This window comes from Amycolatopsis sp. 2-15, assembly GCF_030285625.1.
Taxonomy (GTDB): domain Bacteria; phylum Actinomycetota; class Actinomycetes; order Mycobacteriales; family Pseudonocardiaceae; genus Amycolatopsis; species Amycolatopsis carbonis.
This window is the reverse complement of record NZ_CP127294.1, coordinates 3702791-3758363: the sequence shown is the minus strand read 5'-3', so window position 1 is coordinate 3758363 and position 55573 is coordinate 3702791. Positions and strand designations below refer to the sequence as shown.

Below are 55573 nucleotides of genomic sequence, written 5' to 3'. Positions count from 1 at the left end.
CCTCGTTGCGCACCACGGCACCGAACCGCACGCCCTTGCCGGCCAGGTGCGTCGCCGACAGCTTGAGGATGCCGTGCACCGGCAGCGCCGGGTCGGCAACGACGTCGGGCACCGACGGGTCGAGCACGCAGTCCGGGAACGCGAGGTCGAAGCCGCCGCCCGCCTCCTTGAGCAGCGCGGCGACTTCCCGCTCCGAGTCCCGCATCGACCCGGCGGTGTCCAAAGTGGCCGGCCCGGCCGGGCCCACGTTGCGCAGCTCGATCTCCACGCCCGGCGGCGCGAGGCGGTCGTAGCGGGCCTGGCGCCGGGCGACCTCATCGGCGGGCAGGTGGATGGGCGTCACCGCGAGGGCACGCATCAGTTCAGCTCCTTCTCGTCGGTCCCGGCCAGCTCGCGCAGCGCCGCGCCGACGCGGAGCAGGCCGGGCAGTTCGTGGCCCAGCACGGCGGCCCGGTCCACGAGTTCGGGCTGCTGCGGCAGCCACGTCTTCAGCAGGCCGAGCACGTCCGGCTCGGTCAGCGGGTGGTGGTCGGCGTCGCCGACCGGGTTGGGCACCTCACGCGTGAGCGTGGTGCCGTCGTCGAGACACACCTGCACCCGGGTCGCGCGCTCGTCGGGCAGGCGCGCGGTGAGGTCGGCCGCCTCGACGAGCCGTACGCGCCGCGCCAGCGCACGCACGTCCGGATCGTCGAGGGCCGAACCCGGCGCGACCTCGCCGGTGAGCGCGGCCGTGGCCACCACGAACGGCGTGGAGAACATCGCCGAGAGCCGGTTCGACCAGCCCACTCCGGACAGTCCGGCGCCCAGCAGGTGGCTCTCCACCACGATCTTCGTGATGCCGTCGGCCCGGAACTCCCCCGAACTCCGTAGCTCCAGCACGGCGTCGGCCGCCGGGTGCGTGAAGGAGCACGACGCGTGCCGCTTGAAGTAGCCGCGCGCGATGTCCCACCGCGTGCCGAGTTCGGTGGTCAGCTCGGCCGCGTCGAACGAGCCCAGCACCGTGCCCAGCGAGAGCGCGGCTGTGCCCGTCGTACGCGCCATGCCCGCCGCCGCCATCCGCGCGGCGGCGAGCCCGGACATCGCCGAGGCGCCCAGCCACGCGTTGCGCACCGGGTTGCCCTGCGTCGCCGAGTCGAAGTGCCCGGCGATGGCCATCCCGGCCGCGGTGTCGATCGCCGCCGCGGTCGCGCCGGGCGAAAGACCCAGCAGCCGCGCGCACCCGGCCGCCGCGCCGGGCACACCCCAGCTGCCGTGCGGGTGCGCGCCCGCGCGCAACGAGGTGGCGCGGCCGAAGCGCGACGCCACCTCGTACGCGGCCAGCAGCGCCGCCGCCGTGTCGGCGCCGGTGCTGTCCAGTTCGGCCGCCAGCGCCAGCACCGCGGGGAAACCGTGGGCCGCGGGGTGGCCCTTGGCGTACTTGTTGCCCTCGTCGAGCTCCAGCGACACGAGCGCCATCGCGTTGAGCCAGGCGGCGGCGTCCGTGGAGACCAGCCGCCCGGCCCCGATCAACGGCGAAGGACCGTCCGGAGCCCGCCAAGCCGTGACCAACGCCCGCTGCTCGGCCAGTGTTGCGCCGATCGCCGTCACGCCGACGACGTCGAGCAGCACCAGGGCGAGCCGGTCCAGCACGGCGGCCGGCACGGCCGTGACGTCCACTTCGGACACCCACGCGCCGAGCGCCGCGGTCGCTTCGGTGGCCTGTTCCGTTTTCACAGTCCCAAGTACGCCTTCCTGACCCGGCTGTCGTCCGCGAGTTCGGCGCCCGTGCCCGCGAGCACGGTCGACCCGCTCTCCAGAACGTACGCCCGGTCGGCGATGGCCAATGTCTGCTTGGCGTTCTGCTCCACCAGCAGCACCGCCACACCGGTGTCGCGGATCCGCTGCACCGCTTCCAGCATCGTCCACGTGAGCTTCGGCGACAGCCCGGTCGAGGGCTCGTCGAGCATCAGCAGCCGCGGCCCGGCCATCAGCGCCCGCGCGATTGCGAGCATCTGCTGCTGCCCGCCGCTGAAGGTCTGCGCGACCGTGCTCCGGCGCTCGGCGAGCACCGGGAACAGTTCGTAGACCTCCTTCAGCGATTTCGTGGCCTGTGCCGAGGTGCGCGTCCACGCGCCCATGCGGAGGTTCTCCTCCACGGTGAGCGTGCCGAACAGCGCGCGGTCCTCGGGCACGTGCACGAGACCCTCGCGCACCAGCTGGTCGGGGCGGCGGCCCGCGGTCGGCTCACCGTCGAGCGTGATGGTGCCCGACATCGGTTTCAGCTGGCCGCAGATGCTGCGCAGCGTTGTCGTCTTGCCGGCGCCGTTGGCCCCGACGAGGGCGACGATCTCGCCCGCGGCCAGCTCCAGGTCCACGTCGTGGAGGATCCGCATGCGCCCGTAACCGGCGCAGACCTTGTCAAGCTTCAGCACGGGTCGGCTCCTCCCCGAGGTAAGCGTCGATCACCCGGGGGTCGCTGGTGACCTCTTCGGGCGACCCGACGGCGAGCACCCGGCCCTGGTCGAGCACGAGCACGCGGTCGGCCAGCCGCATCACGGCGGCCATGATGTGCTCGATGAACACCAGCGTCACGCCTTCCTGCTCGCGCAGCGTGGCGAGCAGGTCGAGCACGGGCTCGCGCTCGGCCGGCACGAGCCCGGCCAGCACCTCGTCGAGCAGCAGGACCTTCGGCCGCATCGCGAGGGTGCGGGCCAGCTCCAGCCGCTTGAGCCCCGCTGTCGGCAGGTCGGGAGCCGCGCGGTGCGCCCACGGCCCCAGCCCCACCCGTTCGACGACATCGAGCGAATGCTTGCGCAGCTCCTTCGCGCCGAAGCGGTGGTGCTGCGCGGCGAGGCTCACGTTCTCCAGCACGGTCATGCTCGAGAACGGCCGCATCAGCTGGAACGTGCGCACCATGCCGGCACGTGCGATCCGGTCCGGCGAGCGGCCCGTCACGTCGGCGCCGGCGAGGTGCACGCGGCCGGTGTCGGGCCTCAGCGCGCCCGACACCACGTTGAACAGCGTGGTCTTGCCCGCGCCGTTGGGCCCGATGACGCCGAGGATCTCGCCCTCGGCCACCGCGAAGTCCACATCGGACAGCGCGTGCAGCCCGCGGAAGGACTTGCCCACGCCCTTGACCTCGACCAGGTTCATCGCCGCCACCTCGCAGTCAGCGTCCCGACTATGCCCTTCGGCAGCAACCGCACGATGAGGATCAGCAGCACGGCGTAGAGCACCACGTCGAGCCCGCTGCGGCCCTGCAGGAACCCGAGGAACCCGGGTGGGGTGCGCAAGAGCGTCGCCGTGACGTCGGTGAGCGAGCCGACGATGATCGCGCCCACCACCGGGCCCCAGATCGTGCCGATGCCGCCGATCACCACGGGCACGATCGCCTGGATCGAGATCGCGGAGCCGAACCCGAGATCGGGGTTCACAAACAGGTAGTACTGCGTGTAGAAGGCGCCCGCCACGGCGGTGATCGCCGCCGAGAGCGCCACCGTCGTCAGCTTGTGCCGCATCACGGGCGCCCCGAGCGAAGACGCCGCCAGCTCGTCGTCGCGGATCGCGGTGACGTAGCGGCCGGCGCGCGAGTGCAGGTACCCGATACTGACGGCGACCGCGGCCCCGGCCAGCACGAGCGCCACCCAGAAGTACGCGGGCGAGTCGGCCGGGAACTGGATGAGCCACAGCGACGAGCCCTGGATCAGCGGCACGCTGAAGCCCACCGACTTGTTGGCGAACGTGCTGCTGGTCACGATCAGCCGCAGCATCTCCGCGAACGCGAAGGTAGCCAGGGCGAAGTACGCGCCCTGCAGCTTGTAGCGGAACGAGAAGTAGCCGATGAGCACGGCGACCGCGGCGGCCACCGCCATCCCGGCCAGCATCCCGATCCACGGCGACACGTTCTGCTTCACCAGCAGGTACGCGCTGGTGTACGCGCCGAGCCCGAAGTACGCGGCGTGGCCGAAGCTGAACATCCCGCCGAACCCGCTCATGATGTTCCAGCCCACGGCCATGAGCAGGAAGATCAGGATCCGCACGGCGACCGCGCCCTGCGCCGCCGGCAGGATCAGCGGCAGCGGCACCGCGATGAGCACGAGCAGCGCGAGGATCGCGTACTGCCGGTTCTGCGGACGCAGCGGCGGCGCCTTGACCTTCTCGGTCGCGCCGGCCGGTCCGGCAATGGTGATGGCAGTCATGCTCGCCTCCCGAACAGGCCCTGCGGACGGAGGAACAGCACCAGCACGAACACCACGAACACGCCGAGCAGGGAGCTCTGGCCGCCGAGGTAGATCGTGGTGAGCTGCTCGACCAGCCCGATCAGCAGGCCGCCGACGAGCGCGCCGAGGACGTTGCCCATCCCGCCGAGCACCACCACCACGAACGCGGTGATGTTGAACTGCTCGCCGAGCGTCGGCGTCACCGTGACGAGCGGTCCCGCCAGTGCCGCGGCGGCGCCGGCGCAGGCTGTGCCGATCGCGAAGGTGACGGTGTGGATCCGCTTCACGTTGATGCCCACGAGCTCGGCGCCCGGGCCGTGGGCGGCGACCGCGCGGATCGCCGTGCCGAGCCGCGTGCGGCGCAGCAGCCAGAACAGCACCGCGCCGAGCAGGATCGCGCCGAGGAACGCGTACAGCCGCGAGCCCGCGACAATCGCGCCCAGCAAGGAGAACTGGAAGTCGCCCGGCAGCGCGATGCTCTTGGGCTCGGCGCCGAAGAACATCAGCAGCAGGTTCTCCAGCAGCAACGAGAGCCCGAGCGTGATGAGCAGCTGGTTCTCCAGCGTCTTGCCCGCGGAACCCGAGAGCAGCCCGCGGTGCACGGCGGCGCCGACCAGGAACAACGCGGGAACCGCCACGATCAGCGTGAGGTAGGGGTGCATGCCGGTGCCGGCCACCATGCCGAAGGAGATGAACATCGCGACGGCCAGCAGTGCGCCGTGGGCGAAGTTGACGATGTCGAGCACGCCGAAGATCAGCGTCAGCCCCATCGCGATCAGGCCGTAGAGCCCGCCGGTGAGGATGCCGGTGACCACCGACTGCCAGACCACCAGGCCGCTGCCCGACTGCAGGAGCGCGACGACGATCGCGACCACGAGCACGATGGCGACCACGCCGGCGCGGCTGAGGAAAGCCTTGCGCTGGCGGGCTTTGGTGTCGTCCGGAGGGGAGAATTCGGGGGCCAGCGTGGCCCCGGGGGAGAGTTCGCTCATGGCCGCCAGTTCACCGTGTAGTCGGGCCGGGATTCGGCTTTGTCCGGGGGGAAGACCTGCTTGACCTGACCGTCGCGGACCTGCATCAGGACGGGGAACGCGTTGCGGTTGTCGCCGTTGGCCGCGAAGGAGATCGGCCCGTGTCCCACGGTCAGCGGAGCGACCTGGGACGCGGCGATCGCGTCGCGGACCTTCTCGGGATCGGTGCTCGCGGCCTTCTCGACCGCTTGCGCGATCACGTCGACCGCGTCGTAGGACAGCACGGCGCCGGTGCGCATCGGGTCACCGAACTGGCGCTGGTACTTCTCGCGCAACGCGACAGTCTGCGCGTTGGTGGCGTCGTAGTGGTAGTTGGCGCTGAAGTAGAGCGCGCCGAGCTTCCCGGCGTCGGTCACGAACTTCGGCTGGTCGAAGGCGCCGTTGGAGACGCCCCACACGGCGTTGAGCGCCGGTTTCACCGAGTCGATGGCCTTCGCGGCCAGCAGGCTGTCGCGGTAGTAGCCCGCGATGGCGAGCACGTCGGCGCCCGAGGCCTTGACCTGCGTGATCTGCGCCGTGAGGTCGCTGACGGTGGTGGCGTCGTAGCTGATGTTCGGCCCGACGGCCATCCCGAGCTGCTGCGCCGCGGCGTTGAACGCGTCGGCCGCGCCGCTGCCGAAATCGCTCTGCTCGTGCAGGAAAGCCACCTTGTGGACCGGTTTCCCGGCCTGCTCCGAAACCTCCTTGAGGTACTGCGCGGCGGCGGTGGCGATCGCCTTGCTGCCGGGCTGCACGCGGAACGAGTACCGGTAGCCGTGGCCGAAAATCGCGTCCGAGGCGGTCACGTCCATCACGAACGGGACCCGGTTGCGTTCCGCGACCACGGCGACGTTGGTGCTCACCGCGCTCTGGTAGGTGCCGACGAGACTCACGGCGCCGGCGGAGATCAGCCGCTGGGCTTCGCTCTGGCCGATGTCGGCCTTGCCCTGCGTGTCTCCCGTGATCAGTTCGACCTTGCGGCCGCCGAGAGACTTGATGCCGCCGGCCGCGTTGATCGCGTCGACCGCCATCTGCGCGCCCCGGCGCATCTGGAGCCCGTCGACGGCGTTGGATCCGCTGACCGGGTGCAACGCCCCGATCTTCACCGGGCCCTCGTCCCGGCCTGCGGCCGCGCCACCGGCCCCGGCCGGGGCCGAACCTCCGCACCCGGCCGCCGCGAACAGGGCGCACGCGCTGAGCACGGCGGTGAGCTTTCGCGCGGACATGTCACCTCTTCCCAATGGAAGCCTCTTCCCGCTGGCAGCATCGGCGTTCCGCTTGGAGAAACACCGGGATTGTTGCCGGATATCGTGACACCGGCCTCCACGTCAGGTCAATATCTGCGCATAACTTGACGGAACGCTGTGATCAGTGCGAATTTGGTGACCAGCCCGCGACAAGGGTTGGAAACATCGCGTTCACAGTTGTTCCTCCCGGCGAAACAACGAGCACGAGTCTCGGCCGCCGGATGAGAAAGGCAGGTAGGCCCCATGACGGGCGCTTTGTCCGGGATCCGGGTACTCGACACCGCCACCCTGTTCGCCGGCCCGCTGGCCGCGACGCTGCTGGGCGACTACGGCGCCGAGGTGATCAAGATCGAGCACCCGAACGGCGACCCGGTCCGCAGCCACGGCGCGCAGCGCGACGGGGTCGGCCTGTGGTGGAAGATGCTCGGCCGCGGCAAGAAGGCCATCACGCTCTACCTCGGTTCCCCCGAGGGCCAGGAGATCTTCCGCAAGCTGGTGGCCGACGCCGACGTGGTCGTGGAGAACTTCCGCCCGGGCACGCTGGAGCGCTGGGGGCTGGGCTACGACGAGCTGCGCGAGATCAACCCCGGACTGGTGCTCACGCGTGTGACCGGTTTCGGGCAGATCGGCCCCTACTCGAAGCGCCCCGGCTTCGGCACGCTCGCCGAGGCGATGAGCGGGTTCGCCGCCATCACCGGCGAGCCCGACGGCCCGCCCACGCTGCCGCCGTTCGGTCTCGCCGACGGCATCGCAGCGCTGACCACCGCGTTCGCGGTGATGACGGCACTGCGGGCGCGCGAGCAGACCGGGCGCGGGCAGGTCGTGGACCTGGCCATCATCGAACCGATCCTGACGTTGCTCGGGCCGCAGATCATCGCCTACGACCAGCTCGGCACGCTGCAGCCGCGCACCGGCAACCGCTCCACGAACAACGCGCCTCGCAACACCTACCGCACCCGTGACGGCAGCTGGGTCGCCATCTCCACGAGCGCGCAGTCGATCGCGGAACGCGTGATGCGCCTGGTCGGGCGCCCGGAGCTGGTCGACGAGCCGTGGTTCGCCACCGGTGCGGAACGCGCGAAGCACGCCGACGAGCTCGACGACGCGGTCGGCTCGTGGATCGCCGAGCGCGACCGCGACGACGTGGTGAAGGCGTTCGAAGAGGCACAGGCCGCGGTCGCGCCGATCTACACCGCCGCCGACGTGATGACCGACCCGCAGTTCGCGGCGCTCGGCAGCATCACGACCGTCGACGACGTCGAGCTCGGTCCGGTGAAGATGCAGAACGTGCTGTTCCGGCTGTCGGAGACGCCGGGCGGGATCACGTCGACCGGTGCGCCGCTCAGCGCGCACACCGCCGAGATCCTCGGCCGCTATGGCTTCGGCGAGCCGGAGCTGGCTTCGTTGCGCGAAAAAGGCGTGATCAAGTGACGGTGGTGCGCAGCTGGCTCTACGTGCCCGGCGACCGGCCCGACCGGATCGCCAAGGCGCTCGCGGGCCCGGCCGACGCCGTGGTCGTGGACCTGGAGGACGCCGTCGCGGTGGCCGCCAAGGACGAGGCGCGCCGCACCGTGGTGACGACGCTGGCCGAAGGCGCCGCGATCTATGTGCGGATCAACGCCCCCGCCACTGCCGCCGGTGAGGCAGACCTGGCCGCGCTGGCGGCGGCGGACGGCAAGCCTGCCGGGGTGCGCGTGCCCAAAGCCGAGGACCCGGACGAGCTGCGCTGCGTCGCCGACACGCTCGGCGTGGCGCTGTACCCGATCCTCGAATCGGCGCTGGGCGTGGAGAACGCGCTCGCGCTGGCCACCGCGCACCCGCTCGTCGCCGGGATTTCCCTTGGTGAAGCGGATCTCGCCGCCGACCTGCGCGTGGCCGGTGGCTCTGACAGCCCTGCGCTGGTGTGGCCGCGGTCTCGGGTGGTCGTCGCCGCGCGCGCGGCCGGGCTGCCGAGCCCGGTGCAGAGCGTGTGGACCGCCGTGCGCGACCTCGACGGATTGCGCGCGAGTACCGAAGCGGGACGCCGCGCCGGGTTTTTCGGCCGGTCGGTGATCCACCCGTCCCAGATTCCCGTGGTGCACGAGGTGTGCGCTCCCGATCCGGCGGAGACGGCGTGGGCGCGCGAGCTGCTCGGCCGCCTCGAGTCGTCGGGCGACGCCGCCTGGATCGATGACCACGGACAGTTCGTCGACGCCGCGATCGTGGCCCGCGCCCGCTGGGTGCTCGCGCTCGCGGAGTCGGGAGAAAAGCATGTTACTGATCCGGCCAAAAGTAGGCCGACCCCCGAACAGGACGCAACCGTTGCTACGTAAGGCATTCGGCCGTGGCTGTGGTCGGATTGGTAACGAACGGCACGTCGAGGAAGGCACGCACTCATGACACGTACCCAGGATCCGTTGCTGGCGGCGGTCGCCGGCGGGGTCCGGCTGATCGAGCTCGGTCAGCCGTTCTTCACCGGCATGCCCTGCTCGCCGAACCATCCCGGGTTCCGGATGACCCTGATCCGCCGCCACGGCGACATGCGCCGCCCGGACGGCGGTTCGGCGGCCAACGAGATCATCGTGACCGGCGGGCACGTCGGCACCCACATCGACGCGCTCTCGCACGTCAGCCACGACGGTGAGCTGCACGGCGGCGTCGACGCGGCCGAGGCCCAGCAGGGCGGCGTGTTCCGCACGCACGGCGCCGAGAACCTGCCCGGCCTGCTGCGCCGCGCGGTCCTGCTCGACGTCGCCGCTGTGCACGGCGTTCCCACGCTGGAGCCGGGTTACGGCGTCACGGCCGAGGACCTCGAAGCCGCCGCGAAGAGCGCGGGCACCGAGCCCGGTCCGGGTGACGTCGCGCTGATCCGCACCGGGTGGGCCCGCAACTTCGGTGACACGGCCGCGTATCTGGGCAAGGAGACCGGTGTTCCGGGCGCGGCGACTTCCGCCGCCGAGTGGCTGGCCGAGCGCAAGATCGCCGCCACCGGCTCGGACACCACGGCGTACGAGCAGATCCCGGCCGGCGCCGGACACGCGGTGCTGCCGGTGCACCGGATTCTCCTGGTGCAGTCGGGGATCTTCATCATGGAGCACCTGAACCTCGAAGCGGTGGCCGAGGAAGGCCTGTCGGAGTTCGTGTTCGTGCTGGCGCCGCTGCGGATCGTCGGCGGCACCGGCTCCCCCGTGCGTCCGCTCGCGGCGGTGACGGCATGACCCAGACCGCCATCACGCAAACGATCGTGCAGCGCGTCGCGGAGTTCGCCGCTTCCGTGCGCGCCAAGGGATTGCCCCCGGAGCTGCGCGAAGATGCCGCCCGGCGGGTGCTCGACGTGCTGGGCAACAGCCTCGCCGCTACCGGTGAACGTCCGGCCGCGGCCGTGGGCGCGCTCGTTCGGGAGTGGGGCGGCAACGGCCGGGCCACCGCGATCGGCAGTGGTGAGAAGCTGCCCGACCCGAGCGCGGCCCTGCTCAACGGCACCCTCGCGCACTCGCTCGACTTCGACGACACGCACCTGCCCTCGGTGCTGCACCCGTCGGCCTCGGTCGTGCCCGCGGCGCTCGCCGTCGCCGAATCCCGTGGTGCCACGGGCGCGCAGCTGCTCGACGCGATCGGTGTCGGCGTCGAGATCACCGTGCGGCTCGGCATGGCGGGATACGACGAGGAGCTCGGCAACTCCGTGTTCTTCGAGCACGGCCTGCACGCCACGGCGATCTGCGGCGCCCTCGGTGCCGCGGCCACCGCCGCGATGCTGTCCGATGTGGACGAATCCGGGATCGCCGACGCCATCGGCATCGCGGCCAGCATGGGCTCCGGCCTATTGGAAGCCAACCGCACCGGCGGCACGGTGAAGCGCGTGCACTGCGGCTGGGCCGCGCACGCCGCGGTGACCGCGGCCGGCATGGCGCGCCACGGCATCACCGGCCCGCCGACCGTGCTGGAGGGCCGGTTCGGCTTCCTGCAGGCGTTCTGCGGGGACCAGGCTCACGTCGACGAGATCGTCACCGGGCTCGGCACCGACTGGGAGCTGCCGGGGATCTTCTTCAAACCGTATCCCTGCAACCACTTCACGCACGCGGGCATCGACGCCGCGCGCCGGCTGCGGGCCCGGGGCGTGGATCCGGCTTCGATCACCAGTCTGGAGCTCGGCGCGCCGACGGCCGTGCTGCGCACCATCGGCGAGCCGCGTGAGGACAAGATCCACCCGAAGTCGGGTTACCACGCGGCGTTCTCCGGCCCGTACACGGTCGCGGCGGCGTTCCTCGGCGGCGGCGGGCTGGGCGTGTTCCACGAGGACTTCACCGACTCCGCGGCGGCGGACCCCGAGCGGCTCGCGTTGGCGGCCAAGGTGACGTGTGTGCCGGACTCTCGGTGTGACGAGATCTTCCCGCACCAGTTCCCCGCCGTCCTGCGGGCCCGGCTGACCGACGGGACCGAGGTGGAGGAACGCGTGGACGTGAACCGCGGCGGCCCGGACAACCCGCTGTCGGCCGACGAGCTGGCCACGAAGTTCCGCCTCAACGCCACCCGCGTGGTCTCCGCGGAGACGGCCGATCGGATCACGGAGCTGACCTACGGGCTGGCCGGCCTGGGCGACCTCTCGGAGCTGACCGGCTTGCTGCACTGATCCCCCGGCCGGGCGCGGCGGTCGCCGTCGCGTCCGGCCGGTCTCCAGTGTGCAAGGGCGCTGCTCAGCGGCGCTGGAAGCTGCCGCGGTAGGCCTGCGGGCTGGTGCCCACGATGCGTTTGAAGCGGTCGCGGAACGACGTCGGCGAACCGAAGCCGACCTGGCCCGCGATGCGGTCCACGCCGTGGTCGGTGGCTTCCAGCAGGTGCTGCGCCTGGCGGATGCGGGCACGCAGGAGCCACTGCAGCGGGCTGGTGCCGGTCTGTTCGCGGAAGCGGCGGTTGAGCGTGCGGCTGCTCATGCCGGCGTGGGCGGCGATGTCGTCGAGCGTGAGGTCTTTCGCGCAGTTCTCGTCGAGCCAGCGCAGCACCGGTTCGAGCACCGACCCGCGCGGGGTCGGCGGCTGGTCGTGGACGATGAACTGCGCCTGGCCGCCCTCGCGTTCGAGCGGCATCACCGACAGGCGGGCGGCGTCGGCGGCGACCGCGGAGCCGTGGTCGCGGCGGATGAGGTGCAGGCAGAGGTCGAGGCCCGCGGCGGCGCCGGCCGAGGTGAGGATGGCGCCGTTGTCGACGTAGAGCACGTCGGCGTCGACCTCGATCGCCGGGTAGCGGGCGGCCAGCTGCGGCGCGGCGGCCCAATGCGTGGTGGCGCGTTGCCCGTCGAGCAGACCGGTGGCGGCGAGGATGAACGCACCGGAGCAGATGGACGCGATGCGCGTGCCCCTCGCAGCGGCTGCGCGCAGGGCTTCGACGACGTCGGCGGGCACCTCTTCGAGCTCGTCGCGGCCGGGGACGATGATCGTGTCCGCTTCGGCGAGGGCTTCGAGGCCGTGCCGTGGCCGGATCGTGAAGGCACCGGCGTCGATCACCTCGGCCGGACCGCACACCCGCACCTGGTAGGCGGCGCGGCCGTCGGGCAGGCGCGTGCGGGTGAACACCTCGATGGGCGTGGCCAGATCGAACGGCACGACCTTGTCCAGGGCGAGGATCACCACGGAGTGCATGGCGAGATCCTAGTGGTCGCCGGTATTCTCGCCAAGCAGTGTGGCTTCCTGAAGTTCACACCCGCTTCGCGAAGCGGGTATAGCGTGAGCCTGGTGACGCCGATCTTCCAGCTCTCCGACGAGCACGTGACCGCGGAAGCCGCCCTCGACCCCGTGGCGGCGACGATGCGCGGGATCACCACCCCCGACCCCGCCACGCTCACCGACTTCTCGCCCGACGGGTTCGACGCCCGCGCCGACCAGGCGCGGCGGACGCTCGCGACCCTGGCCACGCTCACCCCCGAGTCGGCCGAGGACCGCATCGCGGGCGCGCACCTCAAGGAACGGCTCGAGGCCCAGCTCGCGTGGCACGACCTCGGCGAGCCGCTGCGCACCGTGAAGGCGCAGTTCGGCGTGCTGACTTCCTTGCGCGACACCGTCGACATGCTCCCGCGCACCGGCGACGACGACTGGCACGTGATCGGCGTGCGCCTGGCCGGCGTCGAGACGATGCTGGCGGCGTGGCAGACGTCGCTGCGCGCCGGCCTCGACCGCGGCCTCGTCGCCGCGCGCCGGCAAGCCCTGGAGACGGCGTCGCAGGCCGACCGGTTCGCCGGCGTCCACGAAGCCCTCGTGGCTTCCTACGGCGACGGCCCGCTCGCCCCCGACCTGCGTTCCGCCGCCGACGCCGCCCACCGTGGCTACGCCGAGCTGGCCCGCTTCCTGCGCGAGGACTACGCGCCGCGCGCGAGCACCGTCGAGGGCGTCGGCGCCGAACGCTACGCGGCCGGCGCGCGCCTGAGCCTGGGCGCGGACATCGACCTGGCCGAGGCGTACGAGTGGGGCTGGGCCGAGCTGGAGCGCATCGAGCAGGAGCTGGCGGCGGAGGCGGTCCAGGTGCGTCCGGGCGCTTCGGTCGCGGAGGCCATGGCGCTGCTCGACGATCAGTACTTTGTGGACGGTGAACCGGCCTATGTGGACTGGCTGCGCGCCGCCCACGACCGCGCGATGGCCGACGCCGCCGCCCACTTCGACATCCCGGAACCCCTGCGCGCCATCGACGTGACCATCGCCCACGGCTCCGCCTCGGGTGCGCCCTACTACACGGGCCCGAGCGAGGACGGCGTCCGCCCGGGCCGCACGTGGTGGCCGCTCGGCGGGCGATCGCGCTTCGCCGTGTGGTCGGAGCTGACCACGGTGTTCCACGAGGGCGTGCCGGGCCACCACCTGCAGATCGGCACCGCGAAGCTCGCCGCCGACCGCGTCAGCCGCTTCGCCCGCGTGCACTCCGTCAGCGGCCACGCCGAGGGCTGGGCGCTCTACGCCGAGCGCCTCGCCGACGAACTCGGCTGGTACACCCAGCCCGGCACCCGCCTCGGCATGCTCGCGGGCTCCGCCATGCGCGCCGCCCGCGTCGTCATCGACATCGGCGCGCACCTGGACCTCCCCCTGCCCGACGGTTCGCGCTGGGACTTCGACACGGCCTGCCGCGTGCTCCACGAACGCGGCCTGGCCGCCGAGCACCGCGTGCACGCCGAGGTGGTGCGCTACTTCGGCTGGCCGGGCCAGGCGATCGCGTACAAGCTGGGCGAACGCTCCTGGCTCGCCGCCCGCGCCGAAGCGGCCTCCCGCCCGGACTTCTCACTGCGGCAGTGGCACCACGACGCGCTCGCGGTGGGCCCGGTGGGCTTGGCGGCATTGCAGGAGGCGCTGCGCTGAGGCCACACCGGTGACCACCGTCCGTACCAGCTCGGGCAAGGTGCTCGGCCACCGGAGCGCGCACGGCATCACGTTCGCCGGGATTCCGTACGCGCCGACGCCGGTCGGAACGGGGCGGTTCGCCGCACCGGGGCCGAGGTGGGACGGCGTCAGGGGCGCGGCCAGAACCACCGCGCCTCAGAGACCTGGGCCGCTCGGGCGGGCCGACCTGTCGCCGGTTCTCGGGACGACGACGGCGCCAGGCGACTACCTCAGCCTCACCGTCTCCACGCCGGACCCCGGCACGAGAAACCTGCCCCTGCTCGTTTTCCTGCACGGTGGAGGCTTCGCCACCGGAACCGGCCCGGCGCCCGTGTACGCCACCGGTGCCTTTCCGCGCGACGGCGTCGTGCTGGTCACCGTGAACTACCGGCTCGGCGCGATCGGCTGGCTCGACTTGCCTGGCGCGCCCGCCAATCGTGGGCTGCTCGACGTGCTGGCCGCTCTCGAATGGATCAACGCGAACATCACGAACTTCGGCGGGAACCCCGGCAACGTCACCGTCGGCGGGCAGTCAGAGCGGTCACGCCCTGTGCTGCCACCCGCCCGAGCGCACCGCGGTCACCACGCGAGCGTTCGGGGAAGCCAACGAAAACCTGGGCACTTACACGTACGATTTCCGCTGGCGCTCACCGGCGTTCGACGGCCACCTCGGGGCGTGTCACTGCGTCGAGCTGCCCTTCGTCTTCGACTGTGTCGATCTTCCCGGCCTGCGCGGCGAACGCGCGCTGCTCGGCCCCGACGAATCACCCGCAGATCTCGCCCGAACCACCCACAACGCGTGGGTTTCCTTCATCGCCCGGGGAAACCCCGGCTGGGCCGGGCCCGGCCCACACCGGATCGGCCGAGCATCACACCGTGCGTTTCCGCTGGTGTTCCACCACATCCAGCAACACCGTCTTGAACTGCGTATAAACCTCACGCCCCAGCCGGCGCGCGTGGCGTTCCTGTAAAGCCGTCATGATCCGGCCCGCCGCGCGCATCTCGGCCAGCCCGCGCTCGGTCGGGCAGATCAGCTTCGCGCGGCGGTCGGCGGGGTCCGGGCGGCGCTGGACGTACCCGAGGGACTCCAGCTCGTCGATCATCGTCCCGATCACCTGTTTGTGCTGCCCCGAAAGGCGCGAAAGCTCGGTCGCCCGGACCCCCTCGGTGTCCAGATAGGCGAGCACGGCGCCGTGGCGTGGGTGGAGGTCGGCGAAGCCCTGGGCGGCCAGGGAGGTGAAGAGCTCGTGCTGCACGGCGAAGAGCAGCCGCCCGGCGAGGACGCCCAGGTCGGGGTTCGATTCGTTCTTCTCGGCCCGGCTGACCAACCCTGCCGCCTCCTCCGCGTCGTCCGGCAGCGAGGCCCCGCTCGCCCGGTGAGGAGGAAGTCTAGGCGAACGCTCAGTCGCGGTCCTCGGGGTTGACGTACCCCTCTTCGAGCAGGCCGTGGCGCCGCACGACGGTGTCGAGCGCCGTCACCCAGTGCCGGTAGTACTCCCAGCGGCCCTTTTCGTCGTCGGGTGCGGATTGCCACGAGCCGATGGCCGCGATCAGCTCGCGCTGGAAGTCCTCCCACGCGTAGTGGCCGAACTCCGAGAGCGCCACCGCCAGGCCGAACGCGCGCCGCTGCCACTCCGCGTCGAACACCGGCTGCTCGAGGTCCGATGAGCACGACGAGTGGAACTTGACGTGCCCGGTCTCGTCGTAGTTCAGCGTGCTGATGTCGATTGCCACGCCCGCCCCCTCACGCCGCCGGGCCCGGAAGGGCCACGCCGATCATCGACTCCGTCGTCACGAGCTCCGCGAGCTGTTCCTCGCTCCAGCCCTCCGTGCCCGAAGGCCGCGCGGGCACCACGAACCACCGCGAGTGCCCGCTCGAATCCCACACGCGCACCTCGGTGTCGTCGTCGAGCTCCACGCCCAGCTCAGCCAGCACCACCCGCGGCTCGCGCGCCGCCCGGGCGCGGAACACCGGGTCCTTGTACCAGTACGGCGGCAGCCCCAGCACCGGCCACGGGAAGCACGAGCACAGCGAGCAGATCACCAGGTTGTGCACGCCGGGCTCGTTGACCACGGCCGCGATGTGCTCACCCTCGGCGCCGGCCATGCCCTCGGGCAGGTCCAGCTGCGCGATCGCCTTCGGGGTGTCCGTGGCCAGCAGCCGCGCGAACTCCGGGTCGACCCACGCGCGGGCCACGATCTTCTTGCCGTTGAGCGGCGTCATCTCCGACTCGAAGTAGCCGAGCACCTTGTCCACAGTGGACCCGGTGATCACGCCCTTCTCGATCAGGAGCGCCTCGAGCGCCTTCACTTGCGCGGCGCTCGCCTCCTCGCGGTCGTCGGGGTAGGCGAACAGCTCGCTCATCGGTTTCCGTCCCTCGTCGATCCGGCGGACAAGTAGGTCTCGTACAGCTCCGCGTACAGCGGGCCGGCCGCGCGTTCGGTTTCCTCGCCCCACAGCTCGTCGGGCTCGAACCGCACGATGTACACCGACATGGGCTGCCCGAGCCCGTCGCCGCCGGTCGAGACGAAGTACGAGTAGTTGCCCTCGAACACCCGCTCCACGCGGCCGCGGTGCCCGCGCAGGTAACCGGGCAGCCGCGTGTGCTCCGTGGCCGGCGGGTTGCGCACCACAACCTCGTCTCCCACCGCGAACGCCGGCGTGGCCGGGCCGCGCCTCGGTGTGTCGCCGCGGCGCAGGTAGTCGAGCACCTGCTCGTCGACGGCTTCGGCGTCGCGATCCGGCAGCTGCGCCTGCGGCTGCTCGCGGAAGCGCTCCGTGGCGGCATCCAGCTCCTCCTGCGTCAGGTAACCCTGCTCGACGAGGTACGCGCTGATACCGCCCAGCCACTTCTCGTAGTAGCGGAACTTGAAATACTCGAACGGGTGCATCGCCTCCGCGCCCGAGCGCAGGTGGGCCCACGTCCACGTGGTGTTGAACGTGGTGGGCACCGCGTCGAGGTCGTAGCCGGGGACGGAGTCGCGCAGCGAAGCGCTCAGCCCCATCATCGCCGCGTGGATGCCGAAGATGCGCTTCTCCCAGTCTTCGACGAACACGCGCTTCTCGTAGTCCAACGGGAAACCCTCGAGGCCTTCGAGACCGCCGAGACCGTGTTGCAGCTTCATCCTGGGGCACCGCCTTCGCGTCGTCCGAGAAGAAGCTAACACCGCGTAACCGGCCGGAAGCAGACACGCAGCCCACACATCCGGCCCTTTCCTGTCGCCGGGGGCCGTCGTAGATTCCCTGGGTGGGCCTGTCGAGACCGTCGGTCCCGGTCGCCGTCCTCGTGTTCGACGGCGTCCGGCTGCTCGACGTGACCGGGCCCCTGGAGGTGTTCGACGTCGCCGCCGAGCTCGGCACCGGCTACGTCGTCACGATGTGTTCCCCGGACGGGCACGACATCACCACGTCGAGCGGCTTGCGCATCGGCGTCGACCGGGCCGCGGCCGAGGTCACCGACGTCGACACGCTGGTCGTCCCCGGCGGCGAGTGCCTCGTGAAACCCGGCGCGAACGCCGAGCTGCTCACCTCGATCCGGCACCTCTCGCGCGGCGCCCGGCGCGTGACATCGGTGTGCGCGGGCGCGTTCGCGCTCGGCGCCGCGGGTTTGCTCGACGGCCGCCGCGCCACCACCCACTGGCGCCACGCCGACACGCTGCAGGAGCGCTACCCCGCCGTCGAGGTCGACCCCGAGGCGATCTACGTGCGCGACGGTCGCGTGCTCACCTCCGCCGGCGTCAGCTCCGGCATCGACCTCGCGCTCGCGCTCGTGGAGGAGGACGCCGGCGACGTCCTGGCCCACGAGATCGCACGCGAGCTGGTGGTGTTCATGCGCCGCCGCGGCGCGCAGCCCCAGCTCTCCGTGCCCGCCCGCACACCGCGCCCGCGCCGCGACATCGTCCGTGCGCTCTGCGACGAGGTCGCCGCCGATCCGGCTGGTGACCACTGCCTCACGAGCATGGCGCAGCGCGCCGGCCTCAGCACGCGCCACCTGTCGCGGCTGTTCAAGGAAGGCACCGGGCAGACACCGGCCACCTACGTCGCCGCCGTGCGCCGGGAAGCGGCGATCGCCTTGGTGATGAGCGGCGAAACCGTGGCCGCGGCGGCGCGGCGCAGCGGGCTGGGCAGCGACGAGACACTGCGCCGCCACCTGCGGGCGCAGCCGGGCGACTAGAGCCGGCTGTTGATCTTCGGGGCTTCCGCCACAGTGCGGAGCCGGTCCCGGCGGGCGTTGTTGCCCAGCCGTACCGCGTGGCTCAAGGCCGACGATTACCGGCCATTTCCGGAACAGTGATATCCGCGAACGCGGAATCCCCTCTTAATAGATTCGCAGTCGCCTCGAATTGGACGGGCGCCGAATTGCGGTGACCGCCGGCGGCCGTCAGTCCGTTGTGGACGAAGATCACTCAGCAGCGGCGCACGCGTCGCACACGCCCCACCACGTCACCTCGGCCGCTTCGACACGGAAGCCGGGCGCGGTGACCGGGTCGAGGCACGGCGGGGCGCCGACCGCGCACGGCACGTCCTGGATCGCACCGCAGCCGCGGCACACGAGGTGGTGGTGGTTGTCGTGCCGCTGCGGCTCGAAGCGCGCGGGTGAGCCCGCGGGTTCCAGCGAACGCAGCAGATCGGCCGAGACGAGGTCTTCGAGCACGTTGTACAAGCCCTGGCGGGACAGCCCACCGGCCACGCCGTCGGCTTCGAGGTCCACGGCGAGCTCGGTCGCCGTCGAATGCGGGTGCCGCTCGACCGCGGCCAGCACCGCTCGCCGCTGCGGCGTGTTGCGCAGCCCTACCCGGCGCAACCGCACCCCGAACGCATCCATGCCCGCAGCGTACCCCAGAATGGACTGCATCAAGTCTGGCGTGGAGAAGCTCACAGGTGACCCGCCGAACCCTTGCCTACCTGCCACTACGCCACTGAGTGACCCACATTTGACTCCATCTGACAATTGACTGCATCAACTCTAGGCACTAGAAAGGTCTTGTGCCCACGACTCCCACGCTCCCCCAGCCGTCGCCCGGCCGCCTCGACGCCGAGGCCCGCCTGCGCCGCGCCGGCCTGCGCGTGACCACCGCCCGCCAGGTCGTGCTCGAAACCCTCGCCGAGCAGCCGCACACCACCGTCGCCGAGCTGCTCCCCCACGTCCGCGACCGCCTCCGCTTCGCCTCCACCCGGGCGATCCACGACGTCCTCGCCACCGGTGTGTCGGCCGGGCTCGTCCGCCGCTTCGACACCGTCGGCGTCGCCCAGCGCTACGAGCTGACCGGGCCCGAACACGGCCACCTGCTGTGCACGAACTGCGGCCGCCTCGACTCCGTCGGCACGGCCGAAGCCACCGGCGCGCCGATCCTCACCGGCGTGTGCTCGCACTGCGCCCCCGACGGGCACGCGCACCCCGAAGCCCGCTGAGCGGGATTCCGCCACAGCCCGTCGTCGCGCGGGCGCGGTCGGCCAGCCTGCCGTTTCGAAACGATCTCGGCGCACCCTGACCGGCAAACGCTTGTGTGAAACTCCTCGACATGCCGAGGAGGGGGTTGCCCACGCCGTGGTCGCGGGCCTTGCGAACGGGGTGGCGCAATCCGGCGGTGGTGATCGCCGTCGCGGCGGCCGCGGTTCTGGTGGCGCTTCCCGCCACAGCCGTCGCACCGTTCCTTTCGGCGGCGGGCAACGCGACACTGCAGCAGCAGACGTCTCTGGCGTGCGGCTGGGCGGTCGGCGCGCAGTGGCAGGGCGGCCTGCCGATGCAGCAGCGCGACCCCGCCGTGGCCGAGCAGGTCGGGAAGACTCTTTACGACACCCGCGCGAAGCTGGCCGGCCAGGCCACCGCCGACGTGCCGCGGGCTTCGGCGCCGGTGTCGACCGTGGTCTCCGGCGCGTCGGTGGAAACGGCGACAGGCACGCCGGCGCACCCCGAGCAAACGGTCGTCAACCTCATCTCACGCACCGGCTTCCAGGACCACATCCAGGTCGTCCAGCGCGGGACCGGGCCGGGCATCTGGCTGCCGGACCAGTTCGCGGCGCTCAAGAACCTCCACGCGGCGACCTCGTGACCGTCCGCGGCGGCTCCCGCAACGACCTCAAGCCCACCGGCAAAGCCACCGCGCCCGAAGGCGGCAGCACGTCGACGATGCGCGTCGCCGGGATCTACCGCGACCTGCGTTCGCTACCGGACCAGCAGTACTGGTGCAGCCTCGTCGGCCTCTACCGCGGCAGCCCGCTGTCGAGCACCGGCCCCTATCCGGTGGCACTCGTGTCTCCGGACGACTTCTTCCACATCGCCACACCGGACTCCGGCGCGCAGAACCTGGTGGAGAGCTCCGTCGACACCACGGAGATGACCACGGCGAGCGCGCCGCCCGTGGTGGCCGGGCTGGAGCACGTCCGCGCCCGCACCGAGAATCCCGACGACCCGCTCGGGCAGGCGTTCCACCGCTTCGGCAGCACGGAGTACACGTCTTCGCTGGGCGGCATGGTGGTGCGCGCCGACCAGGTGACCACCCCGCTGGCCACCACCGTCGTGCCGATGGGCGTGGTCGGCGCGCTGGCCGGGCTGGTGATCGCCGCAGCAGCGGGCTCGTTCTGGGTGGACCGGTGCCGCGCGGAGCTCGCGGTGCTGTCCTCGCGTGGGGTGGGACCGTTCGCGCTGGTGGGCAAAGCGGTGCTGGAGGTCGGCACGATCGTGGTGCTCGGCAGTGTCGCGGGCTGGTTCCTCGCGCGCTACCTGGTGGCGGCGCTGGGGCCGAGCCCGCTCGTCACCCCCGGCGCGCTGGTCGGATCGGTGCTCGGCGCCGCCGCCGCACTGCTGGTGACGCTGGGCGCGATCGCGTTTCCAGCGGGCGCCGGATCACCGCGTTGTTCGACGCGCGCACCACCCGCCGCCGCAACTGGCCGTGGGAGCTGCTGCCGCTTGGCGCGGCGCTTGTCTGTTATTTCGTGCTCGCTGACGATCCGGAAGCCGGTGTCGGTGCGGCGGGGACCGTCGCGCGGATCCCGCCCCGGCTGATCGTGGTGCCGCTGTTGCTGGTGATCGGCTTGGCTCTGCTGGCCGCGCGCATCGTCCGGTTCTCCGTGGTACGCCTGCGCCCGGTGTCGCTGTCGCGGGCAGTGGCGTTCCTGTCGTGGCGGCGGCTCGCGTCCGCGCCGGCCGCAGCGGCCGTGCTGATCGGCGCGACGGCGATCCCGATCGCGCTGTCGGTCTAACGCGACCACGGTCACCGGCTCCGTCGAGCGCACGCTGCACGCCGAAGGCCAGCTCGTGGTCGGCACCGACGTGGTCGTCGACCTGACCGGGCCCACGCAGGCGCCGCCCGGGTTCCCGGCGAGCTTCGTCGAGCGCTACGACTCCGGCACGGTCGGGCACACCACCGGCAACGTCCTCGGCGTCGACCCCGCGTCGTTCACCAGCACCGCCTTCTGGGACAACCTCCTGCCCGGTCCGACCCTCGACTACCTGATCGCCGGCCTGAACGCACCCGGCGCACCGGCCGGCGTGCTGGCCGGGATCCCCGGGGTGTCCGGGCCGACGCAGGTGGAGATCAACGGCCACCCCGTCGACTTCTCCGTCACGAGCGTCGCGCAGCTGCCCGGGAAGAGCGCCGGGGTCCCGCTGATGTTCGTCCGCCGCGACGTGCTCACCCGGCTGGCAGGTAAGAACCTGCACCACGAGCTGTGGCTGCGCGGCGACCCGGCGCGGATCGTGCCCGCGCTGTCCGCCGCGCATGTACCCGTCGGCACGCCGAGCCAGGCCCAGGACGTGACTGCCAACGGTGTCTACGCGGCGATCACCTACACGTTCCTGTTCCTCACCGCGGTGTCCGTGCTGGCCGGCGCGATCGTCCTCGTGGGGCTGTTGCTGTACCTGAATTCGCGGGCCCGGGCGCGGCGCAGCGCGTACTTGTTGTTGCGGCGCATGGACATCGGGCCCCGCTCCCACTGGCGGGCCCTGCTCTACGAAGTCGGCGGCCTGCTGGCCACCGGCTTCGTCGCAGGCCTCGGCTTCGCCGCGATCGCCGTCGCCATCACCAGCGCCGGCTACGACCTCGACCCCGCCGCCGCGCCCGGCACCCTGATCGCCGCTCCGTGGTCGCTCACCGCGCGCCTCGCCGCGGCGACCCTGCTGGCCGCCGTGCTCGCCACCCTCACCGCCCAGCGCGCCGTCTCGCGCGCCCCCCTTCGGAGGTGCTGCGTGACACGAACTGACGCGCTGCGGTGCGAAGACGTGCACCAGACCTACCGGACCGCGACGCACGACGTCGTTGCCCTGCAAGAGGTTTCGGTGTACGCGGCCCGCGGCCGGGTCACCGCGCTCGTCGGACCGTCCGGCTCCGGGAAGTCGACGCTGCTGTGGATCCTCGCCTGTCTCGAACGTCCCGTCCGCGGCCGCGTCGAGGTCGACGGCGTCGACGCGACGGCGTTGTCGGCCCGCGGCCGCCGGGGGCTGCGCCGGAAACGGCTCGGCTACGTCTTCCAGAACCCCGTCGACAACCTGCTCGGTTACCTCACCGTCGACGAGCACCTCGAACTCGCCGCCCGCCTGCGCGGCACCGGCACCCCGTCGAGCGAGCTGCTCGCCACCCTCGGCCTCGGGCACCGCGGCGACAGCAGACCCAGCGGCCTGTCCGGCGGCGAACAGCAACGCGTCGCCCTCGCCCTCGCCTTCGCGGCCGCCGGCGACCCGGCCGCGCTGCTCGCCGACGAACCCACGGCCCAGCTCGACCGCGCGTCGGCCCACCTCGTCGGCGACGCCGTTCGCCGGCTGGCGGCCCTCGGGCAGGCCATCGTGGTCGCCACTCACGACCCCGAGCTGGTCACCGTGGCCGACGACGTGATCGAACTCGTGGACGGACGCATCCGATGACCGTGCTGACGCTCACCGACGTCTCGAAGAGCTACCGCCGCACGCAGGTGCTGCGCCCGATCAGCTTCGAGCTGCGGCCCGGCGAACTGGTGGCGTTGACCGGCCCTTCGGGTTCCGGCAAGAGCACGCTGCTGATGATCGCCGGCGGCTGGGAAACCCCGGACACCGGCAGTGTCACGCCGGGGTCGTTGCTGCCGGACGTCCCTCTGGCCCGAATGCCGTGGCAGCACCTGGGTTTCGTGCCGCAGTCCATCGGGTTGTTCGACCAGCTGACGGTCGCCGACAACCTCGCCTTAGCCGCCCGCACCGGCGGCAACGCCGACCTCGCCAAGCTGCTGGAAACCCTCGACCTCGCCAAGTTCGCCGACCGCCTCCCCACCGAAATCAGCCGTGGGGAACAACAACGCGCCGCCGTCGGCCGCGCCCTCGCCACCGCGCCGACTCTCGTGCTCGCCGACGAACCCACGTCACACCAGGACCGCACCCACGCCGAAGTCGTCCTCGCCCGCCTGCGCACCGCCGCCGACGAGGGCGCCGCCGTGCTCGTTGCCAGCCACGACCCCCTGCTGGCCGCGCACACCGACCGCACGATCTCGTTGACGGGCGCCGGTCACTGAGGCCAGGCGAGCTCGCCGTCGCCGATGCGGTCCGCCGTGCCCTCGAGCCACTCGACGTCGTGGTGCAGCCGCGACAGCAGGTAGTGGGCCTCGATCATGTGGACCTCGAGTGTGGCCGCTTCGCGCGTGACTGTTTCGAGCCCCTCGATCTCCTCGCGGACGAGCTCGATCCGCTCGCGCAGCACGGCTTGCGCTTCCGCCGGCGGCAGAATCCCGAGGTACGCCAACGCCGTCACGAACGGCGGCCCACCGGTCAGATCCGCACCGAGCTGCTTGCGCACACGCTCGGCCAGCGCCGCCACGCCGTCGTCGGTCACCGCGAGCACGTCGCGCTCGGCACCGCCCGTCGCGGCGACCCAGCCTTCGGCCGTGAGCCGCTCCAGCAGCGTGTAGACGGTCGCGTTGCGCACTTCGAGGTAGCCGTAGCGGCCGCGGACTTCGCTGAACACCGCGTACGCGTGGCGTGGCTGCTCCACGAGCAGGCCGAGGATCGGCAGCACCAACGGGTTGTCGAGCGCGTTCTTGGGCACGCTTGAACATTACCCCATTGCCCGTATACGGTTAGCCGTATACGGCTATGAGGAGGTACCTGTGATCTTCGGGATCTGGCCCGGTGTCGTCGACGCCGACCTGGTCGAGTTGAAGCCGCTGCCCTGCCCACCGGAAGACCCGGGCGCGACGTTGGCGGCTTTGAAAGAACTCCAAGGGGAAGCGCCGCACTTCTACGTCCGCTGCTACCGGCACTTCGGGAACGAGTGGCGCCGGACGCCCGAACGGCCCGAGCTGTACACGGGCGACGGCCGGCTGATCGACCTGGTCGCGTGTTACCAGAGCCGCGAACCCGACCCGGCGGCCTTCGCCGGCTTCGTACGCCAAGCCGTCCGCGACGTCGCCGCGTGGGGCGGCGGCAAGGTGCAGGTCGGTGAGGAGCTCAACGTGCCGGCTCCGCTCGACGGCGGCAGCCCGAGTTGCTTCGAAGCCGTCGGCGCCGGCGTCGCCGCGGCCTTCGACGAACGCGAGCGCCTCGGCGCCGACGTCGAGATCGGAGTGAACTCGGCGGGTCCCGCCGACCCGGCGTTCTGGGGCCGGCTGGCCTCGGCGATCGGCCCGGACCACCTGGCGCGCCTGGACTTCGTCGGCCTGGACCTCTTCCCCGACGTCTTCCGCCGCATCCCGCACGACCGGCTCGCCGGCGCCGTGACGGTCCTGCTCACGGGATTCCGCTCGGTCACTACAGAGGCCGGCGTCCCGACGACCACGCCCATCCACATCACCGAAACGGGCTGGCCCACCGGCGACGACCGGGAGGAGGCGACCCAGCGCGTCGTCCTCGAGACCGTCGCGAACACCATTGTGGACTCGAGCGTCGGCGTTGCGGCGTATGAGTTCTTCGGACTTCGCGACACCCGCACCGACGCTGGGTGGACCAGCGGCTTCGGGCTGCTGCGTGACGACTACTCTCGCAAGCCGGCGTTTGCCGCCATCCGCGACCTCATCGTCGCGCGCTCCACCGTCAGCCGTCGGTCCGCCCCGCAGCCGGGCTGACGCGCGCGGCTCGGCGGGCCGGAACCAAGCCCGCCGCCGCGCTCAGCACCACCAGAGCCACGACGACCGCGGCCAGCGGGAGGACCGGGACACGCAGCGGCCAGTCCTCGCCGAGAGCCAAGACGGCGAGCCACGCGTGCACCAGGCCGATCACCAGGCCCAGGACGGAACCGAGGAGACCGTAGACGGCGGATTCGAGCGTGATCATCGTCCGTAGCCGGCGCCGCGACAGGCCGATGGCACGCAGCAGGGCCGACTCGCGCACGCGCTCCAGGACCGAGAGCGAAGTGGTCGCACCGATCCCGACCACGGCGATCACCAGTGTCAGCGCGAGCAACACCACCGCGAGCACCGACAACGACCCCAGCCAGCTCTCCTTCTTCTCCCGCGACTGGGCCAGTGACTCGACCTGGATGTCGTTGCCGGCGGGTACGGCGCGCTCGCTGCCATCGGCGAGGAAACCGTCGAGCTCGGCCGGCGCGCCGAGTGCGTCGAGCACGTCACTCCCGAGCACCGCGCTCCCCAGCGGCACTGAGCCGTGCAGGGTGCCCCCGACCGTCACCTCGACCGACCGGCCACGCGCTTCGAGCCGGAGGTGCTCGCCGGCGGACACGTGCAACGTGCGGGCGAGCGCGCCGCCCAGCACCACGCCGTGCAGGGACCCGGTCGCCACGTCGAGCCGGTCCGCCGTCGGCAGGTCCGGCAGAGTCACGTCGGTCGAGCCCGCGACGATGTGGTCCGTCGCGCTGGTGAACCCCACGTCGAGGCGCCGGTAACCGAGCACGTGCCGGAGACCGGCGGCACGCAGGGTTTCCTCGTAGCCGGAGGGAAAGCTGCCGGTGAGTTCCAGATCCGTCGGGTACGAGGAGGCCATCTCGGTCTCCCCGTTGGCTCGCATGCTCGCGGCGCCGGCGAGGCTGCCGATCACCACCGAGACCCCGAGCGCGACCGACATGGTCACCGCCGCGGCCCGGCGCGGCGCGCCGCCCACTCCGGACACCGCCAGCCGCCCGACGGCCCCGAACCGGCGCGTCAGAAGACCTGCCACCCGGAGCAGACCAGGCATCAGCACCGACCCGAAGCAGGCGAACGCGCAGAAGAACAGGGCCGCGCTCAACACCGTCCGGGTCAGCAGGCTCTCCGTCACGCCGGCCGGGCGCGCGTCGTCGCCCAGCCCGCTCATCAGCGTGCTGACCAGGAGGACCACGGCACCCAGCAGCGCGAGCGCGCCGGCGACCAGCCGCACCCGACGCACACCGTCGTCCTGCACCGACGATTCCCGCAACGCCTGCAAGGGCGCCACCCCGGACGCCGCGACGGCCGGGGAAACCACGGCCAGCGCGGTGATCCCCGCGCCGCCGAACGCCACCGCGACAGCCCCCGCCCAGGGGAATTCCGGCGCGGGCAAGCCGGCGAGCGGAGCCGCGCTGCCGACCGCGAACGCGGCGAGCACACCCGCACCCGAGGCCAGCAAGCCCGTCACCACCCCTTCGCCGATCATCCGCACCGCGACCCGGCCGCGGCCCGCGCCCAGCAGCCGCAGCAGTGCCAGCTCCCCCGTGCGCTGGGCGAAGGTGATGCGGAAGACCGTGGTCGCGACGAGAACGGCGGTGAGTGCGGCCACGAGCACGAACGCGGCGAGCACCGCCGAGATCTGGTCGAGGTGACCGACGTGTCCGCGAGCCAGCGTCGCCGCCGTGATCCCCTGGGCCAGCACGGCGCCGAAGGCGAAGAACGCCGCGAAACCGATGGCCACGACTGGCAGGAAGCGCTTCACTCGGAGACCTTCCCGTCGGCCATGTGCACGACCCGGTCCGCGTGCCCCGCCGCGCGCTCGTCGTGCGTCACCATGACCACCGTCTGCCCGAACTCGCGCACGCAGTGGCGCAGCAGCGTGAGGACTTCGGTGCCCGCGGTGGAATCGAGGCTGCCCGTGGGCTCGTCGGCGAACACGACGTCCGGTCGCGTCACGAGCGCCCGCGCGAGCGCGACGCGCTGCTGCTGACCGCCCGACAGCTCCGCGGGCCGGTGCGCGAGCCGCTCGCGCAGCCCCAGGAACTCCGTGAGCGTCGAGAACCAGGCCTGGTCCGCCTTCCGCCCGGCCAGCCGCAACGGCAGCACGATGTTGTCCTGCGCGCTCATCGACGGCAGGAGGTTGAACGCCTGGAACACGAACCCGATCCGATCCCGGCGCACCGCCGTCAGGACCCGGTCGGGCTGCCCCGCCAGGTCGAGCGAGCCGACGAACACGTGTCCCGACGTCGGCGTCTCCAGGCCGGCCAGGCAGTGCATCAACGTCGACTTCCCGGATCCCGACGGCCCCATGATCGCGCTGAACGCGCCGGCCTCGAACGAAACGCTGACGTCGTCGAGGGCCCGCACGGCGGCCGCGCCGGTGCCGTAGAGCTTGGTCAGCTCACGCGCGGCCACGGCGGCTTCAGTGGTGAACGGTTTCACGACCGCGATCGTCGTCGGCCTTGTCCGGCGCGCCATCTGCCGTAAGCACGAACCACCTCGGCCGATCGGCTGATCTCTGTGCGGCCGCGGCGGCCTACAGTCGGCTCACGTGAAGATCCAGTGGATGAGGTCGGCCTGGAAGTGGGCGGCGCCCGCGGCTTTGGTGGTACTGGCGCTGGTCGACGCCGGCGCCGGGGTCCTGCAGATGCCGTCCCGGATGCCTTGGTACGGCCCCTGCGGACTGGTCACCGCGGTGCTCGCCACCGCCGCGTGGCTGCGGCCCCACTCGATGCTCGCCACCGCGGCCGGCGCGGCGTCGATCACCACGACCTGGCTGTTCGGCACGTCCGGGCAGGAGGTCAACACGGACTGGGGCCTCGTCGAGACCGCCGCGCTGCTGGGAGTCCTCTTCACGACGACGATCCGGCTCCGGTCCTGGCGCGCGGCCCCGCTCGTCGCGCTCGTGCTCGTAGCCGTGACCACCCAGCCCCTGCAGAAGGGGTTCACCGACCACGCCGTGATCTTCTCGCTCGTCCTGCTGTTCATCGCCACGTCCACGACCGCGGTCGCGGCCTACCTGAAGCTCGTCCGCACGGCCCGGGAAGCCGAGATCGGCACGGTGAAAGCGGAACAGCGCGCCGAGTTCGCGCGAGACCTGCACGACTTCGTCGCCCATCACGTGACGGGCATCGTCGTGCTCGCGCAGGGAGCGCACGAGGTCGTGGACGAAGAGCCCGAGGCGGTCGCACAGGCGCTGCAGGAAATCCAGGACGCCGGCGGCGAGGCGATGACCGCCATGCGCCGGATGGTCGGGATGCTTCGTTCCCCGGACGCCGACGCCGCCCCGCTCGCCCCGCTCGCCGGTCTGCCCGAGCTCACCGCCCTGGTCGACGGTTTCGACCGCCCGCGGGCCCGGCTGCGCGTGGAGGGCAGTCTCGACGACGTGCCGCCCGAGGTCGCTTCGTCGGCCTACCGTGTGGTGCTGGAGTCCCTCACCAACGTGCACCGCCACGCCAGGAAAGCCACCGCGGTGGACGTCGACCTCCACCGCCAGGAGAGCGAGCTGCAGGTCCGCGTGCGCAATGACGGCCGGACCGTGCGCGGCGGCCACGGCGGGTTCGGCCTGGTCGGGCTGGCCGAACGCGTGGAAGCCCTCGGCGGGCGGTTCGTCGCGGGACCGGACGAAGGCGGCGGCTGGCTCGTCGACGCCGCCCTGCCGCTGACGGGAGCGAGCGCGTGACGATTTCGGTACTGGTCGCCGACGACCAGGCGATGGTGCGCACCGGGTTCGGGCTGATCCTCAAGCGGGCGCCGGACATCGAGGTCGTGGCCGAGGCGGGCGACGGGGTCGAGGCGGTGGCCGAGGCACACCGCGTCCGGCCCGACGTCGCGCTGATGGACATCCGGATGCCCAAAATGGACGGTCTCACCGCGCTGGAGCGCATCTCCTCCTTCGTGAACGTCGTAGTGGTCACGACCTTCGACCAGGACGAGTACGTCTACAAAGCACTGCGGGGCGGCGCCTGCGGGTTCATCCTCAAGGACGCCGGGCCGGGGCTGCTCGTCGAGGCCATCCGTTCCGCCGGAACCGGCGATGCCCTCGTCAGCCCGTCGATCACCGTTCGTCTCCTGCGCCAGCTCAGCCGTCCGGCACCGCCGCCGGACCACCGCCTGTCAGCGCGGGAGCTCGACGTCGTGAAGCTCGCGGCCGTCGGCAACACCAACGCCGAGATCGCCGCCGCGCTGCACCTGTCGATCGGCACGGTGAAGACACACCTCGCGAACGTTCAGGGGAAGCTCGGCGCCCGCAACCGCGTCGAGATCGCGGCCTGGGCCTGGACCCACGGGGTGGTCGGCCGAAAGTAAGAGGCGCTCCGGCCGATCAGCCGAAGTGGCGTACCGACGGTACACACCAGACTGAGGCCATGAACAAAGTTGTTGCGGCCCTTCTGCTTCCCGCCCTGCTGCTGCCGCTGGCCGCCTGCGGCACGAAGAGCTACACCTACGACACGAAGTTCGCCGTGGACGGCAAGGGCACGGCGAAAGTCTCGCTGGAGTACCCGGGCGGCAAGGGTCCGCACGTGAGCACCGAGAAACTGCCGGCCGTCATCGGGCTGATCCCCGAGGGCCTCGGCAAGGTGACCATGCACGTCCAGGCCCAGGACGGACCTGTCACCTGCCGGATCATCGTGGAGCAGAAGCAGATGGATCAGAAGAGCGGCAAGGACGTCACCTGCGCCACCGAGCTCACCGAGGACACCGAGAACTGAGCCGGCCTCACCGCCGGGACGACACGCGCAACACCAGCGCCAGCACCGCCGACAGACCCACCAGCACCACCGCGGAAACCACCGGGCCCATGCCCGCCACCGCCTTCTCGTTCCGGACCCTCAAGGTCTCCCGGACGACGGCGGGGCGGGCACGGGCCCGACGAACGCTTGACACACCAACGCGAATCCCTGACGAGCCCTTGACGCTCAGCTCTCCGCGGAGACCGCCTCACGCTGCTCGACCTCGTGGGCGCGCGCCGCCGAGCGGGACAGGCGGTCGGAGACCTTCGCGGTGGTCACGAAGGAGACCGCGATCAGGATCGCCAGCACCACGCCGATGCCGATGACGGTGCCGCTCAGCGTCGGGTCTTCGGGGTCGCCGGCCTCGACGCGTGCCGAACCGGTGAGGAACGAGAGCACGAACAGCACGCCGACGGCGAGCAGCACCTCGATCGTCACCAGCACGGGGAACGTGCGCAGCGCCAGGCGGAACACGGAACCCTCGGCGCCGGCCGCCCGGGCGCGGGCGATGCGCGGCATCATCACAAACTCGTTGGCTGCGCCGATGCAGATCATCGTGAACACCAGCGACACCTTGATGACGAGGAACCGCCCGAAGCTCGTGGTGAACAGCTCCGACGGGCTGCCGACGAGCGAGTAGGCCAGCCACAGGCCGGTGATCAGGATGCAGCCCACGGCGACCATCGCCAGCGTCGAGAACCGCGTCCAGATCTGCGCGAACACGTCGCCGGCACCGAGGGAGAGCCTGCGCCGCGAGAACGCCAGGATCACCAGGCCCGCGATACCGCCGACCCACGTTGAGATCGAGAAGACGTGCAGGTGGTCGAGCAGCGAGTTGGCGATGGTGTCGAAGGTGGCCTTGGAGAAGTTCGTCGGCAGCAGCGTGACCTGGTAGGCCACGAAGTTGACGATGAGCGAGGTCAGCGTGAGCACACCGAGCTTTTCCCGCAGCCGTGGCGAGAACGCGAGCATCAGCACGATCGCCGCGACGCCCCACAGCGCGTACTGGATCAACGCCTCGGCGCCGCTGGAGATCCAGTCGCCCTTCTTTCCGGGCACCGAGATGAAGCGCCAGATCGCCGCGGGCGACAGCGCGTCGCCGAACGGGATCTCCTTGCCCTTCACGCGGGCGCCCTTGCCGGCGATCTGGAAGTACAGCGCCACGAGGAACCAGGTGCCGACGATCGCGTAGTAGATACCGGCCCGGCGTTGCAGCACCGCGCGGTCGGCGGGGTCGACCGACGGCCGTCTCAGGACCGGGCGCAGCACGATCAGGTAAAGCATGCAGCCGCCGATCGAACCGATCAGGCCGGCGAAGTACGCCATCTTCGTGATGACCCGCCACACCTCGGGGGTCGGGTTCGCTTCGGCCGCGGACACGGCCTGGGTAAGCAGCAGGGACATCGGCAGCCATCTCCTTTGACGGGGGCGCGAGCCGATCAGGCGGGGACGCCGGCTCTTGGCGGTCGAAGGTAGCTGATCCTACAACATATGTGAAGACTGAAGCAGCCACTACATTGATGGTATATTGCTAGAGTGAAAAACCAGAGTCGGAAGATCCGCAGTCGGAAGGAGTGTCCGTGAAAGTCCTCGTCCTGCCCGGCGACGGAATCGGCCCGGAGATCACGGCGGCGACCCTGGACGTGCTCGGCGCCGCGGATCGGCGGCTCGGGCTCGGCCTGAGCTTCGAGGTCCGCGACATCGGCCTGGCCTCGCTCGCGACCGACGGCACCACGCTGCCGGCGTCGGTCCTCGAGCGCGTGCCCGAGGTCGACGGCACGCTGCTCGGCCCGGTGTCGCACTACGAGTACCCGCCGCGCGAGGAGGGCGGGATCAACCCGTCCGCCGCGCTGCGGACCACGTTCGAGCTGTTCGCCAACGTACGCCCGTGCCGCTCGCGCGAGGACCTGAGCATCCTGCGCAAGCCCATGGACCTCGTGATCGTGCGCGAGAACACCGAGGGCTTCTACTCCGACCGCAACATGTTCGCCGGCACCGGCGAGTTCATGCCCGACCCCGACCTCGCACTGTCCGTGCGCAAGGTCAGCGCGCGCGGTTCCGCCCGCGTCGCGCGGGCGGCGTTCGAGCTCGCGCGCGGCCGCCGCGGCAAGGTGACGGCGGTGCACAAGGCCAACGTGCTCAAGCTGTCCGACGGCCTGTTCCTGCGCGAGGTGCGCGCGGTCGCCCAGGAGTTCCCCGACGTGGAGCTGGAAGAGCTGATCGTGGACGCGGCGGCGGCGCTGCTGGTGCGCGACCCGGCGCGCTTCGACGTGCTGGTGACCACCAACATGTTCGGCGACATCCTGTCCGACGAGGCCTCCGAGCTGTCCGGCAGCCTCGGCCTTGGCGGCTCGATCAACGCCGGGCACGACGTGTGCGTCGGCCAGGCGCAGCACGGTTCGGCCCCCGACATCGCGGGCCAGGGCGTGGCCAACCCGGCCTCGCTCATCCTGTCCGCGGCGATGCTGCTCGACTGGCGCGGGCGCCGCGACGGCAACGACGCGCTCGTGGCGGGCGCACAGCTCGTGACCCGCGCGGTGGACTCCGTCCTCGACAACCCGGCGACGCGCACAGCGGACGTCGGCGGCACTCTCGGCACCGAAGCGTTCGCCGGCGCGGTTTCCGAGTCCATCACCGGCCTTCCGGCGGGTGCCCGATGATCCAGTCCGTGAACCCGGCGACGGGCAAGCCACTGTCCACATACGACTCGCACTCGGCCGAAGAGGTCGATGCCGCACTGGCTGCGGCCGTGGCCGCGCAGGCACAGTGGCGCGAGAAACCCCTTGCCGAACGCGTGGAGCTGCTTCGCGAGCTGGCCGCGGTCCTGCGCGCCGGGAAGGCCGAGTACGCGCGGCTGATCACCGAAGAGATGGGCAAGCCGCTCGCCGAAGCCGAGGCCGAGATCGAGAAGTGCGCGCTGAACTGCGTGCACTACGCCGAGCACGCCGCGGAGTACCTGGCCGAGCGCCCGGTGCTGGCCGAGGCGTCCGTGGTGGCCGAACCGCTCGGTGTCGTGCTGGCCGTGATGCCGTGGAACTACCCGTTCTGGCAGTTCTTCCGCTTCGCCGCTCCGGCGCTGGCCGCGGGCAACGGCGCGATCCTCAAGCACGCCACCAACGTGCCGGGCTGCGCACTGGCCATCGAAGACGTGTTCCGCAAGGCCTCGGCGCCCGCCGGGCTGGTGCGAGCGCTACTGGTCGACGTCGGCGAGGTCGCGAAGCTCATCGCCGACGACCGCATCGCCGCCGTCACGCTGACCGGTTCGACCCGCGTCGGCGCCCTGGTCGCGAGCCAGGCCGGGGCCGCGCTCAAGAAGCAGGTGCTGGAGCTCGGCGGCTCGGATCCGTTCGTGGTCCTCGCCGACGCCGACGTGCCGGCCGCCGCCGAGACGGCCGTGCGCGCGCGGTTCCTCAACAACGGCCAGAGCTGCGTCAACGCCAAGCGGTTCATCGTGGACGAAGCCGTGGCCGACGAGTTCGCCGAAGCTTTCACCGCCGCGGTCGAACGGCTGCGAGTGGGCGATCCGGCCGAGGCGGGCACCACCGTCGGGCCGCTCGCCCGCGAGGACCTGCGCGACGGGCTCGACGAGCAGGTCCGCCGCACCGTCGCCGCCGGCGGCGTGCTCCGGACCGGAGGCGAGCCCGTGGCCGGGCCGGGGTACTTCTACGCGCCGACGGTGCTCGACCGCGTGAAGCCGGGCATGGCGGCGTTCGACGAGGAGACGTTCGGCCCGGTCGCGGCCATTGTGCGCGTTTCGGGCGACGACGAGGCCCTGGCTCTGGCCAACGACACCGAGTTCGGCCTCGGCGCGGCCGTGTGGACGCGGTCTTCGGAGCGCGCGCAGCGCTTCGCCAAGGGCCTGCAAGCCGGCGCGGTGTTCGTGAACAGCATGGTCGCCTCCGACCCGCGGCTGCCGTTCGGCGGAATCAAGAAGTCCGGCTACGGTCGGGAGCTGGGCGCGGACGGGATCCGCGAGTTCGTGAACGTGAAGACCGTGTGGTTCGGAGGAACCCGATGAGCGAATCGAAGCCGTTCCCGTCGGTGGTGCTGCGCCCGGCCGAGCTGTCCGCGGCCGACCGCGGCGGCGGCGCGCGCACGATCCCGCTGGTGAGCAAGGCACTGGGCGCCGAGGTGTTCCTCAACGGCCAGACCCTCTTCGACGGCGGTGCGGGCATCCCGCTGCACACGCACAACTGCCCCGAGAGCGTGGTGATCCTGGAGGGCGAGGCGATCGTGGAGATCGACGGCGCCGAGCACCACCTGTCCACTTGGGACACCACCTACGTCGACGCGGGCGTGCCGCACCGGTTCCGCAACGCCTCGGCCACGGCACCGATGCGGATCCTCTGGACCTACGCCTCGGTGGAGGCGACGCGCACGATCGTCGCGACCGGCACCACCACCCGGGTGGATGCCGAGCACCGGCGCTAGCCTGGGGAAGTGGAACAGATCCCGACCCCGCTCACCCGGCAGGTCGCGGCGCGCATCGTGGGCTACATCCGCGAGACCGCGGCCGAGCCGGGCACGCGGCTGGTGGAGCGCACCCTGGCCGCGCACCTGCGGGTTTCGCGCTCACCCGTGCGCGCGGCGCTACGCCTGCTGGCGGACGAAGGGGTGGTGGCCGTCGCCGAGCCCGGCGGCGGCCACACCGTGGCCCGCCCGGTCACCGAGCTCACCGTCGAGACCGGTGACGAGGACGAGGAGCAGTACCTGCGCATCGCGTCGGACCGGCTCGACGGCGAGCTGCCCGACCGCGTGAGCGAGAGCGAGCTGGCGCGCCGCTACGCCCTCACGCCGGCGCAGGTGACGGCCGTGCTGCGCCGTATCTCCGGCGAGGGCTGGATCGAGCGGCTGCCCGGCTACGGCTGGGAGTTCCAGCCGATGCTGACGTCGCAGGAGTCCTATGAGGACAGCTACCGCTTCCGGCTCGCGCTCGAACCCGCGGCGCTGCTGGAGCCCGGCTTCGCCGTGGACCGGGCAGCCATCGAAACCGTTCGCGCGCAACAGCTCGAGCTCGCCGAGGGCGCCGCGCAGACTGTGAGCAACACCGAGCTGTTCGCCCGCAACCGCGCCTTCCACGAGGCCGTGGTGGCCTGCAGCCACAACACGTTCTTCATCGACTCGCTGCGCCGCGTGGACAACCTGCGCCGCCTGATCGAGTACCGGCGCACGCTGCCGCGCGACCGGGCGGCGGTGCGCTGCCGCGAGCACGTCGACCTCGCGGACCTGCTGCTGGCCGGCCGCACCGCGGACGCGGCGGAGTACCTGCGGCGCCACCTCAGCACCGTCAGCGTGGAGAAAACCGCCGGCGCCGGTTAAGCGACGCCGTCGCCCCGCGGCAAACGCGGTGCGCGCAGAACGCCGTTGATCAGGTCGGAACGCAGCGAAGTCAGCAGTTCCGACGTCTTCGTCGCGCGGTTTTCGTCGCGGGAGGCCAGGCGCAGCACCAACGCGTCGGTGAGCACCTCCGCGCTCAGCATCTCCCCGGTGAAGTTGCTGGCGCTCTGCGGGGCCGTGAGCGTGACGTCCACGCGGGAGGCGAACAACGGCCCCAGCGAGCTGGACACGAGCACCACGCTCGCGCCGACCTCCTCGGCGTGATCGAGCAGCACCTCGATCTCGCCGAGGATCCGGCCGGGGATGTAGAGCACGACAACGTCGTCCGGGCCGATGCCGAGCAGGTCGTCGGCCAGCTGGAAGCCCGTGGCGCCCGTGGAACGCGCGCGCCGGCCCATCCGGACCAGGCGCATGGTCAGGTACCGCGCCACCAGGCTCGAGGCCCCCAGGCCGAAGCTGAGGACCTCGCGCGCGTCGTCGAGCAGGTCGACCGCGTGCAGGAACTCGTCGGACTGCACGAGCCGCCACGTGGCGGCCAGCCGCTCGGTCGCGTCGGTGAAGACCTTGTCCACCACGGCATCGCCCGCGGTGGCGCCGTCGGGCAGCTCGGTCAGCAGCCGGTGCGACGGGCTGGTCTCCAGCGCGACCTCGCGCGCCAGGCTGCGCCGCAGGTCCATCAGCCCCGCGAACCCCAGCGACTTCGCGGTGCGCACCACGGTCGCGTCGCTGGTCGCCGTCGCGCCGCCGATCTGCTCGGCCGTGGCGAAAATGGCGTAGCGGCCGTGGTCGCGCAGGTACTCCGCGACGGTTCGCTCGGCCCGCGACATCTTCGGCAGGCATCGCGCGATCCGTGCGCGCAGCGACTCTTCCTCGTTCCCCATCCCACCCTCGTTTCCCGATCCACGTGCCCACGGGAAGGCCGCCACGGTGCGGCCGCGCCCCGTGAGCCCGTCACGCGCTACGGCCGGCGCGCCAGCTCCCCGGCGATGAAGCTCTTCACCACCGGTTGGATCAGCAGCCCGCGGTGCGCCACCCCAGGCACCACGTCGAACTGCACATCGATCCCATTGCTTTCGAAATTCTTGCGCAACGTGGTCAGCCGCTCGATCCGCGTGTCACCGCCGGCGTCGATGCCCGGCTCCGCGATCTCCCAGGTGTCCTTGTCCTCGCCGCCCACGATCATCTGCACGGGCAGCTTGCGCAGGGTCTCCACCTGCACGTCGGTCCCGAACAGCTCACGCACGTCGGCGGTGCCCAGCCACCACGAAACGTCCGGGTCGATCCGCGTGACGCGGCCCGGAGCGCCGATGGACAACGCGGCCAGCCGGTCGGCGTGCAGGTAGGCGAAGCGGTGGGCGAACTGCCCGCCGCCGGAGAAGCCGTGCAGGTAGAAGCGGTCGGCGTCCACGCGGAAGCGCGCGGCGACCTCGGCGATGATGTCGAGCAGGATCAGGTCGTAGCGGATGCCTTCGAAGCTCAGGCGCTTGAAGCCGTGCAGGTCGCCGGGCTGCGCGATGCCGGCCGGGAACAGCGGGGCGAGCACGATGGTGTCGTTCTGCTCCGCGAACTCGCGGTAGTCGTTGCGGTAACGCTCCGCGGTGCGCTGGGTGCCGTGCATCAGGACGAGCAGCGGCAGCGGCGTCTCGGAGGTGCGGTGGGCGCTGGGCACGTAGAGGCAGTAGGAAAAGCGCTGGTCGCTCTGCAGCGCGAAAAACGGCGTCGGCCCGCCGTAGTAGAACTCCGTCGGGTCGAGGACTCGGGCGGAGTCGGGCGTCGCTTGGGGGCTCGTCATGGAGCGGATCTCCTTGGCATGGCGTGGGACCGTCCTGCACCGTCGTAACCATGTAGTAACGACGACAGGTGTTGACAACTTCGTAGCACGGTCTATCTTATCCGTAGCTGCCACTACAAGTTCCTGATGAATGTAGCGCAAACCTTCAACGAATCGCCAGCACCGGGAAAGAGGTATTCATGGCAGTCCGGTTGGTCCAGATCGAAGGTGGTCCCCGTGAGCGGGGACTCGCCTACGGAGAGGCCGCCAGGGCGGAGATCCGCAGGTCGATCGCCTACTACCGCGACGCTTTCCGGCTCGCGTCGGGTCTGGAGTGGACGGACGTGCAGGCCTCGGCCCGGCGCTGGCGCGCACCGATCGCCGCCGTCGCACCGCACCTGCTCGAAGAGATGGACGCGATCGCCGACGGCGCCGGCGTGCACCAGGACGAGATCCTCGCGCTGAACGCGCGCGGCGAGATCGTCCGCAACCACGACAGCGCCTTCAACCCGGCCGTCACCGAAGAGGAAGAGCCGGCCGACGGCTGCTCCTCCTTCGCCCTGCTGCCCGAGGCGACCGGCGACGGCCACGTCTACTGTGGACAGAACTGGGACTGGCGGGAAGGCACGCAGGACACCGTGGTGCTCTTGCGCGTGGTCCAGCCGCCCAAGCCCACCCTCATCATGCAGGTCGAGGCCGGCCAGATCGGCCGTCACGGCGCCAACTCCGCGGGCATCGCGCTCAACGCCAACGGGCTCAACGGCGCCTTCGGCACGCCGATCGGCATCCCGCAGCCGGTGCTGCGCCGCCTGATCCTCGACCACGACCACCTCAAGAGCGCCCTGCAGGTGCCCTTCGACGTCCACCAGCACATCGCCACCAACCTGCTGGTGACCCACCGCGGCGGTGTCGCGGTGGACTACGAGACCACCCCCGTCGTGCACCGCTGGGGCCTGCCGAGCAACGGAATGCTGGTGCACGGCAACCACTACCAGTACGGCGTGCCCGACCGGATCGCCGCGGCGCACCGCGTGTCCCCTGTGGACTCGCTCTACCGCGTGCAGGTGATCGAACGCGGGCTCGCGTCCGCGCGCACGGCCACCAGCTCCGCCGAGGTGCGCAAGGTGGTCGCCACCACGATGAGCGACCACGTCGGGCACCCCGACGGCGTGTGCGCCCACCCGGACGACCGGGCGCCGGACCTCAAGCGCTACAAGACGATCGCCTCCAGCCTGGTCGACCTGACCAGCGGCGAGTACCGCGTGGCGGTCGGCAACCCCTGTGAGAACGACTACGAACTGCTGCCCTGGCAGCTCTACGACGGCCCCGGAGGTCACTGATGACCGGACCCGTGCTCGCCAGTCTGCGCGGTGTGAACAAGAGCTACGGCGAGGTGCAGGTGCTGCACGACATCGACCTCGACATCCACCAGGGCGAGGTCGTGGTGGTCCTCGGCCCGTCCGGGTCGGGCAAGTCGACGCTGTGCCGCTGCATCAACCGCCTGGAGAAGATCAACTCCGGTACCATCACGCTCGACGGCAAGCCGCTGCCCGCGGAGGGCCGCGACCTGGCGCGCCTGCGGGCCGACGTCGGCATGGTCTTCCAGTCGTTCAACCTCTTCGCGCACCGCAGCGTGCTCGAGAACGTGACGCTCGGGCCGATCCGCGTCCGCGGGATTCCCAAGCGGGAGGCCGAAGCGACCGCACGACGGCTGCTCGACCGCGTGGGCGTGGCCGACCAGGCCGACAAACTGCCCGCCGAGCTTTCCGGCGGCCAGCAGCAGCGCGTGGCCATCGCCAGGGCGCTCGCGATGAACCCCAAGATCGTGCTGTTCGACGAACCGACCAGCGCGCTCGACCCGGAGATGGTGAGCGAGGTCCTCGACGTGATGACCTCACTCGCCGCGGAGGGCACCACGATGGTCGTGGTCACCCACGAGATGGGCTTCGCCCGCCGTGCCGCCCACCGCGTGGTCTTCATGAGCGAAGGCCGCATCGCCGAACAAGGCACCCCCGAAGAGTTCTTCGACCGCACCGGCACGGCCCGGGCGCGGGACTTCCTGTCCAAAGTCCTCCAGCACTAGTCCCTCCAGCACTGCAGTTCCCCACCGTGACAAGGAGAAAGCAATGAAGCTGACCAGAATCACCGCCGCCGTGGGCGCGGTGGTCGTCGCGGGCGCGCTGCTCGCCGCGTGCGGCAGCGCCCCGGCCACGGCCCCCGGTGGCGCCGCCGCGAAGCCGGCCGCCGCCGACGTCGCCAAGATGATCAGCCAGGACGACGCCGTCGCGGGCGCCCCGGTGGGCCAGAACCTGCCGCACTCGCCGATCCTGGACAAGATCCGCCAGCGCGGCGAGCTGGTCTGGGCCGGCAGCCGCAACACGCTGGGCTTCTCGCAGCTCGACCCGGCCACCGGCAAGATCTCCGGCTTCGACGCCGGCATCGCCGACCTGCTCGCGAAGTACCTGCTGGGCAAGCCTGCGGCGAGGATGCAGAGCGGTGGCTCCGACACCCGTGAGGGCCTGCTCGGCAACCACACGATCGACGTCGCGATCCAGACGTACACGATGACGCCGGAGCGCGCCAAGCTGGTGAACTTCTCCGGCCCGTACTACATGGCCGCCAGCGGCATCATCGTGAAGTCCACGGACACCACGATCAAGAGCGCCAAGGACCTCGCCGGCAAGAAGGTGGCCACCGAGTCCGGTGCGGCGAAGACCGCGCTGGTCACCGAGGTGCCGACCGCGCAGCCGGTGCTGTTCGACACCACCGCGCAGTGCATCGCCGCGGTGGAGCAGGGCCGCGCCGACGCCGTGACGCTGAACAACGCTTCGCTGCTCGGCGCGATCCAGACGCGCTCGGACGTGAAGCTGCTGGACGCGACGTTCGGCTCCAACCCCTTCGGCATCGGCGAGCCCAAGGACGACCCGGTGTTCAAGCAGGTCGTCGACGAGTTCCTGCAGAAGATCGAGGCCGACGGCACCTGGACCAAGCTCTGGCAGGGCACCGTCGGCAAGCTGTTGAAGACCCCGCCGCCCACCCCGCCGAAGCTCGGCTCCGTCCCCGGCGTCTGACCCGAACCCCGAAATCGGAGACCCCATGTCCGTGCTCTTCGCGCACCTCGGTGAGCTGCTGACCGGTCTGCTGACGACCCTCGAGCTGGCCGCGATCGCGTTTCCGCTGGCGCTGGTGATCGGCACCCTGCTGGGTGTCTGCCGCGTCAGCCCGATCGGGCCGCTGCGGGCGGCCGCCGGGTTCTACGTGCACTGCCTGCGCAACTCGCCGATGCTGCTGGTGATGGTCATGGTGGTCTTCGGCCTGCCCTACCTCGGCGCGACCGTCCCGCTGTTCGGGTCGGTCGTGCTGGGGCTGGGGCTGTACTTCGGCGCCTACATCTGCGAAACGGTGCGCTCCGGCATCGCCGGCGTGCCGCTCGGCCAGATCGAGGCGGCGCGCGCCATCGGCCTCACGTTCTCGGGCGTCCTGCGGCAGGTCGTGCTGCCGCAGGCGTTCCGGTCGATGGTTCAGCCGCTGGGCAACATCCTGATCAACGTGTGTCTCGGTTCGGCACTCGGCGCCGCGGTCGGCGTGCAGGAGCTCACCGGTTCGGCGCGTCAGTTCAACCTCGACTTCGCCCAGCCGATCCCGACCTTCATCGCCGCGGTCATCGGCTACCTCCTGATCACCCTGACGATCGGCCAGCTGACCGGCGTCGTCGAACGGAAGGTTCGCATCCGACGATGAAGTCGCGCTCCCCCGCCCTTTTCGACGAACTCGGGCCCCGAGGTCAGAAGCGGCTGAAGATCGCCACCGTCGTGGCCGTCCTCGCGCTGATCGGCATCGTCGGCGGTGCTCTCGCCCAGCTCGCCCACGTGCAGCAGCTCACCGCGCGCCTGTGGGAGCCGCTCATCGAGTGGTCGAACATCCGCTACCTGCTGCAGGGCCTGCTGACCACGTTGGAGGTCGGCCTCACCGGCGCCGCGATCTCCCTGGTGTTCGGCACGCTGATGGGTCTCGGCCGGCTGTCCACGCACAAGTGGGTCTCGATCCCGTGCGCCGGCCTGATCGAGCTCTTCCGCGCGATCCCGCTGATCCTGCTCGTGTACTTCTTCCTCATCGGCCTGCCCATGTTCGGCTGGAACCTCCCGCCGTTCTGGGTGCTGACCATCCCGATCGTGCTGCACGCCGGCGCGGTCTTCGCCGAGATCGTCCGCGCCGGCGTGAACTCCCTGGACCGCGGCCAGTTCGACGCCGCCGCGGCGATCGGCCTGCGCCGCGGGCAGACGATGGTGCTCGTCGTGCTGCCCCAGGTGTTCCGGGCGCTGCGCCCGGCGCTGGTCACCCAGGTGATCCGCACGCTGAAGGAATCGAGCCTCGGCTACGTCGTCGGCTACCCCGAGCTGTTGCGCGACGGGCAGGTGATCGGCGAGTTCAACGCCAACTTCGTGCAGACGTACGCGTTCACCGCGGTCATCTACATCGTCATCAACTTCGGGCTCTCCCGCGTCGCCGAGCTGCTCGACCGGCCGAAGAAGGTCCGGCGCCGCCCGGACCGGCCGGCGCCCGACCCCGACCCCGAACCGGCGGCCTCGCAGCCGGCCGGAACCCTCGTCTGAGTTCACTTGAAGCGGAGAGAAATGTCCATCACCGGCGAAGAGATCGAACGCGCCGAAGCTGCACTGGCTCACAACTACCACCCGCTGCCCGTGGTGCTCACGGAAGGCAAGGGCGCGTGGGTCACCGACGTCGAAGGCCGGCGCTACCTCGACCTGCTCGCGGGCTACAGCGCGCTGAACTTCGGCCACGGCGACGACGAGCTGCTGGCCGTCGCCCACGCCCAGCTCGACCGGCTGACCCTGACCAGCCGCGCGTTCCACCACAACCAGCTGGGCACCTTCGCCTCCGAGCTCGCCGAGCTGTGCGGCATGGAGATGGTGCTGCCGATGAACACCGGCGCCGAGGCCGTGGAGACGGCCATCAAGACGGCGCGCAAGTGGGGCTACCGCGTGAAGGGCGTGCCGGCCGGGCGCGCGAAGATCGTGGTGGCGGGCGGCAACTTCCACGGACGGACGGTGACGATCGTCGGATTCTCCGACGACCCCGAGGCGATCGCCGACCACGGCCCGTTCACGCCGGGTTTCGTGACCGTGCCGTTCGGCGACGCGGAGGCGTTGCGGGCCGCGGTGGACGAGGACACGGTGGCCGTGTTGATCGAGCCGATCCAGGGTGAGGGCGGTGTGGTGCTGCCGCCCGACGGGTACCTGCGTGCGGTTCGCGCCATCTGCTCCGAAGCCGGCGTGCTGTTCATCGCCGACGAGATCCAGTCCGGGCTCGGGCGGACCGGGCGGACGTTCGCGTGTGATCACGAGGATGTCGTGCCCGACATGTACGTGCTGGGCAAGGCGCTGGGCGGCGGCATCATGCCGGTGTCGGCCGTGGTGTCGCGGCGCGACGTGCTGGGTGTGTTCCGGCCGGGTGAGCACGGCAGCACGTTCGGTGGCAACCCGCTCGCGTGCGCTGTCGGGACGGCGGTGGTGCGGAAGCTGAAGACGGGTGAGCCGCAGCGCCGGGCCGACGAGCTGGGCCGGGTGTTCGCTTCTGTCTTGTCCGAGTTGCCTTCGTCCGCGGTCGACGCGGTGCGGGTGCGCGGTCTGTGGGCCGGCATCGACGTGCGCGGTCGCACGGGCCGGGACGTCTGCGAAGGCCTGCTTGGCCGCGGCGTGCTGGCGAAGGACGCCCACGGCAGCACGATCCGGCTGGCGCCACCGCTCGTGGTGTCCGAAGAGGACCTGCGCTGGGGCGTTTCACAGCTGGCGGCCGAGCTGGCCTGATCCGGGTCCCCTGTGCCCGCCGTTCCGGTTTCGGGGCGGCGGGCACAGTGCTGTCCGCGTCTCATTTACATACAGACTGTATGTATGTATCGTGGCGACATGACTTCCTCTCTCGGACCGGACCACCGCATCCGCCTGCCACAGGGCGAGGTGCGCTACTACGAACGCGGGTCGGGGCGGCCCGTCGTCTTCGTGCACGGAGTGCTCACCAACGCGCTGCTGTGGCGCAAGGTCGTGCCGGCCGTCGCGGAGGCGGGTTTCCGTTGCCTGGCCCCGGATCTGCCGATGGGCGCCCACGAAACCCCGATGCGAGCCGACGCCGACCTGAGCGCCCCGGGCATGGCGACGCTCCTGGGCGACTTCCTGGAGGCCCTCGACCTGCACGACGTGATTCTGGTGGCCAACGACACCGGCGGCGCGATCACGCAGCTCCTGCTGGCGCGCTCTCCGTCGCGCGTCGAGCGGGTGGTGCTGACACCGTCGGACAGCTTCGAGTACTTCTTCCCGCCGATCTTCAAGCCGCTGCCCGTGGCGGCGAAGGTGCCGGGTTCGATGGCCGTGCTGGGCCAGCTGCTGCGGGTTCGGGCGCTGTGGCCGTTGCCGCTGCTGTTCGGCTGGGTGGTCAAGAAGCCGCTGGATCCGGCGGTGGCCGCGAAGTACCTGCTGCGGTTGCGACGATCTCGCGGTGTCCAGCGGGACTTGCGGAAGCTCCTGCGGTCGGTGGATCCGCGGTTGACCCTGGCAGCGGCGGAGCAGCTGCGCTCCTTCTCCCGGCCGGTGCTGCTGGCGTGGGCGACGGAGGACAAGCTGTTCCCCGTGCGGCTCGCGCACAGGCTGGCGTCGCTTTTGCCGGACGCTCGCGTGGTGGAGATCGCCGACTCGTACACGTTCGTCCCCGAGGACCAGCCCGAGGTGCTGGCCGGGCACATCGTCGAGTTCGCGAGCGTCATGGCAGATTAGGCCGGGTGAGACGCACTCAGCAGGAACGTTCCGACAGCACGCGCGCCGCCCTCGTCGGCGCCGCCCGCGAGCTCTTCGGCACGCGCGGCTACCGCGACGTCCCGGCCGAAGAAATCACCCGCACGGCGGGCGTCACGCGCGGCGCGCTGTACCACCACTTCGGTGACAAGCTGGGCCTGTTCCGCGCCGTGGTGGAGTCGGTTGAACGCGAGCTCACGGCGGAGGTCTCGGCGGTGATGACCGCGTCCGCCGATCCGTTGGTGGGCATGACCACGGCGCTGGGGACTTTCCTGGAGGCGTGTCTCCGCCCGGAGGTCCAGCGCATCTCCCTCACGGACGCCCCGGCGGTGCTCGGCTGGGACGTCTGGCGGGAGATCGAGGGCGAGTACGGGTTGGGGCTGCTGGTTTCCGCGCTTTCGCAGGCCCACTCGGCGGGGTTGATCGTGGATATGCCTATTCGCACTTTGGCGCAGCTCATCTTGAGCGCCGTGATGGAGGCGGCGCGGATGATCGCTTCGGCTTCGGATCAGGCTGCCATGCTGGCTGAGACGCAGGTGGTTTTCGCCGGCTGGCTGGGTTCTCTGCTGCGCTCATGACCGTCTACGACAGCATCGGCAAGGACTACTCCCTCGGCCGCCGCACGGACCCGCGCTGGCTGGCCCGCATCCTCGCGGCGATCGGCCCCGCGGCTTCAGTCGTGAACGTCGGCGCCGGCACGGGGTCCTACGAGCCACGTGCGGCTGTCGCGGCCGTCGAACCTTCCCGCCGCATGCTCGCGCAGCGCCCTCCCGCGTCGGCTCCCGCAGTGCAAGCCGTTGCCGAACACCTCCCGTTGCGCTCGGCCTCCGCCGACGTCGCCCTGGCCATCCTCACGGTCCACCACTGGCTCGACTGGCGCCGCGGCCTGGCCGAACTCCGCCGCGTCGCCCGCCGCCAAGTCATCCTCGTCTACGACACCCGCCTGCACGCCGACTTCTGGCTCACGCGCGAGTACATCCCGGAAGTCGCTTCGCTGGAACGCTCTCGCCCTTCTGCCACCGACATCGCCACCGAACTGGGCGCGTCCGCGGTCGAGGTACTGCCCGTTCCGTGGGACTTCCAGGACGGCGTGTACCCCGCCCATTGGCGCCGCCCGTCGGCGTACCTGGACGAGCGCGTCCGCCGCTCCTGCTCGGCCCTCGCGCAATCCCCGCCGGCGGCCGTGGCCCGCGGCATCGCGTCCTTGCGCGCCGACTCGGCTTCCGGCGCCTGGCAGCGGCGGCATGCCGACTTGCTGGCTCTGGACTCCCTGGACGTCGGTTTCCGGTTGATCACTACCTGAACAGCGGCGGCCGCTCCTCGGGCCGCGCCTCGACGACGTCGATCCCGGGCGTGTCGACCAGGCTCTCGATGGCTCGCCTCGTCGCCCCTATCCCCGCTCACGCCCCGGTTCGGGCAAGCCACTCCGCCACGCTGGTATCCGTCAGGTATTCGAACGCTACGGCGCCCCCGTCCTCACGAGCTCGCGGATCAACTTCCCAATCTGTCCTCTACGGTCGCACGGATCTCGTGCCAGGGGTCGTTTCGAAGAGATTCCAACATCGCCCTGGGAGTGTTGTTGTGCAGCGCGACTCTCATCCTGATGGCTTCGTTGGGATCTCGGGACAGGCGTTCGAGAAGACTGGGGGTGAGCTTTCGCTTCATCGCCACCATCGAGCGTACGCGAGCATCAGGATCGCCGATAAGAACTTCCAGCACCACGAGCGGAACAGTCTTGTTTTGAGCAACTCCCACCCGCTCGTCCGGATAGCGATGAACGACGTCCAGCCAGACCTGCTCGGATGCCTCGTCCACCGCGGCCCTGCGGCGCTCCCCTGGATCCGGACTCCGGCACAGCCGAACGAACTCGTCAGCGGACTCGATCACCCGAGCACCCACGCCAGAAAAACCAGCAAGAACACGCCGTCGACCAAGCCGCCACTGACGAATCCGCGGCGACCTGACGACGGCCTCGCCACGCCGAGAACTACAACCCGGCAGCTCACAACCGGATCGACTTCTTGTTCATGAACTATCCAGGCGGTCTGGTCCACCTCGGCACACCCCTGGTAAACCGCCTCTGACCTGCTGTTTTGCGTCTCATCCCGTCCGGTCGCGTCCGGACCGATCTTGACGTCTGACGGCCCCACGACGGCCCAGCCCTGATTCGCGCGCCCGCCCTGTCGGCCGCGCCCAGCCGCCCCCGTCGTCCTCGTCCCCGCCCCCGTTAGCGCCGGTTCGACGGTGTCAGGGGTGGACGCTTGCGGCCATCGCACAGCGACGCCGGAGGCGCCCTTGATGGCGGCGAGCCGGTGTTAAACGATCAACGACGAGGAAGCGGACGGTTACGATCTCGCACCGGCCTGTAACGCGCTGAGCGCGTCGGCCGTATATGCCGGTATGCACCTCTACGGATCCCCGCCCGCCGGCGGCGGCGCGCCTCCCGACGCTCCTTCCGGCGGGTCGCCCGCGGCCGGCGGCCGAAGCGGAGCGGCAGGCCGTCCGTGCCGCACTGGGCGAGCCCGCCGAACGCACGGCGACCACGCGCCGCCGCCGGCGGCGCCTTGATCCCATAGAGCCAAGTTCGGCAAACAACAAAGTATGCGACAAAAAAGTGGGGAAAATGACAACACCGACCGGTACGGGGAACGCGAAACAGCCGGCACCAAATTCTGGAGTCAAGCGAGGGCTTCCAAATATTGGCCTCCCTGAGGCCGAAAAGATGGCGACAAAGCTATGGGGCATAGCGCGACTCGGAAAGGCGTCTACCCAGGCATTTGCAAAGCAATTGGGCTTGAGCACGTCGAGCGGAAGTTGGGATACACGCCTTGCACTCATGAAAGGATTTCAGCTGATCGAAAAGAAGGATGATCAGATTGGACTGACCACACTGGGACAACAACTAGTAAATAGTTCGGATCCGGAACAGCAGAAAGAGGCCAGGCGAGCTGCCGTCCTACACCTCAAGGCATATCGAGAGCTGGTAACCGACTTCGACGGAACCCCTGTACCCGCGGTAGACGTGTTAGCCTCGCGACTGCAGTATGACTACGGCAAAAAAGAGGATTTCGCGACAGCGGCGGCTAATGCCTTCATAAACTCGTTGCAGTACGCCGAAATGATCGACACGAGTGGAGTCGTCCGGATTCAGGGTGACGACAAACCCGGTATTTCTGAATTGAACGATGTTCCAGACGAAGAGGAGTCAGAAAACGACGCAGATATCGACAGAGCGTTCGGCGACGGTGGATACTTGCTGGAGACCGGACCAGGCGAGGAGCCCAACAATAATCCGGTGATGGTCGAATACGAGAGCTTTCCCGCTGCAGAATCGCACACTGAGAGTTCCATTAAATTGTCAGTAACGCTCGACTTGTCGAAGTACCGCGCGGACGAAGTCATCCAGATTTTGAGTTCGCTTGGGTTGACACATCGTGCCTGAAGAGCTAGTTGACGATAGCGCAATCCTGAACACTTCGTCTCGTGAAATCCTAGCTGCGCTGCGCGGGATCGCCATCTCGGGAGAACGCACCGATCCATCGATCCACTATATTCTAACTCGCTGTGGCCTCGCGGAAGATATGATCCTGACGCCCGCTGGCCAAGCCTTGTTTAAGCTACGCTGGGTGCTCGGACGGGAGGACGAATCTGAATCAGCCCTTGCTGCTGCCATGAGGACCCTGACCCCCATTCAAGTCATGGAGCAGGAACTCCGCGGAATGGGGCAGGTACCTGAAGAGGGTGTACTTAGGCTCTTGATGCAACATCGTTGTATCAAGAGCGATGTGACGATTAATGAACTTCGACCACTACTTCATTGGTTGAATAGCGTTGGATTAATTGCATACTCGAAGAAGCTAAAGACAGTGCGCTCCCTACTTCCCTCTCCCGATGCGGCTCTCGGTGGCGAAATAGAAGGAATCGCCGCGATGATATCCCCTAAGACACCTTTCCTAAACATAGTTCGCCTTCGTCGGATAATCAGACCACTCAAGGGGGTTGTTTGGTGGGCAGACCCACACTTTCAGTCGCGCGCACTGGAAGAACTTGCAGAGGAGCTCGATCTTTCTACGGTGGGAGAGGTTCGCATAATCTCCGGAGACTCAGATAGTGTCCTTACAGATCGATCAGGTCGAGACTTTCACCGGTTTCAAAAGGAGTTATTGGGCCGATCGATACGTGCGGAGTGGCGCGTAGATTCGAGAAAGACCCGTGACTGGCATGATCGGTGGCTTGCCGACGGATCCGCCTGCTGGAATGTTCCACCACTAAACACACTGTACAAAAATGACTACTGTGAGATATACCCAGCCGGGGAAAGACCTCCGTTTGATGAATGGTGGAATAGAAGTATTGCTCGCACGTAGGTGAGTCAATTGCGCCACAGATCTTGCTTCGACTGCTCAACAGTATTGCATTGAAAGACCCTGAAGTCCGAAGTCTAGCCGTCGGCGGATTGGTCTCCTGAGCAGCTCCAGCGCGCGCTCCATACTGTTATCCTGATGTCATGCGTGGTGCGGGTGACCAGCTCAGCATCGGGGAGCGTATTGCCTTCTACCGGCGGCGGCGTGGACTGTCGCAGGCGGTGCTTGCTGACCTGGTGGGCCGCTCCGAGGACTGGCTGAGCAAGATCGAGCGCGGTGAGCGGGATATCCGCAGGTTGGACGTGCTGGCGGAGGTCGCGCAAGCGCTGCGGGTGACGCTCGGTGACCTCCTCGGCGAGCCGGTCCTGATGGAGGATCACGAGAAGAATGACGATGTGCCGGCCATCCGGGACGCGCTCATGGCGCCCCGTCGGCTGTCGCGCACGCTGTTTTCATCGGCGATGTCGCCGGAGTACATCGACCCAGCGCCGGTCGCGCGGCTGGTGGAAGGTGCCTGGTCGAGCTACCAAAAGGGCGAGCTGGGCCGGGTCGTCGCTGCCCTGCCTGGACTGATCAAGACCAGCCAGGCGATGGAGGCCGCTTCCGCGGATGACGCGGCGTACAAACGGGCATGCGCCGCCGTCTCGGCTCGGGTTCATCACCTCGCCGCGACCACGCTGAGCAAGATCGGTGAGGCCGACCTCGCGTGGATTGCGGCCGAACGGGCGATGCAGGCCGCTGACGACGCCGATGATCCGCTGGTGCTGGCGTCGGCTGCACGGTCGGGAACGCATGCACTGCTGGCTGTGGGGCGGTTCGACGACGCACTTGAGCTGGGGGACGTCGCGGCCAAATGGCTGCTGCCCCGGATGGCGGAAGGTGATCCGGGCGCTCTGAGCCTCTACGGGATGCTCTACCTGCGCACTGCTGTGGCGGCGGCCCGCCACCAAGACCGGTCGACGGCGAATGACCTTCTCGGCCACGCCGGTCACGCGGCTGACCAGCTTGGCGTGGACGCGAACTACTGGCAGACCGGCTTCGGGCCGGCCAACGTCGAGTTGCATCGGTTGTCCGCGGCGCTGGACCTCGGCGACGTCAGTCAGGTGATCGAGTCCGCGCCCCGGATCAACGTCGACCACCTGCCGGTTGAGCGACAGGTGACACACCTGATCGACTTCGCGCGGGCGCTGAGCTTGGTCGCCAAGGATGACGACGCGCTGCAAGTGCTGCTCGAAGCCGAGACGAAAGCCCCGACGATCGTCCGGCACAACACGATGGTGCGAGAGGTCGTGCGGTCGATGTACCGGCGCGCTCCGGCATCGGCAGGTAAAAAATCCTCGGCGCTGCTCGCGCTGGCTGAGCGCTGCGGCGCGGTGAGGTAGGCGAATGACGTCGCGCGTTCTCGGGCTGGTCGGCTCGGGTGCTGGTGGAGTGGAAGACCTTCTTCCGAAGCTGATCCGTCCTGCTCAAGCCGCAGGGTGGACGGTCGCGGTCACCCTCACGCCAACGGCCGGCGGGTGGCTGGCGGAGTCTGGCGCGCTGGCCGAGATTGAAGCGGCCACGGGCTACCCGGTGCGGGTCGAGCCGCGTTCTCCGTCGCAGACGAGCCCGCACCCAGCGCCGGACTGCTACCTGGTGGCGCCGGCCTCGGCCAACATGGTCGCGAAGCTCTCGCTCGGGATCGCAGACAACCAGGCGTTGACGCAGGTCAACGAGGCCATGGGCACCCGCAACCTGCCCGTGGTGGTGTTCCCGCGGGTCAATGCCGCGCACGCGCGTCAACCGTTCTGGGACGTGCACATCGAGAACCTTCGCCGCGTCGGTGTGCACCTGCTCTACGGCGACGACGTCTGGCCGCTGCACGAGCCGCGGAGCGCTCCGGGCAGAGAGCTGCCCTGGTCAGCGATGTTGGACGCCATCGAAAAGGCAGTGCCGGGCGACCGTTAGCGCCCTTCTGTCGCAGACGACCTCAACTCTTGAGGGCCTTGGCGATCTGCGCGGCCGCCTCTGCGGCGGTGAGGTGCGTGGTGTCGACGACTTCGGCCTCGGCGTGCAACCACGTCCGGGCCGCCTCGGCGTACGGCTCCAGATACTTGAGACGGAACGGCGACGGAATGGCGTGCTCGCTCTCGATGCGCCGGCGGAGCGTCGCCTGGTCGGCGTGCAGGACGAAGTGCCGCACGGGAATGGCGTGTTCGGCGAGGCCTGCACTGATCTCGCGCCAGTACTGCTCGACCAGGACGGTCATCGGGATCACCAGCATGCCGCCGGCGTAGTCCAGGACGCGCGCGGCGGTCTCGACGACCAGGGGCCGCCACGGTGGCCAGTGCTGGAAGTTGTCCGTCTCGGGCAGCCCTGGCCTGATGTCCATCAGGGTCTCACCCACCTTCTCGGCGTCGAACACCCGCGAGTCAGGCAGCAGCGGTTGCAGGAGGGCGCTGGTCGTCGTCTTGCCTGCGCCATGGGTGCCGTTCAGCCAAACGATCACGGGACCACACACTAGCGCGACAGGGGCTGTGCCGTCCGAGTGCGCCGCTAGCGGCGGCTGCGAGCCGCGAGGGGCACCGCGAAGAGCCCACAATGCCTGCTCGAACCTACCCGGACAGTTTGTCCGGGTGATCGTTCCTGCCCGGGTGTCTCCTGGTCTCAGCGCGCCAAATCGGGCGTGCGGAAGCCGAGACATCGGGAGAGCACATGGGCATTCACGTGGTGATTCAGCCCCTCGTCGGGTACGGCGCTGCCGTCGTGTCGCCTTCCCCGGGGGTCCGCCAGCTGGTGGCCGGGAGCGACGAAAGCGCAATCACGATTCAGGTACCGGCGCGGATCGGCGGGCTGTTGGACACCGCTCGGTTCGCGCGGAGCCTCGCCGAAGCCGCCAACGAGTTCGGCGACTGGTGTGAGACGCAGAATCGGACCCGCACGTACTCCTCCCCTCTCGGCGACCAGTGGGCAGAAGAGCGCGACTGAGCGCGCCCGAAAACGCAGAGCAGAAAGGAAATCAGCATGGCTATCGACAAGGGATACCGGTTCGGCATCGGCTTCGACGAGGCGTTCTCGCAGGGTTTGGTGATGGTGGGCGAGGTGTCGCCGGACAACGAGTACCAGTCGCGTGAGGATCGGGCCGCGGGACGGCCGACGCGTCAGCGGATCGACGAGGTGACGGGCAAGCGGCAGTGGAAGGTCATGGTCACTGACCCGGCGGAAACCCGCGCGAAGCGGGCGTCGTTCGAGATCACTCTTCTCGCGGACGTCCAGCCGGTGCCGACGACGAGCGAAGTGCTGCCCGGCATGCGGCCGATCGAGTTGGAAGGCCTGACTGCGGAGCCGAAGGTCGCCGGGCAGGGCGAATTCAAGTACCAGTCCTACGTCTTCCGCGCGACGGGCTTCCGCGCCGTGGCAAACGGTTCGGGCACGAAGACCGCGCGGTCCAGCTCGGCGGCTGAGTCACCGAAGGCCGCGTGAGTCTGGTGGACACAGCGGAGGCGGGCGAGGTGTTGAGTCTGCAATGGATCGTCGGTCCGCAGGCGGAGCTGGCGGTGCAGGAGAGCGGTTCCGACCCGGCCCGCCCGCCGCTGCTGGTGCTGTCGGGTGCGCGGTGCGTGCTCACGTTGAGCCCGCCGGATGACGTCGGTGCGTGGCATGGGTGCGCGGAGCTGCTGAGGCAACTACGGGACAACGCAGACGAGATGGCGGCGCTGCTGGATGCACGCGCCACGGAACTGAGGGCAAGCGATGAATACCAAGACTGAACCGCAGACGCTGAGGGCTGCGCACGATACGGCGAGCGGTCGTCGACCTGCACCGGACGCGAACTTGTCGGCGTGGCTGGCTTTTCACCAGTCGAACGCTCGGATGTACCGGACGGTGGCGGACGTGGATCGGGGGCACCACCACGAAGCCTTGTATTGGGTCGGCTACGAGACCCGGAAGGCGGGTGAGGTGTCTGCGCGGATAGAGGCGGAGAAGGCGAAGCACAACTAGTCGCATGTAGACGAACAAACTCAACAAAGACAGAAAAAACGCACGCTCGGACGTGTGGCGATGAAACACGCCCTGATTCGGGTGCTGCGATCCGTAAGGCGCAGAAGCGGAACCTGGCTACCAACCTTGCCGCTCCTGCGCTGTCCACAACCAGCGGAAGTGAACAATGACAACGCTAAACGATGGCAAGCGACGCGTGTCAACGGGGGTCACCCGGACGCGCTGTAATTCCTGTAAGCGATTCGCGAAGCTCCTGCCCGGCGAGACCAGGTGCGCGGCATGCTTGGGCGTCCTGCCACTGGACCTGTCGGTCGAGCGGGGTGACCGGTGATGCACCTGTCTGCCGGGTTCCTCGTGGTTTCCCTTGCCAGTCTCGGCCTCGTGGTCTGGGTCCTGCACAAGATCGGCCGTGCGCTCGCCTCAGTGGCGGAAGCTCTGGCAGCGGCCGCAATCGTGTTCGTCGCCCTGTGGTGGCTGTGCAAGGGCGTGTTCTGGTTGGTGGCTCAGGTCGTCAAGCGCTGGCGGACGAGCCTCACCGTGATCGGACTGCTCGTCTGGTGCGAGCTTCTGGGCTGGATCTCGCTGGCGGCCACCCTCGGCGGAATCGGTGTCGTGCTCGCCGCATGGCGGCTCGTGGACGTGGTCTCGTTCGATCAGCGGTGCTGGCGGTTCCTGCGCTCCTGGTGGGCACGGTGGTTCGTCTACGCGCGCAAACTCCCGGGCTGGCTGCATGCCTGCGGCCTGTCGGTGCGGGACGAAGCGTTGCCAGTCGTGGTGAACGTCAATCTCGTCGGCCGTCGTCGTGCAGTCTCCCGCTCGACGTCCCATCGCGCCGGAGTGCAGGTCCCGAAGGTGCTCAAGGTGCGCTCGGGGCCGTCGTGGGACGAAGTGCGGGTGGAGTTGGTGGCCGGCCAGAAGCCGGAGGACTTCGACGAGGCCGCGCGGGCGTTGGCGGTGGCGCGGAAGGTCTCGCGGTGTCAGGTGCGAGAGCTGGAACCGAACATCGTCTCCATTGACTACCAGCGCCGTGACCTGCTCGGCTCGGTCGTGCACTCGCTGCCTGTTCCGGATGTGGCGTCGGTCGAGCGAACGGGCGTTGATCTGCGGAAGGTGTGGGCCGGGCGCACGGAGTACGGCAAGCCGTGGCAGGTTCCGCTGCTTGGTGCAGGTTCGCACATTCTCACGGCTGGCGCGTCGGGTGCTGGCAAGAACTCGGTGATGTGGTGCCCGTTGGTCTCGGCCGCGTCGGCGATCCGGTCGGGCGTGGTCCGGATGTCGGGGATCGATCCGAAGGGGATGGAACTCGCTTACGGGCGCGGGATCTTCGCCCGCTACGCAGTGTCCGGTAAGGACGCGCTGGAGGTCCTGGATGCGCTCGTCGGTGAGATGGAGCGCAGAAAGCAGGCATTCGCCGGACAGGTGCGGACGATCCCGGTGTCGACGCAGTACCCGTTGGAGCTGCTGGAGTTCGACGAGATCGGCGCGCTCACCAAGTACACCGATCGCAAGACTCGGGACGCGATCGTGGAACGCGTCGCGCTGCTGACCACGCAGGGTCGGGCGTTGGGGATCTCGGTCCGCGGTTACGTGCAGGAGCCCACCAAGGACACGGTCCCGGTGCGGGAGCTGTTCACCCGCCGCGTCTGCCTGCGCGTCACGTCGAAGACACACGTCGGGATGGTCCTCGGCGACGGCGCCTACGAGCGCGGTGCCTGGGCGAACCGCATCGGCGACTCGGAGGCCGGCGTCGGCTACGTGTGGGGCGAGGGCATCCGCGAACCGCTGCGTGTGCGGGCGGGCTGGGTGTCGGACGAGACAGTCAAGGCTCTGGAGCAGTACGTCACCAACGGCGGCCGCGCTGACCTGCGCACCCGAGTGCAGGGGGCGACGGTATGAACCAGCTGATGACCTTCCTCGACGCGATCCGGGACCACCTGGACCTGTACCAGCTGCCGCCGGTCGCGTCGCTGGATGTCACCGCGTGGTCCCGGCCGATCACGGTGCAGCTCGACGTGGACGGTTTAGCCGAGGTCGCCGGGGCTCTGTTGGTCTGGGCGAACACCCTCGACGACGTGACCGCGACGCTGTGGCGAGTGCCGGACGGCGACTCGGTACATCTGTCCATCATCGGTCGCACCCCGTGCGGGATCCCGGTACGGGTGTACGGCGGTGTCCCGTTCGACGCGCGGGTGTTCCCCGATCTTCCGGCGGGTGCGAAGCAATCGATGCCGGTGTATCTGCTGCGGCACTGGACCATGCCCGGTGAGGTTGCGGCCTGATGAGCGAGACACGAGCGGAGCGGATGCGGGCACCTCTGGCCGACGACGTCATCCGGGCGACGGCGGAGAAGCACGGGGTGTGCGTGCGGCCATTCACGATGGAGGTCGGCGACCCCGACACCGGCGAACTCCGGTACGTCCCGGTGCCCTGCGGGTCCACCGTGGAATCCGTGTGCCTGCCATGCGCGCGCAAGGCCAAGGCTCTGCGACAGGTCCAGTGCCGCGAGGGCTGGCACATGACCGAGGAACCCGACCTCGCCCCTGACAAACCGACCGAAGATCAGACGGAGCTGTTCACCTATCGGGCTGATCTTGTGGCCTCGTATCGCGAGGTCGTCGAGCGCGACGAGGTCGAGGCGGAGGAACTGCGGGACGAGATCCGCAGCGTCGACGAAGAACTACGAGCTCTCGGCGTCCGCGGGCGTCTCCCGTCGATCGACGCGCCCACGAAACGGCCCGTGAAACGCTCCACGAAGAGGCGGCAGGACGCACCCAACCTGCCGCGCCGCAAGGTCGCCAAAACCACCGTGGGACGCGAATACGCGGGCCGATTCCGCCCGTCGATGTTCGTCACTCTGACCTGCGACACCTACGGGCCCGTGCGTGGCGACGGAGCCCCGGTGAACCCGGCCACCTACGACTATCGGCGGGCGGCTCGCGACGCCGTGCACTTCTCCGCCCTGGTGGATCGGTGGTGGCAAAACCTGCGCCGGGTCGTCGGCTGGGATGTGCAGTACTTCGCCACGGTGGAGCCGCAGAAGCGGACCGCTCCGCACCTGCACACCGCTATCCGTGGGTCGGTGCCGCACGAAGTGATCCGGCAGGTCACCGAAGCCACCTACCACCAGGTGTGGTGGCCCCACCATGACGAGATCGTCTACACCGACCGGCTCCCCCTCTGGGACGGACCGGTACGTGGATTTGTCGACCCAGGGACCCGGGAACCATTGATGAGCTGGGACGACGCGGTCGACCAGGTCGAGACACCGGTGCATGTGGTGACCTTTGGCCGGCAGGTGCACTCCAAGGGCATCCTTGGCGGCACCGACGAGGCGGGCCGCCACATCGGCTACCTCACGAAGTACCTGACCAAGTCCACAGGGGAAGTGGTCGAGGCCGACACGGCGGCACTGGCCGATCACCACGACCGGCTGCACGCCGAGCTTGCCGTCACTCCGTGCTCGCCGCGGTGCTCGGTCTGGTTGCTCTACGGGATCCAACCCAAGGGCGCTAGCGGAAAGCTCACCCCCGGGCATTGCAAGGGACGCGCGCACCGGCGAACCACGCTCGGGCTGCCGGGCCGGCGGGTGCTCGTATCGCGCAAGTGGTCCGGGAAGACGCTGATGGACCACAAAGCCGACCGCAAGGCGTTCGTGATGCAGGCCCTCGCCGCGGTCGGAATCGAGAAACCTCAACCGGATCCAGGCCGGCTCGTCTGGCGCAAGGTCGACTCCGCCGACCCGCAAGTGCCACC

Annotated in this window: 61 protein-coding genes (2 of these 61 cut by a window edge); 40 read left to right on the top strand and 21 right to left on the bottom strand. The window is 69.9% G+C overall.

All coding sequences use genetic code 11. From position 1 onward, the window contains the following. The 7 genes in view from QRX50_RS18555 to QRX50_RS18525 are tightly spaced (each overlapping or abutting the next) and all read right to left on the bottom strand, a layout consistent with a single transcriptional unit that may run on beyond the window. Nucleotides 1-358 carry the 5' portion of an aspartate/glutamate racemase family protein gene (locus tag QRX50_RS18555; protein WP_285973194.1) on the bottom strand. It extends 278 nt beyond the left edge of the window, so 358 of the gene's 636 nt are visible here — the first part of the coding sequence; the start codon lies at nt 356-358; its stop codon lies off the left edge, out of view. Further along, on the bottom strand, nt 358-1713 hold the full coding sequence (locus tag QRX50_RS18550; RefSeq protein ID WP_285973193.1) for an MmgE/PrpD family protein: 1356 nt from the start codon (nt 1711-1713) through the stop codon (nt 358-360). Before QRX50_RS18550 ends, QRX50_RS18555 begins: the two co-directional genes overlap by 1 nt. Continuing rightward, a complete protein-coding gene (locus tag QRX50_RS18545; RefSeq protein ID WP_285973192.1) occupies nt 1710-2411 on the bottom strand; it encodes an ABC transporter ATP-binding protein in 702 nt (233 codons plus the stop codon). The genes QRX50_RS18550 and QRX50_RS18545 overlap by 4 nt, the downstream gene beginning before the upstream one ends. Beyond that, on the bottom strand, nt 2398-3132 hold the full coding sequence (locus QRX50_RS18540) for an ABC transporter ATP-binding protein (RefSeq protein ID WP_285973191.1): 735 nt from the start codon (nt 3130-3132) through the stop codon (nt 2398-2400). The genes QRX50_RS18545 and QRX50_RS18540 overlap by 14 nt, the downstream gene beginning before the upstream one ends. Beyond that, nucleotides 3129-4178, bottom strand: a complete 1050-nt coding sequence (locus QRX50_RS18535; RefSeq protein ID WP_285973190.1) for a branched-chain amino acid ABC transporter permease — start codon at nt 4176-4178, stop codon at nt 3129-3131. The genes QRX50_RS18540 and QRX50_RS18535 overlap by 4 nt, the downstream gene beginning before the upstream one ends. Beyond that, nucleotides 4175-5191, bottom strand: coding sequence for a branched-chain amino acid ABC transporter permease (locus tag QRX50_RS18530; RefSeq protein WP_285973189.1), 1017 nt, complete (start codon nt 5189-5191; stop codon nt 4175-4177). Before QRX50_RS18530 ends, QRX50_RS18535 begins: the two co-directional genes overlap by 4 nt. Further along, entirely contained in the window at nt 5188-6435 is a 1248-nt protein-coding gene (locus tag QRX50_RS18525; protein WP_285973188.1) for an ABC transporter substrate-binding protein, read from the bottom strand. Before QRX50_RS18525 ends, QRX50_RS18530 begins: the two co-directional genes overlap by 4 nt. A 264-nt stretch (nt 6436-6699) precedes the next feature. Here QRX50_RS18525 and QRX50_RS18520 point away from each other — a divergent pair, with 264 nt between their 5' ends. The 4 genes from QRX50_RS18520 (at nt 6700) to QRX50_RS18505 (ending at nt 11065) form a co-directional block, all read left to right on the top strand. After that, nucleotides 6700-7887, top strand: coding sequence for a CaiB/BaiF CoA transferase family protein (locus QRX50_RS18520; protein WP_285973187.1), 1188 nt, complete (start codon nt 6700-6702; stop codon nt 7885-7887). Then, on the top strand, nt 7884-8768 hold the full coding sequence (locus QRX50_RS18515) for an HpcH/HpaI aldolase/citrate lyase family protein (RefSeq protein WP_285973186.1): 885 nt from the start codon (nt 7884-7886) through the stop codon (nt 8766-8768). Before QRX50_RS18520 ends, QRX50_RS18515 begins: the two co-directional genes overlap by 4 nt. 63 nt (nt 8769-8831) lie before the next feature. Then, complete coding sequence (locus QRX50_RS18510) at nt 8832-9653, top strand: cyclase family protein (protein WP_285973185.1); 822 nt, start codon at nt 8832-8834, stop codon at nt 9651-9653. Then, nucleotides 9650-11065, top strand: coding sequence for an MmgE/PrpD family protein (locus QRX50_RS18505; RefSeq protein WP_285973184.1), 1416 nt, complete (start codon nt 9650-9652; stop codon nt 11063-11065). The genes QRX50_RS18510 and QRX50_RS18505 overlap by 4 nt, the downstream gene beginning before the upstream one ends. 64 nt (nt 11066-11129) lie before the next feature. Here the strand turns inward: QRX50_RS18505 and QRX50_RS18500 are convergent, their stop codons facing one another. Next, nucleotides 11130-12071: a GlxA family transcriptional regulator gene (locus QRX50_RS18500; protein WP_285973183.1), complete on the bottom strand. Its 942-nt coding sequence runs from the start codon at nt 12069-12071 to the stop codon at nt 11130-11132. A gap of 93 nt (nt 12072-12164) precedes the next feature. Between QRX50_RS18500 and QRX50_RS18495 the strand changes: the two genes are divergently transcribed. Continuing rightward, a complete protein-coding gene (locus QRX50_RS18495; RefSeq protein WP_285973182.1) occupies nt 12165-13769 on the top strand; it encodes a DUF885 domain-containing protein in 1605 nt (534 codons plus the stop codon). Nucleotides 13770-13779: 10 nt separating this feature from the next. Continuing rightward, nucleotides 13780-14712 carry a carboxylesterase family protein gene (locus QRX50_RS18490; protein ID WP_353074125.1) on the top strand — a complete coding sequence of 311 codons (933 nt, stop codon included), beginning with the start codon at nt 13780-13782 and terminating at the stop codon, nt 14710-14712. Here the strand turns inward: QRX50_RS18490 and QRX50_RS18485 are convergent. The 4 genes from QRX50_RS18485 to nthB all read right to left on the bottom strand — a co-directional run bounded on the left by QRX50_RS18485 (nt 14660) and on the right by nthB (nt 16916). Beyond that, entirely contained in the window at nt 14660-15118 is a 459-nt protein-coding gene (locus QRX50_RS18485) for a MarR family winged helix-turn-helix transcriptional regulator (protein WP_285973180.1), read from the bottom strand. The two genes, QRX50_RS18490 and QRX50_RS18485, sit on opposite strands and share 53 nt — an antisense overlap. Before the next feature lie 73 nt (nt 15119-15191). Further along, nucleotides 15192-15524, bottom strand: a complete 333-nt coding sequence (locus tag QRX50_RS18480) for a nitrile hydratase accessory protein (RefSeq protein ID WP_285973179.1) — start codon at nt 15522-15524, stop codon at nt 15192-15194. 10 nt (nt 15525-15534) lie between these two features. After that, nucleotides 15535-16155, bottom strand: a complete 621-nt coding sequence (nthA, locus tag QRX50_RS18475; RefSeq protein WP_285973178.1) for a nitrile hydratase subunit alpha — start codon at nt 16153-16155, stop codon at nt 15535-15537. Next, entirely contained in the window at nt 16152-16916 is a 765-nt protein-coding gene (gene nthB / locus QRX50_RS18470; RefSeq protein WP_285973177.1) for a nitrile hydratase subunit beta, read from the bottom strand. Before nthB ends, nthA begins: the two co-directional genes overlap by 4 nt. Nucleotides 16917-17038: 122 nt before the next feature. Here nthB and QRX50_RS18465 point away from each other — a divergent pair, with 122 nt between their 5' ends. Beyond that, nucleotides 17039-17965 carry a GlxA family transcriptional regulator gene (locus tag QRX50_RS18465; protein WP_285973176.1) on the top strand — a complete coding sequence of 309 codons (927 nt, stop codon included), beginning with the start codon at nt 17039-17041 and terminating at the stop codon, nt 17963-17965. A gap of 228 nt (nt 17966-18193) precedes the next feature. On the opposite strand, the gene QRX50_RS18460 is transcribed toward QRX50_RS18465, so the two are convergent. Further along, nucleotides 18194-18616: a Fur family transcriptional regulator gene (locus tag QRX50_RS18460; protein WP_285973175.1), complete on the bottom strand. Its 423-nt coding sequence runs from the start codon at nt 18614-18616 to the stop codon at nt 18194-18196. 161 nt (nt 18617-18777) lie between these two features. Between QRX50_RS18460 and QRX50_RS18455 the strand changes: the two genes are divergently transcribed. The 6 genes from QRX50_RS18455 to QRX50_RS18430 all read left to right on the top strand — a co-directional run bounded on the left by QRX50_RS18455 (nt 18778) and on the right by QRX50_RS18430 (nt 23268). Beyond that, nucleotides 18778-19203: a Fur family transcriptional regulator gene (locus QRX50_RS18455; RefSeq protein WP_285973174.1), complete on the top strand. Its 426-nt coding sequence runs from the start codon at nt 18778-18780 to the stop codon at nt 19201-19203. Between the two features lie 110 nt (nt 19204-19313). Next, on the top strand, nt 19314-19844 hold the full coding sequence (locus QRX50_RS18450; protein ID WP_285973173.1) for a hypothetical protein: 531 nt from the start codon (nt 19314-19316) through the stop codon (nt 19842-19844). After that, entirely contained in the window at nt 19841-20797 is a 957-nt protein-coding gene (locus QRX50_RS18445) for a hypothetical protein (protein WP_285973172.1), read from the top strand. Before QRX50_RS18450 ends, QRX50_RS18445 begins: the two co-directional genes overlap by 4 nt. 5 nt (nt 20798-20802) lie before the next feature. Further along, nucleotides 20803-20994 carry a hypothetical protein gene (locus QRX50_RS18440; protein ID WP_285973171.1) on the top strand — a complete coding sequence of 64 codons (192 nt, stop codon included), beginning with the start codon at nt 20803-20805 and terminating at the stop codon, nt 20992-20994. Nucleotides 20995-21049: 55 nt separating this feature from the next. Beyond that, nucleotides 21050-22651: an ABC transporter ATP-binding protein gene (locus tag QRX50_RS18435; protein ID WP_285973170.1), complete on the top strand. Its 1602-nt coding sequence runs from the start codon at nt 21050-21052 to the stop codon at nt 22649-22651. Further along, a complete protein-coding gene (locus QRX50_RS18430; protein WP_285973169.1) occupies nt 22648-23268 on the top strand; it encodes an ABC transporter ATP-binding protein in 621 nt (206 codons plus the stop codon). Before QRX50_RS18435 ends, QRX50_RS18430 begins: the two co-directional genes overlap by 4 nt. Here the strand turns inward: QRX50_RS18430 and QRX50_RS18425 are convergent. After that, nucleotides 23262-23798 (bottom strand): PadR family transcriptional regulator, encoded by a 537-nt coding sequence (locus QRX50_RS18425; RefSeq protein ID WP_285973168.1) that lies wholly within the window; start codon nt 23796-23798, stop codon nt 23262-23264. The genes QRX50_RS18430 and QRX50_RS18425 overlap by 7 nt on opposite strands. A 61-nt stretch (nt 23799-23859) precedes the next feature. Here QRX50_RS18425 and QRX50_RS18420 point away from each other — a divergent pair, with 61 nt between their 5' ends. After that, nucleotides 23860-24813: a hypothetical protein gene (locus tag QRX50_RS18420; RefSeq protein ID WP_285973167.1), complete on the top strand. Its 954-nt coding sequence runs from the start codon at nt 23860-23862 to the stop codon at nt 24811-24813. On the opposite strand, the gene QRX50_RS18415 is transcribed toward QRX50_RS18420, so the two are convergent. Together QRX50_RS18415 and QRX50_RS18410 are read right to left on the bottom strand one after the other, a co-directional pair. Further along, the gene (locus QRX50_RS18415; RefSeq protein ID WP_285973166.1) at nt 24782-26590 is read right to left on the bottom strand and encodes an FtsX-like permease family protein; all 1809 of its coding nucleotides are present in this window, start codon (nt 26588-26590) and stop codon (nt 24782-24784) included. The genes QRX50_RS18420 and QRX50_RS18415 overlap by 32 nt on opposite strands. Then, entirely contained in the window at nt 26587-27306 is a 720-nt protein-coding gene (locus QRX50_RS18410) for an ABC transporter ATP-binding protein (protein WP_434533283.1), read from the bottom strand. The genes QRX50_RS18415 and QRX50_RS18410 overlap by 4 nt, the downstream gene beginning before the upstream one ends. Nucleotides 27307-27394: 88 nt before the next feature. Between QRX50_RS18410 and QRX50_RS18405 the strand changes: the two genes are divergently transcribed. From QRX50_RS18405 to QRX50_RS18395, 3 genes are read left to right on the top strand one after another with little or no spacing between them, the layout of a single operon-like run. Next, complete coding sequence (locus tag QRX50_RS18405) at nt 27395-28510, top strand: sensor histidine kinase (RefSeq protein WP_285973164.1); 1116 nt, start codon at nt 27395-27397, stop codon at nt 28508-28510. Between the two features lie 32 nt (nt 28511-28542). Next, on the top strand, nt 28543-29136 hold the full coding sequence (locus tag QRX50_RS18400) for a response regulator (protein WP_285974496.1): 594 nt from the start codon (nt 28543-28545) through the stop codon (nt 29134-29136). A gap of 59 nt (nt 29137-29195) precedes the next feature. Further along, nucleotides 29196-29540: a hypothetical protein gene (locus QRX50_RS18395; protein WP_285973163.1), complete on the top strand. Its 345-nt coding sequence runs from the start codon at nt 29196-29198 to the stop codon at nt 29538-29540. Between the two features lie 207 nt (nt 29541-29747). On the opposite strand, the gene QRX50_RS18390 is transcribed toward QRX50_RS18395, so the two are convergent. Continuing rightward, nucleotides 29748-30965, bottom strand: coding sequence for a copper resistance D family protein (locus tag QRX50_RS18390; RefSeq protein WP_285973162.1), 1218 nt, complete (start codon nt 30963-30965; stop codon nt 29748-29750). A gap of 176 nt (nt 30966-31141) precedes the next feature. Here QRX50_RS18390 and QRX50_RS18385 point away from each other — a divergent pair, with 176 nt between their 5' ends. Genes QRX50_RS18385 through QRX50_RS18370 form a run of 4 tightly spaced genes read left to right on the top strand, consistent with a single transcriptional unit; the run spans nt 31142 to nt 34880 of the window. After that, nucleotides 31142-32221 carry an isocitrate/isopropylmalate dehydrogenase family protein gene (locus tag QRX50_RS18385; protein ID WP_285973161.1) on the top strand — a complete coding sequence of 360 codons (1080 nt, stop codon included), beginning with the start codon at nt 31142-31144 and terminating at the stop codon, nt 32219-32221. After that, on the top strand, nt 32218-33579 hold the full coding sequence (locus tag QRX50_RS18380) for an NAD-dependent succinate-semialdehyde dehydrogenase (protein ID WP_285973160.1): 1362 nt from the start codon (nt 32218-32220) through the stop codon (nt 33577-33579). The genes QRX50_RS18385 and QRX50_RS18380 overlap by 4 nt, the downstream gene beginning before the upstream one ends. Next, entirely contained in the window at nt 33576-33992 is a 417-nt protein-coding gene (locus QRX50_RS18375; RefSeq protein WP_285973159.1) for a cupin domain-containing protein, read from the top strand. Before QRX50_RS18380 ends, QRX50_RS18375 begins: the two co-directional genes overlap by 4 nt. A 9-nt stretch (nt 33993-34001) precedes the next feature. Then, complete coding sequence (locus tag QRX50_RS18370; protein WP_285973158.1) at nt 34002-34880, top strand: GntR family transcriptional regulator; 879 nt, start codon at nt 34002-34004, stop codon at nt 34878-34880. On the opposite strand, the gene QRX50_RS18365 is transcribed toward QRX50_RS18370, so the two are convergent. Both QRX50_RS18365 and QRX50_RS18360 read right to left on the bottom strand, forming a co-directional pair. After that, nucleotides 34877-35779 carry a MurR/RpiR family transcriptional regulator gene (locus QRX50_RS18365; protein WP_285973157.1) on the bottom strand — a complete coding sequence of 301 codons (903 nt, stop codon included), beginning with the start codon at nt 35777-35779 and terminating at the stop codon, nt 34877-34879. The genes QRX50_RS18370 and QRX50_RS18365 overlap by 4 nt on opposite strands. A gap of 77 nt (nt 35780-35856) precedes the next feature. Continuing rightward, a complete protein-coding gene (locus QRX50_RS18360) occupies nt 35857-36690 on the bottom strand; it encodes an alpha/beta hydrolase family protein (RefSeq protein ID WP_285973156.1) in 834 nt (277 codons plus the stop codon). 179 nt (nt 36691-36869) lie between these two features. Here QRX50_RS18360 and QRX50_RS18355 point away from each other — a divergent pair, with 179 nt between their 5' ends. The 9 genes from QRX50_RS18355 (at nt 36870) to QRX50_RS18315 (ending at nt 44778) form a co-directional block, all read left to right on the top strand. Then, complete coding sequence (locus QRX50_RS18355) at nt 36870-38009, top strand: C45 family autoproteolytic acyltransferase/hydrolase (RefSeq protein WP_285973155.1); 1140 nt, start codon at nt 36870-36872, stop codon at nt 38007-38009. Next, nucleotides 38009-38752, top strand: coding sequence for an amino acid ABC transporter ATP-binding protein (locus QRX50_RS18350; protein WP_285973154.1), 744 nt, complete (start codon nt 38009-38011; stop codon nt 38750-38752). Before QRX50_RS18355 ends, QRX50_RS18350 begins: the two co-directional genes overlap by 1 nt. A gap of 43 nt (nt 38753-38795) precedes the next feature. Beyond that, nucleotides 38796-39740: a transporter substrate-binding domain-containing protein gene (locus QRX50_RS18345; protein ID WP_285973153.1), complete on the top strand. Its 945-nt coding sequence runs from the start codon at nt 38796-38798 to the stop codon at nt 39738-39740. Between the two features lie 25 nt (nt 39741-39765). After that, nucleotides 39766-40410, top strand: a complete 645-nt coding sequence (locus QRX50_RS18340) for an amino acid ABC transporter permease (protein ID WP_220243445.1) — start codon at nt 39766-39768, stop codon at nt 40408-40410. After that, entirely contained in the window at nt 40407-41282 is an 876-nt protein-coding gene (locus tag QRX50_RS18335; RefSeq protein WP_285973152.1) for an amino acid ABC transporter permease, read from the top strand. Before QRX50_RS18340 ends, QRX50_RS18335 begins: the two co-directional genes overlap by 4 nt. A 21-nt stretch (nt 41283-41303) precedes the next feature. Further along, entirely contained in the window at nt 41304-42497 is a 1194-nt protein-coding gene (rocD, locus tag QRX50_RS18330) for an ornithine--oxo-acid transaminase (protein WP_285973151.1), read from the top strand. A gap of 99 nt (nt 42498-42596) precedes the next feature. Next, nucleotides 42597-43457 (top strand): alpha/beta fold hydrolase, encoded by an 861-nt coding sequence (locus tag QRX50_RS18325; protein ID WP_285973150.1) that lies wholly within the window; start codon nt 42597-42599, stop codon nt 43455-43457. Between the two features lie 5 nt (nt 43458-43462). Next, nucleotides 43463-44053 carry a TetR/AcrR family transcriptional regulator gene (locus QRX50_RS18320; protein ID WP_285973149.1) on the top strand — a complete coding sequence of 197 codons (591 nt, stop codon included), beginning with the start codon at nt 43463-43465 and terminating at the stop codon, nt 44051-44053. After that, a complete protein-coding gene (locus QRX50_RS18315; RefSeq protein WP_285973148.1) occupies nt 44050-44778 on the top strand; it encodes a class I SAM-dependent methyltransferase in 729 nt (242 codons plus the stop codon). The genes QRX50_RS18320 and QRX50_RS18315 overlap by 4 nt, the downstream gene beginning before the upstream one ends. Nucleotides 44779-44966: 188 nt before the next feature. Here QRX50_RS18315 and QRX50_RS18310 read toward each other — a convergent pair whose 3' ends face one another. After that, entirely contained in the window at nt 44967-45362 is a 396-nt protein-coding gene (locus QRX50_RS18310; protein ID WP_285973147.1) for a hypothetical protein, read from the bottom strand. A gap of 736 nt (nt 45363-46098) precedes the next feature. Here QRX50_RS18310 and QRX50_RS18305 point away from each other — a divergent pair. From QRX50_RS18305 to QRX50_RS18295, 3 genes are all read left to right on the top strand, one after another. Beyond that, nucleotides 46099-46917: a hypothetical protein gene (locus tag QRX50_RS18305; protein WP_285973146.1), complete on the top strand. Its 819-nt coding sequence runs from the start codon at nt 46099-46101 to the stop codon at nt 46915-46917. A 1065-nt stretch (nt 46918-47982) separates the two neighbouring features. After that, entirely contained in the window at nt 47983-49221 is a 1239-nt protein-coding gene (locus QRX50_RS18300) for a helix-turn-helix domain-containing protein (protein WP_285973145.1), read from the top strand. 4 nt (nt 49222-49225) lie between these two features. Further along, the gene (locus QRX50_RS18295) at nt 49226-49786 is read left to right on the top strand and encodes a flavoprotein (RefSeq protein ID WP_285973144.1); all 561 of its coding nucleotides are present in this window, start codon (nt 49226-49228) and stop codon (nt 49784-49786) included. A 22-nt stretch (nt 49787-49808) separates the two neighbouring features. On the opposite strand, the gene QRX50_RS18290 is transcribed toward QRX50_RS18295, so the two are convergent. Continuing rightward, the gene (locus tag QRX50_RS18290) at nt 49809-50327 is read right to left on the bottom strand and encodes an AAA family ATPase (RefSeq protein ID WP_285973143.1); all 519 of its coding nucleotides are present in this window, start codon (nt 50325-50327) and stop codon (nt 49809-49811) included. Between the two features lie 206 nt (nt 50328-50533). On the opposite strand from QRX50_RS18290, the gene QRX50_RS18285 reads away from it, so the two are divergent. The 7 genes from QRX50_RS18285 to QRX50_RS18255 all read left to right on the top strand — a co-directional run. After that, the gene (locus QRX50_RS18285) at nt 50534-50806 is read left to right on the top strand and encodes a hypothetical protein (RefSeq protein WP_285973142.1); all 273 of its coding nucleotides are present in this window, start codon (nt 50534-50536) and stop codon (nt 50804-50806) included. A gap of 36 nt (nt 50807-50842) precedes the next feature. Then, nucleotides 50843-51301: a hypothetical protein gene (locus QRX50_RS18280; protein ID WP_285973141.1), complete on the top strand. Its 459-nt coding sequence runs from the start codon at nt 50843-50845 to the stop codon at nt 51299-51301. Beyond that, nucleotides 51298-51588 carry a hypothetical protein gene (locus QRX50_RS18275; protein ID WP_285973140.1) on the top strand — a complete coding sequence of 97 codons (291 nt, stop codon included), beginning with the start codon at nt 51298-51300 and terminating at the stop codon, nt 51586-51588. Before QRX50_RS18280 ends, QRX50_RS18275 begins: the two co-directional genes overlap by 4 nt. Then, nucleotides 51572-51820: an AMED_5909 family protein gene (locus tag QRX50_RS18270; protein WP_285973139.1), complete on the top strand. Its 249-nt coding sequence runs from the start codon at nt 51572-51574 to the stop codon at nt 51818-51820. The genes QRX50_RS18275 and QRX50_RS18270 overlap by 17 nt, the downstream gene beginning before the upstream one ends. A gap of 330 nt (nt 51821-52150) precedes the next feature. Then, nucleotides 52151-53716, top strand: coding sequence for an FtsK/SpoIIIE domain-containing protein (locus QRX50_RS18265; RefSeq protein ID WP_285973138.1), 1566 nt, complete (start codon nt 52151-52153; stop codon nt 53714-53716). Then, entirely contained in the window at nt 53713-54099 is a 387-nt protein-coding gene (locus QRX50_RS18260; RefSeq protein WP_285973137.1) for a hypothetical protein, read from the top strand. Before QRX50_RS18265 ends, QRX50_RS18260 begins: the two co-directional genes overlap by 4 nt. Further along, a protein-coding gene (locus QRX50_RS18255) for a replication initiator (RefSeq protein WP_285973136.1) crosses the window boundary here: on the top strand, nt 54099-55573 show its 5' portion. Its footprint extends 121 nt past the window's final position; the window shows 1475 of its 1596 coding nt (coding positions 1-1475); it begins with the start codon at nt 54099-54101; the stop codon falls past the right edge of the window. The genes QRX50_RS18260 and QRX50_RS18255 overlap by 1 nt, the downstream gene beginning before the upstream one ends.

Coding starts and splice junctions, on each gene's coding strand:
- nthA (WP_285973178.1), bottom strand. CDS start 16,155: ATGAGCGAGCTGTTCGCCTACCCCGACGACCGCGAGGAGGCGAGCGCC.
- QRX50_RS18280 (WP_285973141.1), top strand. CDS start 50,843: ATGGCTATCGACAAGGGATACCGGTTCGGCATCGGCTTCGACGAGGCG.
- QRX50_RS18265 (WP_285973138.1), top strand. CDS start 52,151: ATGCACCTGTCTGCCGGGTTCCTCGTGGTTTCCCTTGCCAGTCTCGGC.
- QRX50_RS18390 (WP_285973162.1), bottom strand. CDS start 30,965: ATGTCCCTGCTGCTTACCCAGGCCGTGTCCGCGGCCGAAGCGAACCCG.
- QRX50_RS18345 (WP_285973153.1), top strand. CDS start 38,796: ATGAAGCTGACCAGAATCACCGCCGCCGTGGGCGCGGTGGTCGTCGCG.
- QRX50_RS18325 (WP_285973150.1), top strand. CDS start 42,597: ATGACTTCCTCTCTCGGACCGGACCACCGCATCCGCCTGCCACAGGGC.
- QRX50_RS18380 (WP_285973160.1), top strand. CDS start 32,218: ATGATCCAGTCCGTGAACCCGGCGACGGGCAAGCCACTGTCCACATAC.
- QRX50_RS18395 (WP_285973163.1), top strand. CDS start 29,196: ATGAACAAAGTTGTTGCGGCCCTTCTGCTTCCCGCCCTGCTGCTGCCG.
- QRX50_RS18450 (WP_285973173.1), top strand. CDS start 19,314: ATGCCGAGGAGGGGGTTGCCCACGCCGTGGTCGCGGGCCTTGCGAACG.
- QRX50_RS18375 (WP_285973159.1), top strand. CDS start 33,576: ATGAGCGAATCGAAGCCGTTCCCGTCGGTGGTGCTGCGCCCGGCCGAG.
- QRX50_RS18350 (WP_285973154.1), top strand. CDS start 38,009: ATGACCGGACCCGTGCTCGCCAGTCTGCGCGGTGTGAACAAGAGCTAC.
- QRX50_RS18525 (WP_285973188.1), bottom strand. CDS start 6,435: ATGTCCGCGCGAAAGCTCACCGCCGTGCTCAGCGCGTGCGCCCTGTTC.
- QRX50_RS18505 (WP_285973184.1), top strand. CDS start 9,650: ATGACCCAGACCGCCATCACGCAAACGATCGTGCAGCGCGTCGCGGAG.
- QRX50_RS18430 (WP_285973169.1), top strand. CDS start 22,648: ATGACCGTGCTGACGCTCACCGACGTCTCGAAGAGCTACCGCCGCACG.
- QRX50_RS18460 (WP_285973175.1), bottom strand. CDS start 18,616: ATGGATGCGTTCGGGGTGCGGTTGCGCCGGGTAGGGCTGCGCAACACG.
- QRX50_RS18295 (WP_285973144.1), top strand. CDS start 49,226: ATGACGTCGCGCGTTCTCGGGCTGGTCGGCTCGGGTGCTGGTGGAGTG.
- QRX50_RS18510 (WP_285973185.1), top strand. CDS start 8,832: ATGACACGTACCCAGGATCCGTTGCTGGCGGCGGTCGCCGGCGGGGTC.
- QRX50_RS18520 (WP_285973187.1), top strand. CDS start 6,700: ATGACGGGCGCTTTGTCCGGGATCCGGGTACTCGACACCGCCACCCTG.
- QRX50_RS18270 (WP_285973139.1), top strand. CDS start 51,572: ATGAATACCAAGACTGAACCGCAGACGCTGAGGGCTGCGCACGATACG.
- QRX50_RS18300 (WP_285973145.1), top strand. CDS start 47,983: ATGCGTGGTGCGGGTGACCAGCTCAGCATCGGGGAGCGTATTGCCTTC.
- QRX50_RS18405 (WP_285973164.1), top strand. CDS start 27,395: ATGAGGTCGGCCTGGAAGTGGGCGGCGCCCGCGGCTTTGGTGGTACTG.
- QRX50_RS18335 (WP_285973152.1), top strand. CDS start 40,407: ATGAAGTCGCGCTCCCCCGCCCTTTTCGACGAACTCGGGCCCCGAGGT.
- QRX50_RS18500 (WP_285973183.1), bottom strand. CDS start 12,071: ATGCACTCCGTGGTGATCCTCGCCCTGGACAAGGTCGTGCCGTTCGAT.
- QRX50_RS18260 (WP_285973137.1), top strand. CDS start 53,713: ATGAACCAGCTGATGACCTTCCTCGACGCGATCCGGGACCACCTGGAC.
- QRX50_RS18530 (WP_285973189.1), bottom strand. CDS start 5,191: ATGAGCGAACTCTCCCCCGGGGCCACGCTGGCCCCCGAATTCTCCCCT.
- QRX50_RS18400 (WP_285974496.1), top strand. CDS start 28,543: ATGGTGCGCACCGGGTTCGGGCTGATCCTCAAGCGGGCGCCGGACATC.
- QRX50_RS18410 (WP_434533283.1), bottom strand. CDS start 27,306: ATGGCGCGCCGGACAAGGCCGACGACGATCGCGGTCGTGAAACCGTTC.
- QRX50_RS18365 (WP_285973157.1), bottom strand. CDS start 35,779: ATGGGGAACGAGGAAGAGTCGCTGCGCGCACGGATCGCGCGATGCCTG.
- QRX50_RS18360 (WP_285973156.1), bottom strand. CDS start 36,690: ATGACGAGCCCCCAAGCGACGCCCGACTCCGCCCGAGTCCTCGACCCG.
- QRX50_RS18340 (WP_220243445.1), top strand. CDS start 39,766: ATGTCCGTGCTCTTCGCGCACCTCGGTGAGCTGCTGACCGGTCTGCTG.
- rocD (WP_285973151.1), top strand. CDS start 41,304: ATGTCCATCACCGGCGAAGAGATCGAACGCGCCGAAGCTGCACTGGCT.
- QRX50_RS18535 (WP_285973190.1), bottom strand. CDS start 4,178: ATGACTGCCATCACCATTGCCGGACCGGCCGGCGCGACCGAGAAGGTC.
- QRX50_RS18285 (WP_285973142.1), top strand. CDS start 50,534: ATGGGCATTCACGTGGTGATTCAGCCCCTCGTCGGGTACGGCGCTGCC.
- QRX50_RS18355 (WP_285973155.1), top strand. CDS start 36,870: ATGGCAGTCCGGTTGGTCCAGATCGAAGGTGGTCCCCGTGAGCGGGGA.
- QRX50_RS18315 (WP_285973148.1), top strand. CDS start 44,050: ATGACCGTCTACGACAGCATCGGCAAGGACTACTCCCTCGGCCGCCGC.
- QRX50_RS18305 (WP_285973146.1), top strand. CDS start 46,099: ATGACAACACCGACCGGTACGGGGAACGCGAAACAGCCGGCACCAAAT.
- QRX50_RS18540 (WP_285973191.1), bottom strand. CDS start 3,132: ATGAACCTGGTCGAGGTCAAGGGCGTGGGCAAGTCCTTCCGCGGGCTG.
- nthB (WP_285973177.1), bottom strand. CDS start 16,916: ATGAAGCTGCAACACGGTCTCGGCGGTCTCGAAGGCCTCGAGGGTTTC.